53 protein-coding genes (2 of these 53 only partly in view) are annotated in these 56,077 nt (G+C 64.6%); 31 read left to right on the forward strand and 22 right to left on the reverse strand.

The window, feature by feature from the left end:
* Positions 1–348: the start of a LysR family transcriptional regulator gene (locus NFH97_RS13220; protein WP_108448215.1), read on the reverse strand. The gene continues 600 nt to the left of window position 1, outside the view; 348 of the gene's 948 nt are visible here — the first part of the coding sequence; the start codon lies at positions 346–348; the stop codon falls past the left edge of the window.
* Between the two features lie 247 nt (positions 349–595).
* Between NFH97_RS13220 and NFH97_RS13225 the strand changes: the two genes are divergently transcribed.
* Positions 596–2,095: a CoA-acylating methylmalonate-semialdehyde dehydrogenase gene (locus NFH97_RS13225; RefSeq protein ID WP_349624930.1), complete on the forward strand. Its 1,500-nt coding sequence runs from the start codon at positions 596–598 to the stop codon at positions 2,093–2,095.
* A gap of 226 nt (positions 2,096–2,321) precedes the next feature.
* Entirely contained in the window at positions 2,322–2,921 is a 600-nt protein-coding gene (locus NFH97_RS13230) for a peroxidase-related enzyme (protein WP_502878692.1), read from the forward strand.
* A gap of 2 nt (positions 2,922–2,923) precedes the next feature.
* Here NFH97_RS13230 and NFH97_RS13235 read toward each other — a convergent pair whose 3' ends face one another.
* The 4 genes from NFH97_RS13235 to NFH97_RS13250 form a co-directional block, all read right to left on the reverse strand.
* Entirely contained in the window at positions 2,924–3,595 is a 672-nt protein-coding gene (locus NFH97_RS13235; RefSeq protein ID WP_306168907.1) for a hypothetical protein, read from the reverse strand.
* Between the two features lie 179 nt (positions 3,596–3,774).
* A complete protein-coding gene (locus NFH97_RS13240; protein ID WP_181248598.1) occupies positions 3,775–4,926 on the reverse strand; it encodes a diguanylate cyclase in 1,152 nt (383 codons plus the stop codon).
* Positions 4,927–5,166: 240 nt separating this feature from the next.
* Positions 5,167–5,832, reverse strand: coding sequence for a hypothetical protein (locus NFH97_RS13245; protein ID WP_045992818.1), 666 nt, complete (start codon positions 5,830–5,832; stop codon positions 5,167–5,169).
* A gap of 114 nt (positions 5,833–5,946) precedes the next feature.
* Complete coding sequence (locus NFH97_RS13250; protein WP_071211119.1) at positions 5,947–6,231, reverse strand: XRE family transcriptional regulator; 285 nt, start codon at positions 6,229–6,231, stop codon at positions 5,947–5,949.
* A 323-nt stretch (positions 6,232–6,554) separates the two neighbouring features.
* Here NFH97_RS13250 and NFH97_RS13255 point away from each other — a divergent pair, with 323 nt between their 5' ends.
* From NFH97_RS13255 to NFH97_RS13280, 6 genes are all read left to right on the forward strand, one after another.
* Positions 6,555–7,976: an APC family permease gene (locus NFH97_RS13255; protein WP_349624931.1), complete on the forward strand. Its 1,422-nt coding sequence runs from the start codon at positions 6,555–6,557 to the stop codon at positions 7,974–7,976.
* 165 nt (positions 7,977–8,141) lie between these two features.
* A complete protein-coding gene (gene glaH, locus NFH97_RS13260; protein ID WP_108448221.1) occupies positions 8,142–9,137 on the forward strand; it encodes a glutarate dioxygenase GlaH in 996 nt (331 codons plus the stop codon).
* 142 nt (positions 9,138–9,279) lie between these two features.
* Positions 9,280–10,482, forward strand: coding sequence for an L-2-hydroxyglutarate dehydrogenase (gene lhgD / locus NFH97_RS13265; protein ID WP_108132390.1), 1,203 nt, complete (start codon positions 9,280–9,282; stop codon positions 10,480–10,482).
* A gap of 245 nt (positions 10,483–10,727) precedes the next feature.
* Entirely contained in the window at positions 10,728–11,690 is a 963-nt protein-coding gene (locus tag NFH97_RS13270; protein WP_045992814.1) for a TAXI family TRAP transporter solute-binding subunit, read from the forward strand.
* Complete coding sequence (locus NFH97_RS13275) at positions 11,690–12,289, forward strand: DUF1850 domain-containing protein (RefSeq protein ID WP_349624932.1); 600 nt, start codon at positions 11,690–11,692, stop codon at positions 12,287–12,289. Before NFH97_RS13270 ends, NFH97_RS13275 begins: the two co-directional genes overlap by 1 nt.
* A 139-nt stretch (positions 12,290–12,428) precedes the next feature.
* Entirely contained in the window at positions 12,429–14,432 is a 2,004-nt protein-coding gene (locus NFH97_RS13280) for a TRAP transporter permease (RefSeq protein ID WP_349624933.1), read from the forward strand.
* A 92-nt stretch (positions 14,433–14,524) separates the two neighbouring features.
* Here the strand turns inward: NFH97_RS13280 and NFH97_RS13285 are convergent, their stop codons facing one another.
* A complete protein-coding gene (locus NFH97_RS13285; protein ID WP_052704348.1) occupies positions 14,525–15,223 on the reverse strand; it encodes a YbaY family lipoprotein in 699 nt (232 codons plus the stop codon).
* 249 nt (positions 15,224–15,472) lie between these two features.
* On the opposite strand from NFH97_RS13285, the gene purE reads away from it, so the two are divergent.
* The 3 genes from purE to NFH97_RS13300 all read left to right on the forward strand — a co-directional run bounded on the left by purE (position 15,473) and on the right by NFH97_RS13300 (position 18,272).
* The gene (gene purE / locus NFH97_RS13290) at positions 15,473–15,994 is read left to right on the forward strand and encodes a 5-(carboxyamino)imidazole ribonucleotide mutase (protein ID WP_045992811.1); all 522 of its coding nucleotides are present in this window, start codon (positions 15,473–15,475) and stop codon (positions 15,992–15,994) included.
* A 37-nt stretch (positions 15,995–16,031) separates the two neighbouring features.
* Positions 16,032–17,147 (forward strand): 5-(carboxyamino)imidazole ribonucleotide synthase, encoded by a 1,116-nt coding sequence (locus NFH97_RS13295; protein ID WP_349624934.1) that lies wholly within the window; start codon positions 16,032–16,034, stop codon positions 17,145–17,147.
* A 135-nt stretch (positions 17,148–17,282) separates the two neighbouring features.
* Positions 17,283–18,272 (forward strand): BMP family protein, encoded by a 990-nt coding sequence (locus NFH97_RS13300; RefSeq protein WP_349624935.1) that lies wholly within the window; start codon positions 17,283–17,285, stop codon positions 18,270–18,272.
* A 110-nt stretch (positions 18,273–18,382) separates the two neighbouring features.
* On the opposite strand, the gene NFH97_RS13305 is transcribed toward NFH97_RS13300, so the two are convergent.
* On the reverse strand, positions 18,383–19,393 hold the full coding sequence (locus NFH97_RS13305; RefSeq protein ID WP_108132395.1) for a YeiH family protein: 1,011 nt from the start codon (positions 19,391–19,393) through the stop codon (positions 18,383–18,385).
* 201 nt (positions 19,394–19,594) lie between these two features.
* On the opposite strand from NFH97_RS13305, the gene NFH97_RS13310 reads away from it, so the two are divergent.
* Positions 19,595–20,539, forward strand: coding sequence for a LysR substrate-binding domain-containing protein (locus tag NFH97_RS13310; protein WP_349624936.1), 945 nt, complete (start codon positions 19,595–19,597; stop codon positions 20,537–20,539).
* Positions 20,540–20,775: 236 nt separating this feature from the next.
* On the opposite strand, the gene NFH97_RS13315 is transcribed toward NFH97_RS13310, so the two are convergent.
* Positions 20,776–21,576, reverse strand: coding sequence for a TraX family protein (locus NFH97_RS13315; protein ID WP_124803332.1), 801 nt, complete (start codon positions 21,574–21,576; stop codon positions 20,776–20,778).
* Positions 21,577–21,759: 183 nt separating this feature from the next.
* Here NFH97_RS13315 and NFH97_RS13320 point away from each other — a divergent pair, with 183 nt between their 5' ends.
* From NFH97_RS13320 to NFH97_RS13365, 10 genes are all read left to right on the forward strand, one after another.
* Positions 21,760–22,719: a LysR family transcriptional regulator gene (locus tag NFH97_RS13320; RefSeq protein ID WP_045992806.1), complete on the forward strand. Its 960-nt coding sequence runs from the start codon at positions 21,760–21,762 to the stop codon at positions 22,717–22,719.
* A 183-nt stretch (positions 22,720–22,902) separates the two neighbouring features.
* On the forward strand, positions 22,903–23,460 hold the full coding sequence (locus NFH97_RS13325; RefSeq protein ID WP_349624937.1) for a TRAP transporter small permease subunit: 558 nt from the start codon (positions 22,903–22,905) through the stop codon (positions 23,458–23,460).
* Between the two features lie 90 nt (positions 23,461–23,550).
* Positions 23,551–24,873, forward strand: a complete 1,323-nt coding sequence (locus NFH97_RS13330; protein ID WP_045992804.1) for a TRAP transporter large permease — start codon at positions 23,551–23,553, stop codon at positions 24,871–24,873.
* A gap of 136 nt (positions 24,874–25,009) precedes the next feature.
* Entirely contained in the window at positions 25,010–26,068 is a 1,059-nt protein-coding gene (locus NFH97_RS13335) for a twin-arginine translocation signal domain-containing protein (protein WP_045992803.1), read from the forward strand.
* A 99-nt stretch (positions 26,069–26,167) separates the two neighbouring features.
* Positions 26,168–27,547: a glutamine synthetase family protein gene (locus tag NFH97_RS13340; protein ID WP_108448232.1), complete on the forward strand. Its 1,380-nt coding sequence runs from the start codon at positions 26,168–26,170 to the stop codon at positions 27,545–27,547.
* A 103-nt stretch (positions 27,548–27,650) separates the two neighbouring features.
* Entirely contained in the window at positions 27,651–29,036 is a 1,386-nt protein-coding gene (locus NFH97_RS13345) for an aldehyde dehydrogenase family protein (RefSeq protein WP_349624938.1), read from the forward strand.
* Between the two features lie 7 nt (positions 29,037–29,043).
* Positions 29,044–30,222, forward strand: a complete 1,179-nt coding sequence (locus tag NFH97_RS13350) for an iron-containing alcohol dehydrogenase (RefSeq protein WP_185696393.1) — start codon at positions 29,044–29,046, stop codon at positions 30,220–30,222.
* Between the two features lie 122 nt (positions 30,223–30,344).
* Complete coding sequence (locus NFH97_RS13355) at positions 30,345–31,079, forward strand: glutamine amidotransferase-related protein (protein ID WP_108132551.1); 735 nt, start codon at positions 30,345–30,347, stop codon at positions 31,077–31,079.
* 128 nt (positions 31,080–31,207) lie between these two features.
* Positions 31,208–31,492 (forward strand): BrnT family toxin, encoded by a 285-nt coding sequence (locus NFH97_RS13360; RefSeq protein ID WP_348814766.1) that lies wholly within the window; start codon positions 31,208–31,210, stop codon positions 31,490–31,492.
* On the forward strand, positions 31,461–31,730 hold the full coding sequence (locus NFH97_RS13365; RefSeq protein WP_108132401.1) for a BrnA antitoxin family protein: 270 nt from the start codon (positions 31,461–31,463) through the stop codon (positions 31,728–31,730). The genes NFH97_RS13360 and NFH97_RS13365 overlap by 32 nt, the downstream gene beginning before the upstream one ends.
* Before the next feature lie 94 nt (positions 31,731–31,824).
* On the opposite strand, the gene NFH97_RS13370 is transcribed toward NFH97_RS13365, so the two are convergent.
* On the reverse strand, positions 31,825–34,161 hold the full coding sequence (locus tag NFH97_RS13370; RefSeq protein ID WP_349624939.1) for a heavy metal translocating P-type ATPase: 2,337 nt from the start codon (positions 34,159–34,161) through the stop codon (positions 31,825–31,827).
* A 125-nt stretch (positions 34,162–34,286) separates the two neighbouring features.
* On the opposite strand from NFH97_RS13370, the gene cadR reads away from it, so the two are divergent.
* Positions 34,287–34,736: a Cd(II)/Pb(II)-responsive transcriptional regulator gene (gene cadR / locus NFH97_RS13375; RefSeq protein ID WP_222515997.1), complete on the forward strand. Its 450-nt coding sequence runs from the start codon at positions 34,287–34,289 to the stop codon at positions 34,734–34,736.
* Positions 34,737–34,880: 144 nt separating this feature from the next.
* Here cadR and msrA read toward each other — a convergent pair whose 3' ends face one another.
* The 11 genes from msrA to NFH97_RS13430 all read right to left on the reverse strand — a co-directional run bounded on the left by msrA (position 34,881) and on the right by NFH97_RS13430 (position 44,964).
* Positions 34,881–35,390, reverse strand: a complete 510-nt coding sequence (gene msrA, locus NFH97_RS13380; RefSeq protein ID WP_045992797.1) for a peptide-methionine (S)-S-oxide reductase MsrA — start codon at positions 35,388–35,390, stop codon at positions 34,881–34,883.
* A gap of 2 nt (positions 35,391–35,392) precedes the next feature.
* The gene (gene msrB, locus NFH97_RS13385; RefSeq protein ID WP_045992796.1) at positions 35,393–35,839 is read right to left on the reverse strand and encodes a peptide-methionine (R)-S-oxide reductase MsrB; all 447 of its coding nucleotides are present in this window, start codon (positions 35,837–35,839) and stop codon (positions 35,393–35,395) included.
* Between the two features lie 115 nt (positions 35,840–35,954).
* A complete protein-coding gene (gene iadA, locus NFH97_RS13390; protein WP_108132403.1) occupies positions 35,955–37,112 on the reverse strand; it encodes a beta-aspartyl-peptidase in 1,158 nt (385 codons plus the stop codon).
* Between the two features lie 61 nt (positions 37,113–37,173).
* Positions 37,174–37,956 carry a transporter substrate-binding domain-containing protein gene (locus NFH97_RS13395; RefSeq protein ID WP_349624940.1) on the reverse strand — a complete coding sequence of 261 codons (783 nt, stop codon included), beginning with the start codon at positions 37,954–37,956 and terminating at the stop codon, positions 37,174–37,176.
* 427 nt (positions 37,957–38,383) lie between these two features.
* Positions 38,384–39,151: a transporter substrate-binding domain-containing protein gene (locus NFH97_RS13400; RefSeq protein ID WP_371931862.1), complete on the reverse strand. Its 768-nt coding sequence runs from the start codon at positions 39,149–39,151 to the stop codon at positions 38,384–38,386.
* 194 nt (positions 39,152–39,345) lie between these two features.
* Positions 39,346–40,077 (reverse strand): ABC transporter permease, encoded by a 732-nt coding sequence (locus tag NFH97_RS13405; RefSeq protein ID WP_108132404.1) that lies wholly within the window; start codon positions 40,075–40,077, stop codon positions 39,346–39,348.
* Positions 40,077–40,781 (reverse strand): ABC transporter permease, encoded by a 705-nt coding sequence (locus NFH97_RS13410; protein ID WP_349624941.1) that lies wholly within the window; start codon positions 40,779–40,781, stop codon positions 40,077–40,079. The genes NFH97_RS13405 and NFH97_RS13410 overlap by 1 nt, the downstream gene beginning before the upstream one ends.
* Positions 40,782–40,799: 18 nt before the next feature.
* Positions 40,800–41,570 carry an ABC transporter ATP-binding protein gene (locus NFH97_RS13415; RefSeq protein ID WP_045992792.1) on the reverse strand — a complete coding sequence of 257 codons (771 nt, stop codon included), beginning with the start codon at positions 41,568–41,570 and terminating at the stop codon, positions 40,800–40,802.
* Positions 41,571–41,791: 221 nt separating this feature from the next.
* Positions 41,792–42,799 (reverse strand): succinylglutamate desuccinylase, encoded by a 1,008-nt coding sequence (locus tag NFH97_RS13420; protein WP_349624942.1) that lies wholly within the window; start codon positions 42,797–42,799, stop codon positions 41,792–41,794.
* Positions 42,800–43,216: 417 nt separating this feature from the next.
* A complete protein-coding gene (locus NFH97_RS13425) occupies positions 43,217–44,239 on the reverse strand; it encodes an SMP-30/gluconolactonase/LRE family protein (protein WP_349624943.1) in 1,023 nt (340 codons plus the stop codon).
* 128 nt (positions 44,240–44,367) lie between these two features.
* On the reverse strand, positions 44,368–44,964 hold the full coding sequence (locus tag NFH97_RS13430; protein WP_349624944.1) for a lipocalin family protein: 597 nt from the start codon (positions 44,962–44,964) through the stop codon (positions 44,368–44,370).
* Positions 44,965–45,119: 155 nt separating this feature from the next.
* On the opposite strand from NFH97_RS13430, the gene NFH97_RS13435 reads away from it, so the two are divergent.
* The 4 genes from NFH97_RS13435 (at position 45,120) to NFH97_RS13450 (ending at position 49,645) form a co-directional block, all read left to right on the forward strand.
* Entirely contained in the window at positions 45,120–46,187 is a 1,068-nt protein-coding gene (locus NFH97_RS13435; protein ID WP_222515992.1) for a class I SAM-dependent methyltransferase, read from the forward strand.
* 530 nt (positions 46,188–46,717) lie between these two features.
* Positions 46,718–47,767, forward strand: coding sequence for a TRAP transporter substrate-binding protein DctP (gene dctP, locus NFH97_RS13440; protein ID WP_349624945.1), 1,050 nt, complete (start codon positions 46,718–46,720; stop codon positions 47,765–47,767).
* A gap of 55 nt (positions 47,768–47,822) precedes the next feature.
* Entirely contained in the window at positions 47,823–48,332 is a 510-nt protein-coding gene (locus NFH97_RS13445; protein WP_349624946.1) for a TRAP transporter small permease subunit, read from the forward strand.
* The gene (locus NFH97_RS13450) at positions 48,332–49,645 is read left to right on the forward strand and encodes a TRAP transporter large permease (RefSeq protein ID WP_349624947.1); all 1,314 of its coding nucleotides are present in this window, start codon (positions 48,332–48,334) and stop codon (positions 49,643–49,645) included. Before NFH97_RS13445 ends, NFH97_RS13450 begins: the two co-directional genes overlap by 1 nt.
* Before the next feature lie 39 nt (positions 49,646–49,684).
* Here NFH97_RS13450 and NFH97_RS13455 read toward each other — a convergent pair whose 3' ends face one another.
* Positions 49,685–50,761, reverse strand: coding sequence for a tartrate dehydrogenase (locus NFH97_RS13455; protein ID WP_045991709.1), 1,077 nt, complete (start codon positions 50,759–50,761; stop codon positions 49,685–49,687).
* 173 nt (positions 50,762–50,934) lie between these two features.
* Here NFH97_RS13455 and NFH97_RS13460 point away from each other — a divergent pair, with 173 nt between their 5' ends.
* Positions 50,935–51,840, forward strand: coding sequence for a LysR family transcriptional regulator (locus NFH97_RS13460; RefSeq protein WP_108132410.1), 906 nt, complete (start codon positions 50,935–50,937; stop codon positions 51,838–51,840).
* A gap of 16 nt (positions 51,841–51,856) precedes the next feature.
* Here NFH97_RS13460 and NFH97_RS13465 read toward each other — a convergent pair whose 3' ends face one another.
* The gene (locus tag NFH97_RS13465; protein ID WP_349624948.1) at positions 51,857–53,035 is read right to left on the reverse strand and encodes a TauD/TfdA family dioxygenase; all 1,179 of its coding nucleotides are present in this window, start codon (positions 53,033–53,035) and stop codon (positions 51,857–51,859) included.
* A gap of 164 nt (positions 53,036–53,199) precedes the next feature.
* Here NFH97_RS13465 and NFH97_RS13470 point away from each other — a divergent pair, with 164 nt between their 5' ends.
* The 3 genes from NFH97_RS13470 to NFH97_RS13480 form a co-directional block, all read left to right on the forward strand.
* Positions 53,200–54,078 carry a LysR substrate-binding domain-containing protein gene (locus NFH97_RS13470; protein ID WP_045991711.1) on the forward strand — a complete coding sequence of 293 codons (879 nt, stop codon included), beginning with the start codon at positions 53,200–53,202 and terminating at the stop codon, positions 54,076–54,078.
* A 236-nt stretch (positions 54,079–54,314) separates the two neighbouring features.
* A complete protein-coding gene (locus NFH97_RS13475) occupies positions 54,315–55,652 on the forward strand; it encodes a glycosyltransferase (RefSeq protein WP_045991740.1) in 1,338 nt (445 codons plus the stop codon).
* A 167-nt stretch (positions 55,653–55,819) separates the two neighbouring features.
* On the forward strand, positions 55,820–56,077 hold the 5' end (the start) of the coding sequence (locus tag NFH97_RS13480) for a sensor domain-containing diguanylate cyclase (protein WP_083970241.1). It continues 819 nt past the right edge of the window; only the first 258 of its 1,077 coding nucleotides appear in the window; its start codon is at positions 55,820–55,822; its stop codon lies off the right edge, out of view.

A 56,077-nucleotide genomic window follows, 5' to 3' on the forward strand; every position in this document is an offset into this window, starting at 1 on the left:
CCGGCAGAAGGCGCTGAGCAGCGGGGCCACCACCCAGGTCCCGAAGCCTTCGGTCACGCCAAGTCGGATCTGGCCCTCCAGGCGCAGGTTCTGATCGGTCAGACTGTCGGCGGCCTCGTCGGCGTGTCGGGCCATCTGTTCCGCGTGGCTCTTCAGACGTTCGCCGGCGGGAGTCAGGCGGTAGCCATGGGTGCTGCGTTCGAACAACTGGGTGTTGAGTCGCTGTTCGAAGCGGCGGGTTCGCCGCGACAGGGTCGAGTGGTCAACGCCCAGCCGTCGGGCGGCGTCGGACAGGCGGGCATGCCTGGCCACCTCGAGAAAGACCTGAAGGTCCTGCCAATCGAGCAAAATCACCTCCGCTGAGCGACGACGTCGTGGACTTCGATGTGTTTGTGGTTGTGCATCAGTGCACAAGCAATGTGCCTGGCTGGCCGTTGTTTGGCCATCCTACCTGTGTCTAGACTGGTCAGCATGGATAGCCGTGCCGTGGTGCACACCGCCACAGCGATCAAGGCGGCTGCTGGCATGGCAGTACGCCCAGTCCATCTCTTACGACGCCACGCTCATGCACAACGACAACAGCCGGAGCACGCCCATGTCAGTCCGCGAAATTCCCATGATCATCGATGGCCAGGCCGTCCCCTCGCAGTCCAGCGAATGGCGCGATGTGATCAATCCGGCGACCCAGCAAGTGGTCGCGCGGGTGCCGTTCTGTACCCTGGAGGAGGTCGACCGGGCCGTTGCCAGCGCCCATCAGGCCTTTGCCACCTGGCGCAAGGTGCCGCTGGCCAAGCGCATGCGCATCATGCTCAAGCTGCAGGCGCTGATTCGCGAGCATACCCCGGAGCTTGCCGCCCTGATCACCGAGGAGCACGGCAAGACCCTGCCCGACGCTGAAGGTGAAGTCGGTCGTGGTCTCGAGGTGGTCGAACACGCCTGCTCGATCACCTCGCTGCAACTGGGGGAGCTGGCCGAGAACGCCGCCAACGAGGTGGACGTCTACACCCTCAACCAGCCGCTGGGGGTAGGTGCCGGCATCACCGCCTTCAACTTCCCCATCATGTTGCCCTGCTTCATGTTCCCGCTGGCCATTGCCACCGGCAACACCTTCGTGCTGAAGCCCTCCGAACAGGACCCGAGCTCCACCCTGCGCCTGGTGGAACTGGCGCTCGAGGCCGGTGTCCCCGCCGGTGTCCTCAACGTGGTGCATGGCGGCCCTGATGTCGCCAATCACCTGTGCGAGCACCCGGATATCAAGGCCATGTCGTTTATCGGGTCCACCCATGTCGGCACCCAGCTTTATCGCCGTGCCAGCGAGTCCGGCAAGCGCGCTCAAGCCATGATGGGCGCCAAGAACCACTGTGTGGTGATGCCTGACGCCAACCGCTCTCAGGCCATCAACAACCTGCTGGGGTCGGCCTTCGGCGCCGCCGGCCAGCGCTGCATGGCCAACTCGGTGGTGGTGCTGGTCGGCCAGGCCCGGGAGTGGCTCGAGGATATCGTCGAGGGGGCTCGCAACATGAAGGTGGGGCCGGGCACCGACCGCGAGGCGGATCTCGGGCCTCTGGTGTCACCGGCGGCCAAGGATCGTGTCGAAGGCTTGATCGCCAAGGGCGAACAGGAAGGCGCCCGGCTGCTGGTCGACGGACGTGGCTGCCAGGTCGAGGGCTACCCCGACGGCAACTTCGTCGGCCCGACCCTGTTCGCCGGCGTGACGGCGGACATGAGCATCTATCGTGAAGAGGTGTTCGGTCCGGTGCTGTGCGTGGTCGAGGTGGACACGCTGGACGAGGCCATTGCCTTCGTCAACGCCAACCCCAACGGCAATGGTACTTCCATCTTCACCAATTCCGGCTGGGTGGCGCGTCGCTTCGAGAGCGATATCGATGTCGGTCAGGTGGGCATCAATGTGCCGATCCCGGTGCCGGTGGCCTACTTCAGCTTTACCGGCTCGCGCGCCTCCAAGCTGGGCGACCTTGGCCCCAATGGCAAGCAGGCCATCAGCTTCTGGACCCAGACCAAGACGGTGACCGCGCGTTGGTTCGAGCCGGAGAACGTCTCCAGCGGCATCAACAGCACGATTTCGCTGAGCTGATCCAGGGCTGAGCAAAAGTGGCAGCGGGGCGCAACGTCCTGTCTGCCTGGAGTTCTCGGGCCTGACCCGGCTGCAGGCTGCGATGCCCCCATCAAGGGGGCATCGTCGTTTTCGGCAGCGGCGACCCGGCATTCGATCAAAGTACCAGAGCGCAATATTGACCTTTACGTTAACGTCAATGAGTTGCCTGCCCCTTCTTCCATGCCCACGTCAGCCCGGAGCCCCCATGAGCCCCTCGATCAGCCCATCTCTCAGCCGCTTTCCCGTCCCCGAATCTCTCGACGATCTGCCCGATGATATCCGAGACAGCATCCTGGCGGTTCAGGAGAAGGCGGGCTTCGTGCCCAATGTCTTCTTGATGCTGGCCCACAGACCGCCGGAGTTTCGCGCCTTCTTCGCCTATCATGATGCGCTGATGGAGCGTGAGTCCGATAGCCTGATCAAGGCCGAGAAGGAGATGATCGTGGTCGCCACCAGCGCCCGCAACCACTGCCTCTACTGCGTGGTGGCCCATGGTGCGCTGGTCAGGATCTACAGCAAGGATCCTCTGCTCGCCGATCAGGTGGCGGTCAACCATCGCAGTGCAGGCTTGAGCGAGCGACATCGCGTCATGCTGGACTTCGCGCTGCACTGCGCAATCGATCTGGGCGAGCTGACCGATGAGTGGGAGCAACGTCTGCAGGCGGTGGGGTTCAGCCGCGACGATATCTGGGATATCGGTGCGATCTGCGCCTTCTTTGGGCTGTCCAACCGTCTGGTGACCTTGACCGGGACGCCACCCAACCCGGAATTCTATTTGATGGGCAGGGTGCCCAGAGACGCCTGAACTCAGCCCATCAGCTTCGACAGTGGTTGCTCTGCCAGATCGGCAAGCCAGTGGGTGAGGGCGGAGCGCTGGGCCGCATGTAGGACCAGGCCCACGGTGTCATCGCTGTCGGCGGGGGAGTCATCGTGGGGCAGGCTGACGGCGAAGTCGCCTTCTTCCAGGTGGAACTCGTGAATCTCGCGCAGGCCTACCGGGGTCTCGCAGCGAATCGAGCGGTAGCTGTCGTCTTCGCCATAGATGAGGCGATGGCAGACCTTGTAGCGTGTGTAGAGCGAGAGTCCGCCGGGGAAGGCCGGCCACTTCGCCGGGTGAAGGCGAATATCGCTATCCAGCCCCATGGCATTGGCCTCGGCGCTGGACAACGCCTCTTCCAGGGCCGGGGCGAGCAGTGGGCGTGACTGGGTGTGTGGTGCGGCGTTGATGAGGTCATGGGGGCGGTGGATGTCGGCGTCCCGGAAGTTCAGGGTGTGCTGTTCGCAGTCGCCGTTTTCCCAGCCATCGAGCAGTCGTAACGTCAGTCGGCCCTGGCGCATCGGCGCGAAGACCAGCAGATTGAGGGCCAGCAGTAGATGCAGGCGTCGCTCGCTGGTCTGGTTGTCGAAGGCGGTATAGGGCGAACTGAATAGCCGATGCAGGCGACCGGGCGCGTGTTCCTTGGCTTCATGGTAGGACATGGGGCATTTTCCTCGAGACCGTACGACAACCAGCACATGCCACCATCAGGACCTGGTCGAAGCAGGAGCGTCTGCCGAGCTTCCCGCATGCCCTGATCGAGGCTTTTTATTTTAGATCCAACTTTATTAGCAGAAATTTAAATTTTTATCGAGACAATGCCGAGCCAGGCGAGTGGAAGTCAGTGATCGTCACTCTGGGCGGCCGTTGAGCTGGTTGTCTTCTCTGCTGCCTGGGCGGGGGCTGGCAACGTCCTGGCTGAGGTCTTCGAGGCGGCCTCTGCGGCACTGCGCTTTCTGGCTTCCTTGTTGCGATACATCATGGCGTCGGCGGCGCGCAGCAGTTCTTCCTCGCGCAGGTAGTCTCGATCCCCGGTCTCGGCGACGCCCAGGCTGATCGAGAAGTTCGGGTACTTGCTCTGGAAGGCCAGTTCAATCTTGCTGCCGATGGTCTTGGCGCTCTTGGCATCACAGTCTGGCAGGATACAGCAGAATTCATCCCCCCCGAGGCGGCAGCAGATGTCGCTGCTGCGGACCGTTTCACGCATGATCTGGCCGAAGGTGACGAGGATTTCATCACCCTTGTGGTGGCCGTGGGTATCGTTGATCTGCTTGAAGTCATCGATATCGCAGTAGATCAGGCTGACCAGCGAGTGACGTCGCTCGGCCATGCGGATCTCCCTGTTCAGGGCCTCGCTCATGCCTCGCTTGTTGAACAGCCCGGTAAGGGCGTCCTTTTCTGCGTAGGCGGCCAGCTCCTTGGTCTTCTCTTCCAGGTTGCGAGCGTAGAGCTCCATCCGGCGCTTGGCGCTGTGGACCTCGTTGAGCAGGGTATCGATATAGGTATCGAAGACCAGGGTGATATCGAAGTACATCAATTTGTCGAGGTTGTTCTTCGCCGACTTGGTCGCCTGCACGTCCTCGAGGTTCTCGTCGATGACGCGAAACAGGATTTCCTTGAGCGTGCGCATGGCGGCCAGAAACAGCTTGGGTTCGACGCCGATACGCTTGTGCACCAGACCGATGCGCAGCCGACTGTTGACGTATTCCGCGTCGTAGTAGCCGGTGAAGATGTCGAGGACGTACTGGCGCTGGGCCGAGCGCAGTCGCTGCAGGGTCTCGGAGTCGCCGATCAGCAGGCTGATCTCGTCGATCTCGGTCTGCCGCTCGTAGAACTCTTCGACGATGATCTCGATATGCTCGTTGATGAGGGGTTTGAGCGCTGCCAGATCGGCCAGGTCGGCTTCGTCGAGGCTCAGGAATTCCTTGCGACGCTGGATCTCGACCTCGCTGATGTGCATCTGTTCCAGCAGGGACTTGTCGATTGGCCTCATGGCAACTCTCACTGGATGGGTGCGACCACTGCGGAACGACATCGAGCCGTGCGGCCGCACCATGTCTTGAAGGCTACCTTCAAGATATATCGTGGATTGGAGACTCCTGCATCGCATTTTCGCGGTTTTACACGCAATTGACACACACCTATTCCACGCGGTGCGCGATCAAGTACACCATCCTAGGTATGCTGTGGATCTAGTGCTGGAGAGGGGGAAAGTTGGCGCCTGGCCCTAAGTCTATTGAATGACCGAACGCAACAGCTCACCAACGTTGCCACTCTGGGACGGCAATGCCAGCAGGGCAGGATCGGGCGACGTCGCCGTCAGGCTGGCCACCTGAAACTTGTCGCCAAAACGCAGAAGTCCGAGCCCCTGTTGCTCGAGCCTTGCCGCCACCGGGTCCGGTTGCCCCGACAGAATGCTCTGATAGCGGTCGACGACCCGTAAAAGCTCGATGACCTCCGGTCGCTGGCTGAGTACCAGTTCATCCTCTCGGCGATCGCCCTCCTGGGTAATCCAGTCAAGACGATAGACCTCGCCCTCGATGCCGGCGACGCTTTCCCGCGTGCCGACAGGCTCCAGCGACAGCACCTGCTGGGCCTGGTAACTGCCGAGGTCGGACAGGTCCTGGCCACCGAGTTGCCCGGCGATGGATTGAACATCGCGGATGCCCAGCACCACCGTCTGACCACCGAAGTTGGTGACAACGTGGCCCTTGCCGTCTCTCAACAGCAGATAGCCCTTGGCCGCGTGGCGGGGAAAGTCCAGGCGCAGTTGATCACCGATCCAGCGTGCGGTGACGGCGCTCTCGGGGTCGCCACTGCCATCGACCAGGGTGGCCTGGCCATCGGCCAGGGCGCTTGCAGACACACATAGCAGACAAGCCGCTAGCAGACGGCGCATCGATGATTCCTCATGGCATGAAGATCAAGGGGAAGGGTGGGGCAATGGCTCGCGCCAACAAGACGCGGCGCCCTGGCAGCATTGCCTTCCGGGGCGCCGTCCAGCACGGGCCAATCAGGAGAGTGACAGATGGCCATCGTCGATGATGCGGCGAATGGCCTGCAGCTCGTCGCAGGTGAAGTGTTCCAGTCGTCCCGACAGCAGATCACTGATCTTCTGCATGGGGAGACCCGCGCGGCGTGCGATCTCGCGGCTTCCGAGATCAGATACGGCGATAAGCCGCGTAACAATGCGCATCAGTCGTGTGCGCTGTTCCAGGTCCCTGACATCGAGGTCAGGGCATCGTCGAGGAGGCGGTTCGGAAGCGTCTGCTCGAGACAAGGAATCTGCGGTGCTCATGGTACTCCAATGGGCGTTTTCGACCCCTACAGCATGCAACCTTTTTTGCCCTCTTGCCAGTCCAATTTGGTGTCCGTTCTGGGCGTGGCGCAGCGACGAAAACTCCTCATTCCGCAGACGCCGCGGGAGACTGCGGCTGACGGCGATGGCGCCATCTGCAGGCCCTACAAACTTAGACCAAAGAGGTATAAACGAAGGCTGCGGACGGCAAACATCCTCATGATAAGTTGCACGCGCGATTGATAAATTCAACGGTGCGTCCTGTCCCCGGTCAACAATCACTGTTCTGCGGGAACGCACCACTGCGGCGAGAGGTTTATCTTATGGACAATAACAGCAATGGCGGAGCCCAGCTGAGCCGAGTGCTGGCCCGCAAGGACGTCCTGGCGCTGGCCTTCGGTGCCATGGTCGGCTGGGGCTGGATCGTATTGACGGGGGGCTTCATCACCTCGGCAGGAAGCCTTGGCGCCATACTGGCATTCGTGCTGGGCGGCATGGTGATCGTGCTGGTGGGGCTGACCTACTCTGAGCTCGCTTCGGCGATGCCCCAGGTCGGTGGTGAGCACGTCTACAGCTACCGTGCCCTGGGCCATTTTGCCTCCTTCCTGTGTACCTGGGCGATCGTGCTGGGTTATCTCAGCGTGGTGGCCTTCGAGGCGGTAGCGCTGCCCACCGTGGTCGAGCATCTGTTCCCCGGCTACGCCGTCGGTCACCTGTGGACCCTGGCGGGCTGGGACGTCAAGGCCACCTGGGTTGCCGTCGGTGTGGCCGGCTCGGTGGTCATGATGGCCATCAACTATGTTGGCGTGCGCACCGCGGCGCTGGTCCAGAAGGTGGTGACGCTGCTGATTCTGGCCGTCGGTGTGATGTTCATCACCGGCGCCCTGTTCGAGGGTAGCAGCGCTTCGCTGACGCCGTTGTTCAACACCGAAGAGGGTGTGCTGGGCGGGATCACCATGGTGCTGATCATGGTTCCTTTCCTGTTTGTCGGCTTCGACGTCATCCCGCAGGCGGCGGAAGAGATCGACCTGCCGTTTCGCGAGATCGGTCGGGTTTTGATGCTGTCGGTGGTCCTGGCGGTGTTCTGGTACGCCTTCATCGTGCTGGGAACGGCCTTGATGCTGCCCAAGGCGGAGCTCGAGAACAGCTCCCTGGCGGTACCTGACGCCATGGGGGCGGTGTTCAATACCCCCTGGGCGGCCAACCTGATGGTACTGGCGGGTATCGCCGGCATCCTGACCAGCTGGAACGCCTTCTACGTCGGTGGCTCTCGCGCCATCTATGCACTGGCCCACTGCGGCATGCTGCCGGCCTTTCTGGCCAAGCTGCATCCTCGTCACAGGACGCCGGTCAACGCCATCCTGGTGATGGGAGCCTTGTCGAGCCTGGCGCCTCTACTGGGACGCCAGGCCATGGTGTGGCTGGTGGTGGCCGGTGGTCTCGGCATCGTCATCGCCTACCTGTTCGTATCCATTTCGTTTCTGGTGCTTCGGCGCAAGGAGCCGGAACTCGAAAGGCCGTTCAAGGTCAGCCATCCTCGCCTGGTCGGTTGGCTGGCGGTGGTGCTGTCGCTGGGACTGATCGGGCTCTACCTGCCCGGCAGCCCCTCGGCGCTGTCACCCATCGAGTGGGGGCTGTTCGCCGGCTGGATGGGTGCCGGGCTTTGCCTGTACCTATGGTCCCGCCGCCGCTATGGCACGGCCTACAGCCAGCGACAGATGCGTCGTGAGCTGGAAGGCACCTGACGCCTTGACCGCAACGCCGGTCGGCGGCTTTGCCGGCCGGCGGACGCTTCAAGAACTCTGGACCTTGTCCCGAAAATCAGTACCCGGCGGCAGCCGGGTTTTTGTTGACCAAAGTTAATAATGTAGATATTTTCACAAAACGTCAAAACAATACGGAGCCCTGCCATGTCCATCCTTGCCTCTGCCCAGCTTCAGGATCGTGATGATCAGACCACCGCCCCTGGCGCACGCGATCCACGCGGGTTCACCCTGGTCCCGTCGACCTCTTCCGAGCGTCTGCAGGAGCTGCGTGTCGAGCGGTCGGTCGTCGCTGCCTTTCTCGACGCCTGTGCCGAATGGCCGATTCAGGCGCTGGAGTACAAGTCGATGCTGCGTTTTCGTGTCGCGGGAATACTCGATGAGCTGTGCGAGGGGACGCTCAAGCCGCGGCTGGCCAATATCCTGCTGGACCGTCGCCAGGGAGCGCTGCAGGTCGTGCCGGAAGGGCTGGACCGGGTCGAGCAGGCCGAGGACATGGTCAAGTTTGCCACCGCCGTTGCCCACCTGATCGGACGATCCAACTTCGATGCCATGAGTGGTCAGTACTATGCCCGCTTCGTGGTCGAGAATGTCGACACCTCCGACAGCTATCTGCGGGCGCCGCATCGGGTGATGGAGCTTCACAACGACGGCACCTTCGTCGAGCAGGTCACCGACTACGTGCTGATGATGAAGATTGACGAGCAGCACATGGAAGGCGGCAACTCGCGGCTGCTGCATCTGGACGACTGGCACGAGCTGGAGCGGTTCTGCCGTCACCCGCTGGCGTTCAGTGAGATGCGCTGGTCGGCTCCGCCCAGCAAGAATGTGGTGCGCGACGTCTTTCACCCGGTATTCGACGTCGACCGTGATGGCCGCCCGGTGATGGCCTACATCGATCAGTTTGTCCAGCCACGTGATCTGGAGGAGGGCAACTGGCTCTGCGAGCTGTCCGACTCGCTGGAGTCGAGCGACGGCGTCATCTCCCTGCCCAACCCGGTCGGCAGCTTCCTGCTGATCAACAACCACTTCTGGCTGCACGGTCGCGACAAGTTCAAGGCTCACCCGCAGCTCAGACGCGAGCTGATGCGCCAGCGCGGTGTCTTCACCTGTGGCAGCACCCTGCGAGCGCGCCAGGGCTGAGGTGTCCTCCGGGGAAGAGGGGTGCAGCGGGGCACGGCCCGACGCGGTACTCTAGGGTGATGGGCCCCGCGATACCCGGCTGCCCACGATGTATCCGGCCCCGTCCCGGCGGTGGGGCAAGACCAAGGACAACGAGACCCCCATGTACGACTTCATCATCATCGGCGGTGGCATTCTGGGCATGTCCACCGCCATGCAGCTCAAGGACGCCTATCCTGAAAAGCGCATGCTGTTGCTGGAAAAGGAGGACGGTCCGGCTCGCCATCAGACCGGTCACAACAGTGGCGTGATACACGCCGGGGTCTACTACACACCGGGCAGCCTCAAGGCGCGCTTCTGTCTGGAAGGCAACCGTGCCACCAAGGCGTTCTGCGAGACCCACGGCATCGCCTACGACAGCTGCGGCAAGCTGCTGGTCGCCACCAACGAGGTGGAGTTGGGGCGGATGAAGGCCCTGTGGGAACGCACCGAAGCCAATGGGCTCGAGCGTGAATGGCTCGACGCCGGTGCCCTTGCAGAGCGTGAGCCCAACATCACCGGCGTCGGCGGCATCTTCGTGCCGTCCAGCGGTATTGTCGACTATGCCGAGGTCACTCGCGCCATGGCCGCCGAGTTCGAGCGACGCGGTGGCGAGATCCGCTACTCACGGGAGGTCACCGGGCTCGACGAACGTCGCCAGGAAGTGGTGGTGACCACCACCACCGAGACCTTCAGCAGTCGCTACCTGGTAAGTTGCTCGGGGCTGATGGCCGACCGGGTGGTGCGCATGCTGGGGCAGACCCCGAGCTTCACCATCTGTCCCTTCCGCGGGGAGTACTTTCAGTTGCCCGAGCACCGCAACGCCATCGTCAATCATCTGATCTACCCGATTCCGGACCCCAGCATGCCGTTTCTCGGCGTCCACCTTACCCGCATGATCGATGGCAGCGTGACGGTGGGGCCCAACGCCGTGCTGGCACTGGCCCGCGAGGGCTATCGCAAGCGTGATGTCTCGGCAGCGGATCTGGTCGGCATGGTCAGCCATCCGGGTATTCTCAAAGTGCTGTGGCGTCATCTGGGCCCTGGCATGCGTGAGATGAAGAACTCGCTGTCACGGCGTGGCTATCTGGAAGAGGTGCGCAAGTACTGCCCGAGTCTCACCCTCGATGACCTGAAGCCCTACCCGGCCGGGGTGCGTGCCCAGGCGGTGACACGAGACGGCAAGCTGGTCGACGACTTCCTGTTCGTCAACACGCCGCGCACCATCAACGTAGGCAATGCGCCATCGCCGGCGGCGACCTCAGCGTTGCCGATCGGTGCCCATATCGTCGCCAAGGTACGCGAGCAGGTCGACAGTCAACGCTGAGGCGTGAAAAGCCGGCGCGACGCCAGCTCCCTGAGAAGCGCGCCCTTCGGGGGTTCGACGGGCAGGATGGCGGGCCAGTGTCTCTAAGACCTTGTGAGAATTGCAGACAAAGATAAAAAACGTCGAAATGTCTGCAGTGGCAAGCGAGGCCGGCTCTTGCTAGCTTGCCTAGGCGATTGCTGTATCGACACTTCAATTCCGCACAATAAATTCTAAGCGGTTCCCACGAGGAACGGAGGAAGACCATGCGAGCACTGACCCTTGCCCTGACGGCATCCCTGCTGGTTGCCAGCCACAGCGCCGTGGCCCAGAGCCAGCTGTCGATCGCCACCGGTGGAACCGGCGGCACCTACTACCCCTACGGTGGAGGCCTGGCCGAGCTGATCAAGAAGCACGTCGACGGCTACGACGCCGTGGCCGAAGTGACCGGCGCCTCGGTGGAGAACATGGGGCTGGTCTGGCGTGGTGACTCCGATCTGGCGCTGGCGCTGGCCGACACCGTCCACCAGGGCGCTACCGGTACCGGTGACTTCGAGGGGCGCAAGCTCGAGAACATTCGTGCCATCGCCTCTATCTATCCCAACGCGGTGCAGATCGTGACCATGGCCGACTCCGACATCGACTCGCTGGATGACCTGGAAGGCAAGGTCGTGTCCGTGGGTGCGCCGGGCAGCGGCACCGAGCTCAACGCCCGCGCCATCCTCGAAGCCAACGGCATCAGCTACGACGACTTCGACCCGCGCCGCTTGAACTTCAACGAGACCGCCGACGCCCTGCGTGATGGCGATATCGATGCCGGTTTCTGGAGCGTGGGGCCGCCCACCAGCTCGATTCTGAATCTGGCCACCACCAGCGATGTTCGGCTGATCGGCCTCAGCGACGAGGAAGTCGCCAAGGCGCGCGAGGACGAACCGGTGTTTGCCCCGTATGAGCTCAAGGCCGGTCTCTACGAAGGCATGGAAGAAGCGGTGCAGACCCTTGGCGTACCCAACGTGCTGATCGCCAGCAGCGAGATGGACGAGGAACTGGCCTACCAGATCACCAAGACCCTGTTCGAGCAGACCGACGAGCTGATCGCCATCCATCCGGCGGCCAATGACACCACCGTCGAGTTCTCGGTGAACTCCACACCCATCGCCTTCCACCCGGGCGCACTGCGCTACTACGAGGAAGTCGGTGCCGAGGTGCAGGACAAGCAGCGTCCCTGATGGCGGGGCGTCGATTCATGGCAGGGCGGGCCTCCGGGCTCGCCCTGCCTGCGCTTGGGCTGGTCACGCTGATGACCGTGGCGTGCGCTGGCCAGGCAAGTGATGCCGACTGCGATGCTCTCTTTACCTTGAGCGTGCGCGACGCCGAGGGCGCCGCGCTGGTGGAACTGCCGATGCCCGATGGCGCTGGCTGGTGCCTGGCCTGGAACCACTCGGTAGAAGGCTTCGAGGTGCTCGACTGCTATCGCAACCTCGGCGGTGCCATGGTGCTTGAACGTAGCCACCTGCCGGACTTTGCCGCGGGCCTCGACCACGTGCCCGGGCGCGGACGCCAGGTCAGCGACGGTCAGGGCGGCTACTGGATCGAGGACATCGACGAGCCCGTCCCCGGCAATCGCTATCGGCTGCGGGTCGGCGCCAAGCGTGTCGATCATCGCCTGGTCAGCCGTGGTGAGCCGACCCTGGAGACGTTGATCAAGGCGCGGGCCGACTGTCCGGACGGGGACTCCCTGGCCGTGCCGGCGGCCTCCACGCCCATCAGCCTGAGCGATCTGGCGGCGGGGCGTTTGGTCAGCGTTGGACTCGAGCGGCGCGACTAGCCTGTCGTTGGCCCAGGCTATCGAATGACGCCACCAACCGCGTGGGCACTTCGGTCCCTCGAGGGCCGGCGACCTGCGACTGCATTCCGAATTATGCCGACCGGCCAAGCGCCGGCAAGGCCTGACGAGAATCACGACAATGAGCGAAACGGCAGCTTCACCGGTGGTGCCTGGCAGCCAGGCCAACCACCCCAAGACCATCCTATGGCTGATCACCCTGGTGGCGGTCGGCCTGTCGCTGTTCCAGCTCTACTCGGCGGGGATTCAGCCGCTGGGGCTGTTCTATCAGCGCAGCATCCACCTTGCGCTGGTGATGATGCTGGCGTTCCTGATGTTTCCGGTGTTCGGTCCCAAGCGTGACAGGGGCGTGCTGGGTGGGGCGATCGACCTTGTGTTCTTCATCGGAGCGATGATCACCGGCGGCTACATGGCGCTGTTTCTGGACGAGATCATCAATCGCGCCGGTTTCTGGAGCCAGACCGACATCACCGTCGGCATCATCGCCACCATCACGGTGCTGGAGGCCAGCCGTCGCGCGGTGGGGCTGGGCATGACCATCATCGGCCTGATCGCCATCCTCTACGCCTTTGCCGGGCCCCGTGGCGAGCTACCCTGGCTCGGCCAGTTCCTGCCCGGCATCCTCGAGCATCGCGGCTACAATCTCGATCGCCTGGTGGGCCAGCTTTACCTGGGGCAGGAAGGCATCTTCGGCCTGCCCATGGGGGTGGCCGCGACCTATATCTTCATCTTTGTGTTGTTCGGTGCCTTTCTCGAGATCACCGGGGCGGGCAAGTTCTTTATCGATCTGGCCTACGCCGCCACCGGACGCCAGCGTGGCGGGCCCGCCAAGGCCGCGGTCATCGCTTCTGCCGGCATGGGCTCGATCTCCGGCAGCGCCATCGCCAACGTGGTCACCACCGGCGCCTTTACCATCCCGCTGATGAAGCGCCTGGGCTACAAGCCCCACCAGGCCGGTGGCATCGAGGCGGCGGCGTCGACCGGTGGCCAGATCATGCCTCCGCTGATGGGGGCCGGTGCCTTTCTGATCGCCGAATACACCCGGCTGCCGTATCTCGAGGTGGTCAAGGTCAGCATCCTGCCGGCCTTCATGTACTTCGCCACCGTCTATCTGTTCGTGCATATCATCGCCCTCAAGGAGGGCATGCAGGGCATGGCCAAGGACGAGCTGCCGCAGATGAGCGACGTGCTCAAGCACGGCTGGCACTTCCTGCTGCCGCTGGCGGTGCTGGTGTGGCTGTTGATGATGAACATGTCGCCGATGCGAGTGGGCTACTACGCCATCGTCTGCATGCTGCTGGTGGCGGTGCTGCGTTTTGCGGTGTGGTTCTTGTTCGTGGCGCCAGGCGAGGGGCAGCCGGTGACCGCCGAGCGTCTGGGGCTGGCCTGTCGCAACGGTCTGCTCAAGCTGATTGAAGGCCTCGAACTCGGTGCGCGCAACGCCGTGGCGGTGACCATGGCCTGTGCGGTGGCAGGGATCATCGTCGGGGTAGTGGGGCTGACCGGTCTCGGCCTCAAGTTCTCGGCCATGATGCTGGCTTTCTCGGGCGGTAACCTGCTGCTGGCGCTGATCATGGTGCTGCTGGCGAGTCTCGTGCTGGGCATGGGGCTGCCGGTGACGGCCAGCTATATCGTGCTGATCGTGCTGGTGGGACCGGCGCTGGCCAATGAGTTCGGGGTGCCGTTGCTGATCGCCCACCTGGTGGTGTTCTGGTATTCCCAGGACTCCAACGTGACGCCGCCGATCGCGCTGGCCGGCTTCGCCGGGGCCGCCATCGCCGGGGCCAAGCCCATGGAGACCAGCTTCCAGTCGTGGAAGTTTGCCAAGGGCCTCTACCTGGTGCCGCTGTTCATGGTCTACAACCCCGAGATCATCGTCGGCGGGCCGGTCTGGCTGCTGATCTGGAAGGGCTTCACCGGACTTCTGGCGCTGGGCGCCTTCGCCGCCACCCTGGAAGGCTATCTGTTCACCCGCATGGCGATCTGGCAGCGCCTGCTGCTGCTGCCGGCGATCGTCGGGGTGTTCCTGCCGTCGCTGGTGTTCGACGTCGCCGGTGCCGCCGTCATGCTGGCGATCATCAGCCTCAACTTCTGGCAGGCTCGCCGCTCGCCGGCAACAGCTTAGCGGCGCCAGGGCAGCCGCCAGCAGCGACAACGCCGTGCCCTTGGGCACGGCGTTGTCGTATCGGGAGGAGCCGATCTGTCGAGGGCGCTCGCTTACTGCGGCTGGCTGGACGACGTCTCGGTATTGGCACCGGTGTCGGCATTTTCGCCGCTCGCCGCGGCGGCGCCCTGGCTGGGCTCCTGCATGCCGGCGGCCTGTTCGGCCACGGCGTCGGCCTCTTCCACGGCCTGCTTCTCGGCGGCGGTGGGTTCATCACCGCTGGACAGCAGCGCCTCCTGGGCCTTCTGCATGCTGTCGCTCTGGGCGTTGCCGTCGGCACCCACCGGGCGCAGCACCACCGACACCGGCGGCTGGTCGGCGTCGGCACCGACTTCCACCGGAGTGGCTTCGGTACTGGTCCATACCAGCTGACCTTCGTCGTTGCGGATCTCGCCACGCAGGCTGTGGGTGTGGCGCGGGTTCACCGCGTCGCTTGCGTAGCTCAGCGAGAAGTCGGTCGGTGCCTGGCGCTCAATGGTCACCGTGGTTTCGGCGATGGTCCTGGCCGGGGCGTCGGCGAGGGCAACGTCGTTGAGCAACACCGTGACCTCGGCGTTGTCGGGCAGGCTCTGGCCGGCCTCGGCGAAGCTCAGGGTACCGTCAAGCGTCATTTTCTGCGCCTGCTCGGTGGTGCTCTGCTGGCTGGCGTTCGAGCCCTCCTGCGCGGTGCTGGCGGTGCTCTGTCCCTCATCGCAACCGGCCAGCGCCAGGCCGGAGGTCAGGGCGGCAATAAGCAGCAGGGTCGGTTTCATGGCTCTCTCCTTGGGTGAGCGGGTCGTCCTGTCAGGCGGCGTGGAGTGTCGGCGATGGCCGCGACAGCAGCGTTACCCTAGCAGGCCAATGCGCAGTCAGGGTGAAAGGCGCTGTCGCTGGCTGGCGACGTCTCCGCATAGGGAGAGGTACTGCTCCCCCGGCTCTGCTAGACTATGCCGCTTCCCGATTGTTCCCTTGTCGTGGCGATTTCTTTGCCGCGGCGCCGTCGTTTCTTCGAGGAGTTGCCGATGTCATCCACTTCCCCAGCGCCCCGGGTCGGCGTGATCATGGGTTCCAAGTCCGACTGGCCGGTCATGGAACACGCCGTGACCATGCTCGAGCGCCTCGGCGTGAGCTACGAGACCCAGGTGGTCTCCGCCCACCGCACCCCGGATCTGCTGTTCGACTACGCCAAGGGCGCCGCCGAGCGTGGTATTCAGGTGATCATCGCCGGGGCCGGCGGTGCAGCGCACCTGCCCGGCATGGTCGCCTCCCAGACCGCGCTGCCGGTGCTCGGCGTGCCGGTGGAGTCCAAGGCGCTCAAGGGACTGGATTCACTGCTGTCGATCGCCCAGATGCCGGGCGGCGTCGCCGTCGGCACCCTGGCCATCGGCAAGGCCGGCGCTACCAATGCTGGCCTCCTGGCAGCCCAGATCGTGGGGCTCGGGGACAGCCAGGTTCGCGAGGCCGTCGAGGCCTTCCGCGCCGAGCAGACCCAGACCGTGCTCGACAATCCCGATCCTCGTCCGCCCGAGTCTCGCCAGGGCTGAACGGCGTCGTGTACCCGCAGGAAAACAGGAGCAAGTCATGAAGATTGGCGTTCTCGGGGCCGGACAGCTCGGCCGTATGCTGGCGCTGGCCGGCTATCCGCTGGCCAACCGGTTCCGCTTTCTCGATACCACCGGCCACCCCAGCGCCGGGATCGGCGAGGTGATGATCGACACCGACCAGAAGCACGTCCAGAGCTTCCTCGAAGACGTCGACCTGGTCACCTACGAGTTTGAGCACCTGCCGGTGACGCTGGTCCAGGCGATCGAAGCCGAGAAACCGGTCTACCCCGGCAGTGAGGCGATCCGGGTGTGTCAGAATCGTGCCGAGGAGAAGGCGCTGTTCGATCGACTGGGTATTCCGACGCCGGCCTATCGCCTGGTGGACAGCGCCGAGTCGCTGGAAGCCGCCGCTCGTGAGCTGGGCACGCCGGTGGTGGCCAAGTCGATCACCGAGGGCTATGACGGCAAGGGGCAGGCGGTGCTCAAGGACCCGGCGGAAGCGGCTGATGCCTGGAAGCGCATCAATCACCCGCGGTTGATCGTCGAGTCCTTTGTCGACTTCGTGCGCGAGGTGTCGATCATCGCCGTGCGCGGACGCGACGGAGAGGTGGTGTTCTATCCCATGGCGGAAAACGTCCATGTCGATGGCATCCTGCGTTACTCGCTGGCGCCGATGCCGGATCTCGACGACAGCGTCCAGCACACCGCCGATGAATACATCCGGGCGCTGCTGGACGAGCTGGACTATGTCGGTGTGCTGACCCTGGAGCTGTTCCAGTGCGCCGACGGCAGCCTGCTGGCCAACGAGATGGCACCGCGAGTGCACAACTCCGGCCACTGGACCATGGATGGCGCGGTGACCAGCCAGTTCGAGAATCATCTGCGTGCCATCCAGGGCCTGCCGCTCGGGGACACCAGTGCCCGGGCGCCGACCTGCATGGTCAACGTGATCGGACGCGAGCCCGAGCCGAGCCAGGTGCTGGCCATGCGCGACGCCCACCTGCATCGCTACGACAAGAGCGAGCGCGCCGGTCGCAAGCTTGGTCACATCAACCTGGTCGCCGACGATCACGCGAGCCTGCTCAAGCGGGTGCGCGAATGCGCCGCCCTGGTGCCGGACGCCCCCGAGGTGCGCTTTAGCTTCGAAGACTGAGCCAGGCGCTGTTTCGCTCCCTCCACGACGGGCCCCAACACGGGGCCCGTCGTCGTTTCGGGGTGGCGATGACGCCACCACGGCGCTAGAGTAGTTGGTGCGTTCTGTATACAAAAACAAGTAATGAGGTGTTCGATGATTCGCAAAGTTGGATACATGGTGGCGCTGTGTGGTCTCTCGCTTTCGCCTTCCCTGGCCGTGGCGGATGCCTTCGAGGTGGCCATGCTATTGCCGGGGCAGAAGGATGACGGCGGCTTCATGGAGGCGGGTTACCGTGGACTCGAGCGCATCGAGGCCGAACTTGGCGCCGAGATCAGCTACGAGGACGGGATAGCGCCGGAGCCCGACGCACTTGAGGCCGCCCTGCGGAGATTGGCGGATGCCGGGCCGGACCTGATCATCGCCCACGGCGGTCAGAATTCCGAGGCGGTGATGACGGTGGCCGCGGACTATCCCGAGGTGCTGTTCTCCGTCACCCAGGGGGATGTCACCGGCGACAATGTGTCGAGCTATGAAGTCCTTCAGGAGCAGTCCGCCTGGCTCGCCGGTGCAGCGGCGGGTCTGCTGACCCAAAGCGGCGTGGTGGGCCATATCTCGGGGATTCGCGTCACTCCGGGTCTCAAGGGCCGCGGGGGCTTCTACCACGGTCTGCAGCATACCCGGCCGGACGCCGACTTCCTCACCATCTTCGCCGGCGATCAGGACGATGTGTCACTGGCCCATGACGTGGCCAGCGCCCAGATCGAGGCCGGTGCCGATATCATCTTCACCATGTTGAATGCGGGTCGCCAAGGGGCCATCGAGGCGATGCAGGAGGCTGAAGGCGTTTGGCAGTTCGGCAATGTGCGCGAGTGGCATGAGGACTACCCGGAGGTGTTCGCCGGCTCCGCCATCGCCAACGTGTCCATGGCGGGTTTTGTTGCTGCCGAGGCGGTCAAGCAGGGCAGCTGGAGCTCGGGTGAGGTGGTGCGTATCGGCCTGGAGAACCCGGAGGCGGTGCGTCTGTCGCTGGCGCCCTGGGTCGAGGACGACATCGTCGCAGAACTCGATCGCCTCGCCGCCGAGATCGTCGAAGGAAGCATCGAGGTACAGACGTCCTACGACGCCGAGGAATTCTCTCTGTAGCAGGGGCAAGTCTCTCGCTGCTCAATGATGGATCAGCACCATGCAAGAAGGCGGCCGCAAGGCCGCCTTCTTCGCTGTGTGTCGGGTTCCTGCCCGGTCCATCGATCCGGTCAGCCCATCAGCAGGGCACTAGCCATCCCGCCACCGACCACCAGTAGCACAAACAGGATCAGGGCGAGCAGAAAGGGCTTCACGCCGAGCGCCTTGAGGCGAGACATCCGGGTGTTGATGCCAAGCGCGGCCATGGCCATGGTCAGGGCGATCTGGCCGGCCAGCACCAGACCCGAGTGCAGCGGCGCGGGCAGGGTGATGACGCTGTTGACGCCGACCATGGCGATAAAGCCGAGGGCAAACCAGGGGATCACCAGCTTGGCCTTGTGTGCGCCCTGAGCGCCGGCCTCGGCGCCTTCCTGGGTCGGCTGACGCAGCCACCATTGGCCGACCACCAGCAGGAAGGGCACCAGCAGCATCACCCGCACCAGCTTGACGATGACCGCGTTGGCCAGGGCATCCGGGCCGACGGCGTCGCCGGCGGCGACCACCTGGGCCACCTCATGCACGGTAGCGCCGATATAGACCCCGAACAGTCCCTCGTCCATGCCCAGCCACGGATACAGCAGCGGGTAGGTCAGCATGGCCAGGGAGCCGAACAGCACCACCGTGGCCACCGCCATGGACGCCGCTGCCGGCTTCGAGCGAATGGTCGACTCGGTGGCGAGCACCGCAGCGGCGCCGCAGATGGCGCTGCCGGCACTGGTCAGCAGGGTGGTCTCGCGATCCATGCCGAGCACCCGGGTGCCGATCTGGTAGCCGACCAGCAGTACCGCGGTGATGATCAGCGCGTCCAGCAGCAGCACCTTGGGCCCGAGTCCGACCACCTGAGCGAAGGTCAGCGACAGGCCGAACAGCACGATGCCGCCGCGCAGCAGCCAGCGGGTAGCGAAGGCGAGCCCCGGCTGGGCGCCCTCGACGGTGCGCTTGAGCGGCAGATTGCCGACCACGATGCCCAGCAGCAGGGCGAACACCAGCGGACTGACGCCTGCGTCGGCGATACCGGGCAGTCGGCTGATGGCCTGCCCGGCCAGCGTCAATAGTGCGCATAGCGCAAGTCCTTGCCACATGAGCGGATCTCCTCTTCGTGTCAGGGTATCGCCGCTACCGGCTCGTCTGGGTGGAGCCTGAGGCGTCGCTTCGATAGGGAGATTCTAGGCGTGGATATGCCAGATGATTATCGTGTAATAACGAAACCTGTTATAAGCTGAGCCGATATAGGAGCCGTTGTCGTTTCCCCGCCATCTTCCCTGCAACCGTCGAGCACCGTGATGAGTTTCTCGCCAGACAGTCCCACCCGCTCCCATATCACCCTGCGCCAGCTCGAGGTCTTCGTGGCGGTGGCCCGGCTGGGAACCGTCAGCGCCGCGGCCAGACAACTGAGCCTGTCCCAGTCGGCGACCAGCCAGGCGCTGGCGGACCTGGAGCGTCAACTTGGTGTCACCCTGTTCGAACGCCCGGGACGGCGGCTTGGCCTGAACGACATGGGCCATCGACTGCTGCCGCGCGCCGAACAGCTGCTGGATGATCTGGGTGAGCTGATCGCCGCCGCCGAGGAACCGGGAGACGAGCTCCACGGCAGCCTGGCGATCTCCGCCAGCGCCACCATCGGCACCTATCTGTTGCCGCCGCTGGCCGGGGAGTTCGGCGGACTGCATCCGGGGGTCGACCTGCGCCTGAGGCTTCGCAATACCGGCGAGGTGATCTCCGAGGTACAGCGCTTCGACGCCGACCTGGGGATGATCGAGGGGCGCTGTCACGAGCCGGGACTCGCCAGCGAAGTGTGGTGCGAAGATCATATGGTGATTGTCTGCGCGCCCGGACATCCGCTGGTGGCCAAGGGCCGGGTCGAGGACGCTGATCTGGTCGAGCAGTCGTGGATCCTGCGCGAGATCGGCTCCGGCAGCCGGGAGGTGCTCGAGGCGGCGGTGCTGCCCCGGGTGCCGAGGCTCAAGGTACGCATGGAGCTGGGGCAGCACGAGGCGATCAAGCAGGCCGTGGCGGCGGGCCTGGGACTGGGTTGCCTGTCGCACCTGAGCGTGCGGGGAGAGCTCGAACGAGGGGAGTTGCTGGCGCTGTCACATGACCTGCCGCTGACCCGCCACTTCTCGCTGGTGTGGCATCCGGACCGCTACCGCAGCCCGGCCTGGCAGGCCTTCAAGGTCTTCTTGATGGAACAGAGAAGCCGTTTCGCGCTGCCGGTGCAGGACGCCTAGAGGATCTGAGCGTTGCCGGTCCACAGCAGAATGGCGGCGATCACCGCGAAGTGGGCCTGGGGGTATCAAGAGCAGGCGAGCCACCTTGGCGGGTTCTTTGACCGTTGCCGGTGCCGTTACATTATCTGAGCGTTGCCGGTCCACAACAGAATGGCGGCGATCACCGCGAAGTGGGCCTGGGGGTATCAAGAGCAGGCGAGCCACCTTGGCGGGTTCTTTGACCGTTGCCGGTGCCGTTACATGACCTGAGCGTTGCCGGTCCACAACAGGATGGCGGCGATCACCGCGAAGTGGGCCGGATACCATGCGAGCCACATCCGCCGCGGCATGACGATGCCGGGCGCGCGGCATAGCCGGTGAGCACCAGCGGCCAGCAGCAGTACCGCCAGGACCGTGGCCACGGTCACCGACTTGGCCATGTCGGAGCTGTTCATCATGCCTGCCACCAGCAGCAGCGGCAGGCAGCCGACCACCGCCAGCAGGCGCGAGAGCAGGGCGTCGTCGGTACGATGGAGCTGGCCCATGCCGAGCATGAAAAACGGCACCAGCAACAGGCCATGGTGGCCGTATTCGACCCAGAAGCCGGCAAAGTACCAGCCGGTTGCCACGCCGAGGGTTTCCAGCGCCAGGCGTACATGGCCCAGCTCTCCGGCTTCCTGTCGCCGGGTCAGTTGCTCAAGCCAGTGGCCGGCCATCAGCCCGAGCGCCAGGGTAAAGCAGATGTTGAGCTGAAACAGCGCCTCGCGGGGCATCAGTTGGTAGGGTAACTGGGCCAGCAGACCGATGATCATCACCCGGCGTGCGTAGCGCAGCGGATCACGGGTATTGAATAGCCCGTGCCAGGCGACCATGCCGGCGAACAGCGGAAAGGCGATACGGCCCACGCTCGAGTCGACCCAGCCAAGGTGCCAGGCGTCGGTGGCCAGGTAGCGTGCCAGGTGGTCCAGGGTCATGGTGACAAGCGCGATCCACTGGCCCCAGCCGGTCCAGTGGGAGGACGGTCGTTCGTGGTAGCTGGCGCTGGCGACGTAGGTCATCGGACTTCCCTGTTGTTCGGCTTGCCAGGGTAGACTTGTGCCTGGCCGACAAGTTCCGCAGGAGTCAGAGTAGAGCTTCGACACCGACCAGGATCAGCACCGGGTCAAGGATCGCTGCGACAGCCCCTGCAAGAGCCGACAACAGCGCTGAGACAATAACAACATCACCACCGAGGAGACGCCATGAAGAATGGCTTCGGCTTCGACCTGCGCAGTATGGAAATCTTCGTCGAGACCCTGGAACGCGGTAGCCAGAGCGCCGCCGCCGAGGCGCTCGGCCTGACCCAGTCGTCGGTGTCGCATTGTCTGGCGACCCTTGAAGAGAGCCTGGGGCTGGCGCTGTTCGAGCGCCGCTCGCGGCCGCTGGAACCCACCAGCGCCGGACGCTTCTTTTATGACCGTGCCCGCCGTCTGCTGGGCGAGGCCCGGGATACCCGCCGCGAACTGATCACCGGTGCCTTCGGTCAATTGCATCAGATGCGCCTGGCGCTGGTGGATTCGCTGGCCACCGCCGTGGGCAAGCCGCTGATCGACGTCATCCGCCGCCACACCCGTGACTACACCTTGACCACCGGGCTTTCGCACATGCACGGGCACTCGCTGCTGACGCGGCACGTGGACGTGATCATCTCCGACGATCGGCTGGAAAACTACGACGGCCTGGAGCGTCACAGGGTGCTGGACGAGCCCTTTGTGCTGGTGTTGCCGGCGAGCTGGACGGGGCCTGCTGACAATCTGCGCTGGCTATCGCGTCAGCTCGACTTCGTGCGCTACGTGCCGCAGTCGCTGATCGGCCAGAGTATCGAGCGCCACCTGCGCCTGGCCGGAGTAGAGCTGCCGGCGCGGCTGCACCTGGACAATACCTGCGCCTTGCTCAAGGCGGTGAGCGACGGCGTCGGCTTTACCGTGACGACCCCGCTGTGCCTGTATCAGGCGGGGCTCGATCAGCTCAGGGTGCGCATCGAAGCGCTGCCGCTGGCGCCGCTCAAGCGCTCGTTGACGCTGGTCGCCAGGCGCGACGAACTCGGTGGCTTGCCTGGACAGCTGGCGCGGGACGCCCGCCGCCTGCTGGACGGCGACTTTCGTGCCACGCTCACCGAGGAGCTGCCCTGGGTCGAGGAGCAGATCGTCACTTCCGTCTGAGGGGCTTCCCGGCGATGGCCAGTTGCATGGCCGGTTTCGGTGCAGTGGCTGCTTTTCTCTGCACTTTGCTTGAGCAGTATCGAAAGCTTCGATAGTCATCACGTCGTTGAAGTCGATGCAACTGGCACGTCCGGCCAGGCTGGGCCAAGACTCAGGAGATTCCTCTTGTGTCCGGGAGCGCCCATGCCGGCAGCCATTCGTCTCTACGTCCGCTACGTGGACCGATTCAATCGGCGTATCGGTCGTATCGTCATGTACCTGATCTTCGTGATGATCGGGGTCCTGCTCTATGCCTCGCTCTCGCGCACCCTGTTTGATCGGCCGTTGATCTGGGGCGTCGAGGTCTCTCAGTTCCTGATGGTCGCCTACTTTCTGCTGGGCGGCGCCTACTCCATGCAGCTCGACGACCATGTGCGCATGGATCTCTTCTATACCCGACTGTCGCCACGGGCCAAGGCCATGAGCGACATCCTGACCATGCTGCTGTTGCTGGTGTTCCTCGCCACCCTGCTGGCCGGCGGCATCTCCAGCACCAGCTACGCGATCAAGTACGGCGAGACCAACTACAGCTCCTGGGCGCCGCCGCTGGCGCCGATCAAGATCATCATGACCCTGGGGGTGGCGCTGATGCTCGCCCAGTGCCTCTCGACCCTGTTCAAGGATATCGCCGTGCTGAGAGGACACCCGCTCGAGCAGACCGAGGGGGAGAAGGACGGGAAGGACGGGGAGGGCGATCGATGAGCCATGAAATGATCGCGCTTATGCTGCCCTTGTCGAGAGCGTCGATGATGTTGCTGTTTCTAAGCCAGAGCCAGGGACGGAGGGCGATCGATGAGCTATGAAATGATCGCGCTGACGATGTTCTCTTCGATGATGTTGCTGCTGTTGACCGGACAGCGGGTGTTCGGCGTCATCGGCTTCGTCGGCGCGGCGGCGGCGCTCTTGCTGTGGGGCGATGGCGGCATGGAGATGCCGTTCAGCGCTGCCATCCAGTTGATGAACTGGTATCCGCTGTTGACCCTGCCTTTGTTCATCTTCATGGGGTACATGCTCTCGGAGTCGGGCATCGCCTCCGAACTTTACGAGATGTTCCACGTATGGATGGGCGGGCTCAAGGGCGGGCTCGCCGTGGGTACCATCGGCCTGATGGTGGTGGTCTCGGCGATGAATGGACTGAGTGTGGCCGGCATGGCCATCGGTGCCACCATCGCCCTGCCGGAACTGCTGCGCCGGGGCTACGACAAGATCATGGTCACCGGGGTGATCCAGGCTGGAAGCTCGCTCGGCATCCTGGTGCCGCCCAGCGTGGTGCTGGTGCTCTACGGCATGATCGCGCGACAGCCGGTCAGCCAGCTATGGCTGGCCGGAGCCATCCCCGGGTTGATCCTGGCGGCGATGTTCGTCATCTACATCGTGGTGCGTTGTCGCCTGCAGCCGAGCCTGGGCCCGGCGCTGCCGCCGGAGGAGCGCAACCTGTCCACCGCCGACAAGCTGAAGCTTCTGCGCGCGGGCATCATGCCGCTGGCAATCTTCTTCTTCATGACCGGGCTGTTCGTGATGGGCGTCACCAGCCTGGTCGAGAGCGCCGCGGTGGGGGCGCTGTCGGCGACCCTGGCGGCGGCGTTCAAGCGCCGTCTGACGCTGGCGGTGATCGAGACCACGGTGCGCCGCTCGCTCGGCATCACCTGCATGTTCATGTGGATCATCCTGGCGGCGCTGTGCTTTGGCGCGGTGTTCGACGGTCTCGGCGCGGTGCGCGCCATCGAGTCGGTATTCCTCGACCAGTTCGGCCTCACCCCCTGGCAGATCCTGGTGATGATGCAGCTGTCTTACATTCTGCTGGGCATGTTCCTCGACGACACCGCCATGCTGGTGATCGTGGCGCCGCTGTACGTGCCGCTGGTGATCACCCTGGGCTTCGACCCGATCTGGTACGGAGTGCTCTACACCATCACCGTGCAGATCGCCTACATGACCCCACCGTTTGGCTACAACCTCTTTCTGATGCGCGCCATGGCCCCGCCGGAGATCAGTCTCGGCGACATCTACCGCAGCGTCTGGCCATTCGTCGCCATCATGCTGGCGGGGCTTGCGCTGATCACCGCGTTTCCCGAGCTGGCGCTATGGCTGCCGGGTCTGTTCAGGGACTACTGAGGCAGGACTGTCGCGGTCTTGGCCCGGCAGGCAGGGATGTGAAGCAAGAAGCTTTAAAGAAGGCAGGAGAAGACGACAACAGGCGTCCTTTACAGACGTCACGTCAGGCAACAACAACGAAAACGGGAGAGAACGGATGACCAATCGTCGCGACTTCCTCAAGAAGGCCGGTGTCGCCACCGCCGCCACCGTGGGGGCGGGCACCCTGGCCGCCCCCTACGTCCACGCCCAGTCGAAGACGCCGATCCGCTGGCGACTGCAGACCTACGCAGGACCAGCCCTGGCGGAGCACGTGATCAAGCCTTCCATCGAGGCCTTCAACAAGGCCGCCAACGGCGAGATGGAGATCGAGCTGTACTTCTCCGACCAGCTGGTGCCCACCGGCGAGCTGTTTCGGGCGATGCAGCGGGGCACCATCGACGCGGTGCAGAGCGATGACGACTCGATCAATGCTCCGGTCGATGTCTCGGTGTTCGGCGGCTACTTCCCGTTCGCCTCGCGCTATAGCCTGGACGTGCCGACCCTGTTCAACCACTACGGCCTCAAGGAAATCTGGGAGGAGGCCTACGGCGAGATCGAGGGAGTGACCTGGCTCGGCTCCGGCAGCTGGGACCCCTGCAACTTTGTCACCCGGGAGCCGATTCGCAGCATCAAGGACCTGGAGGGCAAACGGGTCTTCACCTTCCCCACCGCCGGGCGCTTCCTGACCCGCTTCGGGGTGGTGCCGGTGACCCTGCCGTGGGAGGACATCGAGGTCGCCATGCAGACCCGCGAACTCGACGGCATCGCCTGGGCCGGCATCACCGAGGCCTACACCGTGGGCTGGGCGGACGTCTCCAGCTACTACCTGACCAACAATATTTCCGGCGCCTGGGCCGGCTCCTACTTCGCCAACAGTGAACGCTGGAACGAGCTGCCGGATCACCTGAAGACGCTGTTCAGAATGTGCATGGACAGCTCTCACTACTATCGTCAGCACTGGTACTGGTGGGGCGAGGCCCACTACCGCACCCAGGGCGGCAAGCTGGAGCTGACCTCGATCCCGGAAAGCGAGTGGCAGACCATCGAGGACGAGGCGCTGAGCTTCTGGGACGAGATCGCAGGCCAGAGCGAGCGCAACGCCAAGGTGGTGCAGATCCTCAAGGACTATCGTCAGACCATGCAGCAGGCGGGACCTCCCTACCGTTACAGCTGACACTCACGGCAGATATCGGGCGTTGCGGGCCGGCCCGGCAATCAAGGTCGGCCCGTTGTTTCTTCGCCCTTGTTCCTTCGCCCATGAGGAGGGTGATCGATGTCAGGACTCAATCCCAGGGACGTGCGCACGGCGGATGACGCCCGCCGGGTGGTCGAGGCGCGCAACCTCTCCCACGTCAAGATCGGTTTCCTCGATCTGGACGGGGTGATGGTCGGCAAGTACATGCACCGCGACAAGTTCTTTGCCGCCCTCGACGGCGGCTTCGCCTTCTGCGACGTGGTGCTGGGCTGGGACAGCAAGGACGAGCTGTACGACAACACGCGCTACACCGGCTGGCACACCGGCTATCCCGACGCCCAGTTGCGCGTGCTGCCGGAGAGCTGTCGCGAGGTACCCTTTGAAGGCGACATGCTGCTGTTCATGGCCGAATTCACCGAGCGGGCCGAGGCGATCTGTCCGCGTGGCCTGCTGCGGCGAGTGCTGGGCCGGGCCGCCGAGATGGGCTTCTCGGTACACGGCTCGCTGGAGTATGAATTCTTCATGTTCCAGGAGACGCCGGAATCGGTGCGCGAGAAGGGCTTTCGCAACCTGCGCCCGCTGACCCCGGACATGATGGGCTACTCCATGCTCAGGAGTTCGGTGCATGCCGAGCTCTACCACGAGCTGCTGGAGCTGTCCCAGCGCATGGACTTCCCCATCGAGGGGCTGCACACCGAGACCGGGCCAGGCGTGCTCGAGGCCGCCATCGGCGTCGACGAGGCGCTGGCCGCCGGCGACAAGGCGGCGCTGTTCAAGACCTTCACCAAGGTGTGGGCCCAGCGACGCGGCCTGATGGCCACCTTCATGGCCAAGTGGTCGCCGGACTATCCCGGCCAGAGCGGCCATATCCACCTGTCGATGAAGCACCTCGAGAGCGGCGAGTCGGCCTTCTACGACGCCGACGCCGAGCACTCCATGAGCGCCATCCAGCGTCACTTCGTCGCCGGCCAGCAGCGGCTGATGCCGGAGTTTCTGGCCATGTTCGCCCCCACCATCAACAGCTACACCCGGCTGATTCCCGGCTTCTGGGCGCCGACGGACGCCACCTGGGGCGTCGAGAATCGCACCACCGCCCTGCGCGTGATCCCCGGCAGCGCCAAGTCCCAGCGGGTCGAATACCGGCTCGGCAGCGCCGACGCCAATCCCTACCTGGCGCTGGCCGCCGCCATCGGTGCTGGCCTTTATGGTATCGAGCAGGGGCTCGAGCCCGATACCGCGGTTACCGGCAACGCCTACGAACTCGATCACCCCGAGCACCAGGCGCTGCCGCGAACCCTGTGGGAGGCGGCCCAGCGGCTCAAGGCGTCGACGCCTGCGCGCGGGCTCTTTGGCGACGACTTCGTCGAGCACTTTGCCGCCACCCGGGAGTGGGAGGAGCGCGAATTCCGTCGGCATATCACCGACTGGGAGCTCGATCGCTACTTCGAGATCATCTGACGCGGATGCCCGGCATCATGACGATCGACGGACGATAGAACGTCATCGAGATCATCTGACGCGGATGCCCGGCATCCCGCCAACCGACAGACGAGAGAACTGCATGGCCATTCAACAGACGATATCGCCGGTGGACGGCTCGGTGTACGTGGAGCGCGAGCAGGCCGGCGCGGCCGAGATCGAAACGGCCCTGGTCCGCGCGGTCGAGGCCCAGCAGGACTGGCGCGAGCGTGACGTCGCCGAGCGCTGCCGCCTGTGCAGTGCGATGGTGGACGCCTTCGTCGCCCGGCGCGATCAGCACGCCGAGGAGCTGTGCTGGCAGATGGGCCGGCCCATTTCTCAGGGCGGCGGGGAAATCGGCGGCTTCGAGGAGCGTGCCCGGGCAATGATCGCCATGGCGCCTGAGGCGCTCTCGCCGCTGCGCCTGGCCGACAAGCCCGGCTTTACCCGCTATATCCGCCGCGAACCGCTGGGCGTCTCGCTGATCGTCGCGCCCTGGAACTTCCCCTACATGACCGCGGTGAACGCCGTGGTGCCGGCGATCCTCGCCGGCAATGCGGTGATCCTCAAGCACTCCGCCCAGACCCCGCTGTGTGCCGAGCGCATGGTCGAGGCCGCCCGAGAGGCGGGTATCCCCGAGGGGGTGTTCCAGTACCTGCACCTGAGCCACCAGGCCACCGAGACGCTGATGGGGGACCCTCGCATCGACCATGTGTCCTTCACCGGCTCGGTGGGCGGTGGTCGCACCGTCGAAGCCGCCACCGCCGGGCGCTTTATCGCCACGGCGCTGGAACTCGGCGGCAAGGACGCCGCCTATGTGCGCGCCGACGTCGACCTGGACAGCGCGGTGGAAGGGGTGATGGACGGCGCCTTCTTCAACTCGGGCCAGAGCTGCTGTGGCATCGAGCGGATCTACGTCGAGCGCGCCATCTTCGATGACTTTGTCGAACGGGCGGTGGCCTGGCTCAAGCAGCTCAGGCTCGGCAACCCCTGCGACCCGTCCACCAGCCTGGGACCGGTGGTCAAGCCCGCCGCCGCCGACTTCGTGCGGGGCCAGGTGGAGGCCGCGGTGGCCGCCGGCGCCCGCGCCTGGATCGACCCCGGCGACTATCCGCTGTCGCGCCCCGGCAGCGCCTATCTGGCGCCACAGCTGTTGACCGGGGTCGACCACAGCATGGCGGTGATGCGCGAGGAGAGCTTCGGCCCGGTGGTCGGGGTGATGGCGGTGGACGGCGACGACGAGGCCATCGCCTTGATGAATGACTCCGAGTTCGGCCTGACCGGGGCGATCTTCACCCGCGACCTGGTCGCCGGCGAAGCGCTGGCCGCGCGGCTTCAGGTGGGCACCGCCTTCGTCAATCGCTGCGACTATCTGGACCCGGAGCTGGCCTGGACCGGCGTCAAGCATTCGGGTCGCGGCTGCTCGCTGTCGCGGCTCGGCTTCGACAGCCTGACCCGGCCCAAGTCCTTCCATCTGAAACACGCCTGAGGCAACCATGAGCGATATCAGCCGCTACACCACCAGCTGGAACTACCCCTCGGCCATCCTCACCGGCGCCGGTCGGATTCGTGACCTGCCGGCCCAGTGCCGAGAGCTTGGCATGACAGCGCCGTTGTTGATCACCGATCCGGGGCTCGCGGCGCTGCCGATGGTGCGCGAAGTGCTCGATCACTGCGCCGGCGAAGGACTCAGGGCGGGGCTGTTTGCCGAGATCAAGGGCAATCCCACCGGTGCCAACGTCATCGCCGGCGTCGACGCCTTTCGCCAGGGTGAGCACGACGGCGTGATCGCCTTCGGCGGAGGCTCCGGACTCGACGCGGCCAAGGCGGTGGCGCTGATGGCCAATCAGCGCGACGGCCTGTCGCTGTGGTCGCTGGAGGACGTCGGCGACAACTGGAAGAACGCCGACGGCGACGCCATCGTGCCGCTGGTGGCGGTGCCGACCACCGCAGGTACCGGCTCGGAGGTGGGACGCGCCTCGGTGATCACCGACGAGGCCGAGCGGGTCAAGCGCATCATCTTCCACCCCGGCATGGTGCCGGCCCGGGTGATCCTGGACCCGACCCTGACCGTGGGCCTGCCCCCTGCGGTTACCGCCGCTACCGGTATGGATGCCCTGTCCCACTGTCTGGAGGCCTGGTGCGCGCCGGGCTATCACCCCATGGCCGAGGGCATCGCGGTGGAGGGCATGCGCCGGGTCCGCGACTATCTGCCCCGGGCCTACGCCCACGGCGACGACCTTGAGGCCCGGCTCAACATGCTGGTGGCATCGAGCATGGGCGCCACCGCCTTCCAGCGGGGGCTCGGCGCCATGCATGCCCTGGCCCATCCACTGGGGGCGCTGTACGACGCCCACCATGGCACCTTGAACGCCATCCTGATGCCCTATGTGCTCAAGGCCAACGAGCGCGCCATCGGTGAGCCCATGGTGCGCCTGTGTCGCTATCTCGATATTCGCCAGCCGGGCACCTCAAGTGCCATCGACTGGGTGCTCGAGCTGCGCGAGCGGCTCGCGATCCCCCACGACCTGGCGGCCATCGGCATCGATGACGCCGAGGCGGTGAAGATCGGCGAAATGGCGGTGGTCGACCCGTCCGCGGCAAGCAATCCCATCGCCTTTACGGCCGAGGATTATCAACGCATCTTCCTGGCGGCCCAGCAGGGCCGGCTATAGCGCTTGGTATAGCGTTGGTATAGCGCCCGGCCCCGCCCGATGACGTAGCCCTGGCGGCGCCCGGGTCGTCTCTGGCAAGGTGGCCGGCCAGCGTCAAGGGAGTACTGGTGATGGAGAACATCATGCGAATCGGTCTACTGCAGTGCGACGACGTGGCGCCGGAGCTGATCGACGCCCACGGCAACTATCCGGCCATGTTCGAGGCGCTGCTGGCGCCGGCGGCCTTTTCTCTGGGGGTCAGCCTCGAGTGGCAGGTCTACCGCTGCCTGGACGGCGAGATTCCCGATGACGTCGAGGCAGTGGACGCCTGGCTGACCACCGGCTCGAAGTTCGGGGTCAACGACGGCCACGCCTGGATCGCCCGGCTCGAGGACTTCGTGCGCGCGCTCTATCGCGCGGAGAAGCCTCTGGTGGGGGTGTGCTTCGGCCATCAGTTGATCGTCAAGGCGTTGGGCGGCGAGGTGATCAAGAGTCCCAAGGGCTGGGGCGTGGGGCTTTCCAACAATCGGGTCGGCGAGCGCGAGCCCTGGATGACCCCCTGGCAGCATGACCTCGATCTGCTGGTCAGCCATCAGGATCAGGTCGAGACGCTGCCCGAAGGCGCCTCGACCCTGGGCGGCAGCGGCTTCTGTCCCCACTACCTGATCCGCGTCGGCCGCTGCTTTCTTGGCGTCCAGGGCCACCCCGAGTTTCGCCCCGACTACTCCCGCGACCTGATGCACCTGCGCCAGGGCCTGGTCGGGGAAGAACGGGTACGCCAGGGCCAGGCCTCACTGGCCGGACGTATCGACGACGGCGTGATGGCCGAGTGGATACTGCGTTTCATGCGCGAGGCGATGGCGGTCAGGGAGGGGTGACGAGACGCAAGATGGAGGCCATTATTTGGTGGTGGCAGCCAAGGCACCTGGCAAGCATTAGTTTCGGCAACGAGTGCGTTGTGGGAGAACGAACCTTCTTGTCCTTTTTTTGTCCATACATTTAAAGCATGATCATCGACTTCGATCCGGGGAAGAGCGCTTGGAATGCCAGAGTGCGCGGCCTGCCCTTCAGCGAGGTGTTTCATTTCGATTGGGAAGGGGCGCTACTGACCGAGGACAAGCGCAACGATTACCCGGAGCGTCGGTTTGTTGCCATCGGGATGATCGGTCAGCGGGCCCACGTGGTGTGCTTCACGCCGATTGAAGGTGGAATTCGCGTCATCAGCTTGAGAAAGGCCAACGCTCGGGAGGTGCGGCGCTATGACAAGGCGACTCACGGACAGGACAGGTGAGGTCCGGGAACTCACCGATGAGGATATCGAACGTATGCGCCCCATGGATGAGGTGTTGCCTGCAAACCTCAAACGGGCCATCGGACAGCGGGGGGCGCAACGAACGCCGACGAAGGTGAAGACGTCGATCCGTCTGTCTCGGGACGTCATTGACCACTTCAAGCAGGGCGGTGATGGCTGGCAGCGCCGCATCGACCAGGCCCTGAAACAGTATATTCGAGAACATGGTAGCGATTGAGGTCTGGCCGCCAAATAGCTGGCGGACGCGCCAGGCCAGGCCTCGCTGGCCGGACGCATCGACGACGCCGTGATGGCAAAGTGGAGACTGCGCTTCAATCAAACCGCTGTCTGAGTATCCTCAGTCCGTTGCCGACGACCAGCAGGCTCGAGCCCAGGTCGGCAAACACCGCCATCCACAGGGTGGCGTGGCCGGTCAGCGCCAGGGCCAGGAATACCGCCTTGATGCCGAGCGCCAGGGCGATGTTCTGCACCAGCAGGCGGCGGGTGCTGCGGGCCAGGTCGATCAGCCGTGGCAGGCTGGCCGGGTCGTCGTTCATCAGCGCGATATCGGCGGTCTCGATGGCCACGTCGCTGCCTGCCGCACCCATGGCGATGCCGATGTCGGCTCGGGCCAGCGCCGGGGCGTCGTTGATGCCGTCGCCGACCATGGCGCACACACCGCGCCGGGACAGCGCGTCCAGGCGCGCCAACTTGTCCTCCGGCAACAGCTCACCGTAGGCCTCGTCGATGCCGGCCTCACGAGCGATGGCATCGACCCTGGCCTGGGCGTCGCCGCTGAGCATGCTGACGCTCACTCTCTGGCGATGCAGACGTTCGATGGCTTGGCGGCTGGTGCTGCGCAGGGCGTCCCTGACCGCGAAGTAGGCCAGCAGCTGATCGTCGCGCCCCAGCCAGACGATGCCGGCGTCGTCGTTGTCGGCGTCACCGCTGGTCAGCTGGGCCTGGCTGACCCCCATCTCGCCGGCCAGGCGGGCGTTGCCGAGCCACACCGTCGCACCGCTATCGACCTCGCTTGCCACCAGACCACGACCGCCGCGCTCCTCGACACCTTCCAGTGACACCGTAGGCTGAGAGCCCAGCCCCTGCACCAGGGCGCGGGACACCGGATGGTTGGAGCGCTCCGCCAGGGCGAGGGCCAGGCGCTGTCCCTCGGCGTCGCCGCTGTCACCGAGCGTAGCTGAGCGCACCAGCCGTGGCTTGCCCTCGGTCAGGGTGCCGGTCTTGTCCAGCGCCAGGTGGGTGAGCCGGGTGGCCTGCTCGAGAAAGACCCCGCCCTTGATCAGGATACCCTGGCGTGCGGCGGCACCGAGGCCGCTGACCACCGTTACCGGGGTGGAGATCACCAGCGCGCAGGGGCAGGCGATGACCAGCAGCACCAGGGCGCGGTAGACCCCGTCGAGCCAGGGGCCGAGGCCGAGCAGTGGCCAGCCCAGCGCGACCAGCCCGGCCAGCACGAACACCACCGGGGTGTAGATGGCGGCGAAGCGATCGATGATGCGCTGCGTAGGCGCACGACGGGACTGGGCTTCTTCCACCGCGTGGATGATGCGCGCCAGGGTAGTGTCATTGGCCCGCCGGGTGACGCGGTAGTCGAAGTCGCCGGCCAGGTTGATGGAGCCGGCGTAGACGCTCTCGCCGAGGGAGCGATCACGCGGCAGGCTCTCGCCGGTGATCGGCGCCTCATCCAGGCTAGGGTCGCCGCGCACGATCTCGCCGTCCAGCGCCAGACGCTCGCCGGCGTGTACCCTGACCAGATCACCGATGGCGACGTCGTCAGCGTCGATCTCGCGCCACTCGCCGCTGCCAGACTCTCCTTTATCCAGCACCCGTGCCCTGGGTGGGGCCAGGTCGAGCAGTCCAGAGATGGCCTGGCGCGCGCGTGCAAGCGACCTGGCCTCGAGGTGCTCGGCCAGGGTGAACAGCACGATCACCATGGCCGCCTCGGCCCAGTGGCCGATCAGCATGGCGCCGGTTACCGCCACGCTCATCAGCGCATTGATGTTGAGGGTGCCGTGGCGCAGCGCCACAAGGCCCTTTTTCCAGGTGGGAATGCCGACCAGGGCGATGGCGACGATGGCCAGCAGCGGCGTAAGCAAGCCTGCGGTCAGCCCGAGCCAGCCGATGGCCTCGGCGCCCAGGGCCAGAATGCCGGCCAGCGCGAGGCGCCCCCAGGGCATCGTCGTGGTGCTGCGGGAATCATCGGTGGCGTCGGCGCCTTGGTCATCCTCGAAGCGAGGCGTCATGCCGGTGTCGCGGACACGGGCGGCCAAGGCTTCGCGATCGACACCGTGGTGATGGACCACCAGACGACGCTGCATCAGCTGGAAGCTCAGTGCCTCGACCCCGGGAAGATCGGCCAGCGCCTTTCTGAGCACGCCTTCTTCGGTGGGGCAGCACATCTCGTCGATGGTCAGCGCAAGACGACTGGCCGAAGGGGACGCTTCGCTGCTCTGTGGGGTGTCGGCAGTCTCGGCTGCCCCGCAGCAGGTACTGGTTCCCGCCGGCCTGGTTTCGCTTGTTGTTTCGTCTCTAGTTTCGGTCTTGGTTTCAGTGCGGGGCGTGGCACTGGAGGCGCAGCAGCCGGCCTTGCTCGTACTTTTCGCGCTGCGCTCTTCAGGGGAATCTGCCATCTTGGGGGAATCTACCATCCTGGGAACTCCACTCGGGTCTCTGAGTCAGAGTTGACACCCTGTAGTCACTATAGGGTCAAGGGCTGGCACGAGACAGTCGATGCCTGGCCAGAATGGACGGACGTTTGGCGGGAGGAAAATCCATGAAGATCGGCGAGCTGGCAAGACGCAGCGGGGTCAAGGTGGAGACGGTGCGCTACTACGAGCGCGAAGGACTGCTGCCCGAGCCTGCTCGCAGCGAGGGCAACTATCGACTCTATCGTGAGGCCCACGCCGAGCGCCTGGACTTTATCCGTCACTGCCGCGCCCTGGACATGACGCTGGACGAGATCCGCGCGCTGCTGGCGTGTCAGGACGATCCCGATCAGCCCTGCGAGGAGGCCGACGCCCTGATCGAGGCGCACCTGGGGCACGTCGAGCAGAGGATCGCTCAGCTCTCCAGGCTCAAGGTCGAACTGGAAGGCCTGCGTCGTCGCTGCGCAGGTCAGGGCAAGGTCGGCGAGTGCGGCATCCTCAATGAACTGTCCCAGCCGGTCGATCCCCCCGAGACGCTGGAGCATGCCCACGTCGGTGGCGTCCATCCGCGGCGTTGAGCCCGGCTGGCGCAAGCCCGCGTCTCCCCTTGCAGAGAGCCCGGACAGGACACCAGGAGCCGGACACGACAGCGCCGCCCCTCGGGGCGGCGCTGGTGGGTGCCGTGATGCGATGGCCTGGTTGGCGTTGTCAGACGACGCGCATCAGGCCTCTTCGGTGCGCCTGGGCAGTACCCAGTCCTTGCGCGGGAAGTGGCAGGTGTAGCCATGGGGAATGCGCTGCAGGTAGTCCTGGTGCTCGGGTTCGGCCTCCCAGAAATCCCCCACCGGCTCGACCTCGGTGACCACCTTGCCGGGCCACAGACCCGAGGCTTCCACGTCGGCGATGGTGTCGAGCGCTTCACGCTTCTGCTCCTCGTCCACGTAGTAGATGGCCGAGCGGTAGGACATGCCACGGTCGTTGCCCTGACGATTGGGCGTGGTCGGATCATGGATCTGGAAGAAGTACTCCAGCAGCTTGCGATAGCTGATCACGTCGGGATCGAACAGGATCTCGATACCCTCGGCGTGGGTTCCGTGGTTACGATAGGTGGCGTTTTGCACGTCGCCACCGGTGTAGCCGACCCGGGTGTACTCGACCCCTGGCAACTGGCGAATCAGATCCTGCATGCCCCAGAAGCATCCGCCTGCGAGAACTGCGCGTTGTTGTGCCATGTTCAGACCTCCTCGACTTGATTCAGATATTCGCCGTAGCCCTCGGCTTCCATGTCATCGCGATGGATGAACCTGAGCGACGCCGAGTTGATGCAGTAGCGCATGCCTCCCTTGTCCCTGGGGCCGTCGTTGAAGACGTGACCCAGGTGGCTGTCACCGTGGGACGAGCGCACCTCGGTGCGGATCATGCCATGGGACGAATCCACCAGCTCGTTGACGTAGGCCGGCTCGATCGGCTTGGTGAAGCTGGGCCAGCCACAGCCGGACTCGTACTTGTCCGACGAGGCGAACAGCGGCTCGCCAGAGACGATGTCCACGTAGATGCCGGGCTCCTGGTTGTGCAGGTGCTCCCCGGTGCCGGGACGCTCGGTGCCGCTTTCCTGGGTGACCCGATACTGCTCGCGGTTCAGTCGGGCGATGGCCTCGGGTGACTTTTCATAGGTTTTCATGGGCTCTCCTCGTGGGTGGGGGAGACGCAGGCTCGGCGCGATGGCTTGCCCTCAAGGTTACACGCCAGCTTGCGGGACCGTAATCAGTCGTGGTGATGGAGAGATCCTTACACGCCTAACGATTCGTGTCACGCCGATGCAGGCATTGGCCCAGCGCCCAGACCTGGTCGATGGCCCAGTCATCGTCGCCGAGCACCAGCAGGTCGGCGTCCTGACCGACCGCCAGACGTCCCTTGCGCTTGAGCCCGAGGGCGTCTGCGGCGTGGGTGCTGGCGAGGCCCACGGCGACCTCCAGGGCGATGCCGTGGTCGTTGACGCACTCGCCCAGTACCTCGAACAGGCTGTCCAGGCGGCCAGCCTCGAGGCCGACGAATCGCCCCTCGGCGTCAAAGCGGGGCAGGGAAGCGTTGGCGTCGGAGGACAGGCTGATGCGCGAAGGGTCGACGCGGGCCTTGAGCGCCCTGGCGGCGGCTTCTGACGCAGGCACCTCGCCGTCGGCCAGAAGCTCCTGCGTGGTGCTGGTGGTGAAGTCGATCCGCCCGCCGTCCCGGGCGAAGCGCAGGCCATCCTCGAACAGCGCCGCGGTGCGGTTGATGTGGGTCGGCATGAACTGGGCGATGGGCAAGGCCGTGGTGCGTGCTACCTCACGCAATATCTCCAGGCCACCTTCGGCGTCGCCGGTGTGGATGAAGACGATCCCGGACTTGCCGGCGAGCATTCCTGCGGTGCGGCTCTCGGAGGCCAGCCGAGCAAGCTCATGGGCGCTGGGCTGGGAGCCGCGATGGTCGCTGATGGCGACCTCACCGACGCCGATGAACTCGGGGATATGGACGATATCCTCGGCCACCGAGCCGGTCAGGGTCACCGGCGGCAGCTGGTAGGAGCCGGTGTAGGCGTAGCAGCTCAGGCCGCCGGCGGCGAGCTCGCGTACCTTGCCGAGCAGGTTGGCCGGCGTGCGGGTCAGAGCGTCGGTACCGAGCGCCCCCACCAGGGTGGTGACGCCGGAGGCGATGGCATCCTCGAGGCGGAGCTCGGGGGTGCGGGTGCCAAAGCCGCCTTCGCCACCACCGCCGGTCATGTGCACCAGCGGATCGACCAGGCCAGGGATGACCCGCCGGCCCTCGAGGTCGTGTACCTCGAGGCCGGGAAAGTGTTCATCGACGCTGGCCTCGGGCTCCAGCACCGCCGCGATGCGGCGGTCGGTGATCAGCAGGTGCTTCAGGCCCATCGCGGCAGGGGCGTAGAGGCGGGCATTCTTCAGAAGGGTCAGCATGGCGGCTCCCGAGACAGGGCCGGCCCTGGGGCAGGCCGGCCTGAACGATAAAGGGCAACGTTCACAGTTTGACGTCGTAGCTGAAGTACTCGTTCATGATCTCGTCGTAGGTGCCGTCTGACTTGAGCTCGGCCAGGGCCTCGTTGAAACGCTCGGCGAGTTCACGGTCGCGCTTGCGGAAGGCCACGCCGACGCCCTGGCCGAAGTAGGTCTCGGGCTCCTTGATGAAGTCGCTGATGCGCACGAAGTCGCTCTGTTCGGTATCGATGTCGATCATCGCCTCGGCGATCGGATAGTCCATGAAGGTCAGGTCCAGGCGGCCGGCACGCAGGTCGGCGACCACGTCGTCGGCACTGGCGTAGCGGCGCACTTCGAGCACATCGCCGTACAGGTCGGTGACGTAGCGATCCTGCAGGGTGGCGCGCTGCACGCCGACGCTCAGGCCTTCGAGGCTGGCCTTGTCGGCGATGTCGATGTCGCGGCCGCGCGGCGTGATCCAGGCGCTCGGGGTGGTGTAGTAGGGCTCGGAAAACAGCACCTGGCGGCTGCGTTCCTCGGTGATCGCCATGGACGACATGATGGCGTCGAACTTGCGCGCCATCAGCGCCGGGATCATGCCGTCCCAGGGCTGCTCGACCCAGGTGCACTGGATCTCGAGGCGCTCGCAGACGGCGTTGCCCAGGTCGATCTCGAAGCCGGTCAGGGTACCGTCGGCGGTCTTGTACTCGAAGGGTTCGTAGGGCACATCGACGGCCAGGCGCAGCGGCTCATCGGCGAGTGCTGGGCCGGCGCCGATCATCAGCGCGGACAGGGCAGAGGCCAGCAGCAGAGGGAAACGATTCATGGGGACTTCCTTGGACAAGAGTGAATAACCACAGAGTAGGACCCCTGCAACGATGCATCAGCAGGGGGCTGCCGACAGGCAGGGGAATGTCGCCAGGGGAGGGCGAACAAGCAGAACTTTCAAGGCGTTGGAGTATACGCCGGGGACGCTATTCGTCGAACCATTCACTCAGGGCAAAGCCATCCAGCCAGGGCGGCCGGGGAAGGGACTCTGCGAAGATGGGGAGCCAGGTCAGGGGCACGAAGATGTCCTGTCGCTTCAAGGTGCTATCGAGTGTTCCAGCGAGTGCTACAGCAAGATTGCCAGCAAGTGTTCCAGCGAGTGCCGGTGGTGACACCGGACCCAAGAGGGTCCGGCGCGGTGCCTGCTCGAGGCGTTGGCTCGGGCAGGACTTGTTGCTTCAGCAAGATGCTTATTCAGCAAAGAATTATTCAGCAAAATACTTGGCATGAATCTCTTCGTAGGTGCCGTTGTCCTTCAGGGTGGCGAGCGCCTCGTTGAAGGCCTTGGCCAGGTCCTCGTCACGCTGACGGAAGGCGATGCCGAAGCCGTCACCGAAGTACTCCTTGGGCTCGGTGATCTGCTCACCGACCACCTTGTAGTCGCCTGCCTCGCTGTCCAGCAGGGTCGACTTGCCGACCGGATAGTCGAGGAAGCCGATGTCGACGCGACCGGAGTCCATGTCCAGCACCAGGTCGTCGGCGGTGGCGTAGCGGCTGACATCGGCCACGTCGCCGTACAGGTCGGTGACGTAGTTGTCCTGCAGGGTGCCACGCTGCACGCCGATGGTCAGACCCTCGAGGGACTCGACGTCCGGGTTGCCCATCTCCAGGTCGGTCGGGGCGAACCAGGCGGACGGCGGGGTGAAGTAGGGGTCGGAGAACAGCACCTGCTCACGACGCTCGTCGTTGATGGTCATGGAGGACATGATGGCGTCGTACTTGCGCGCCATCAGGCCGGGGATGATGCCGTCCCAGCCCTGAACCACCCACTCGCACTGGATGCCGACTTCAGCACAAAGAGCGTTACCCAGATCGATGTCGAAGCCGGTCAGCTCGCCGTCGGGGGTGCGGTATTCCATCGGCTCGTAGGGCACATCGACGCCGATGCGGATGTCACGAACCTCGGCCTGGGCGGTAGAAGCGAGAACCGCGGTGCCGATCAGGCCAGCGGTAAAGAGCTTGCGCAGTGTCATATAGGTAAACCCTTGTTATTGATAAGCGGGTGTTGATGCGATGGGAGGGCGTCTTGTGGACGCATACCATCACCTTAGCGAATCGGGGCCCTCTCAGGAAGGGCGGGGCGGCAGAAATGAAACGCCAGTTCCCAACGCTTGTTTGACGATAGCGCGACGGCGCCGGAGGCGGTGGCCTCCGGCGTCACGGCGGCTTAACCGGAGGCCGGCTTCAAGTGGGCCAGCAGGCGCTTTTCCAGATAGCGGAACAGGTACAGGATGGCGAAGGTCAGGCACAGGTAGATCGCCGCCACGAACAGGAAGGCGTCGAAGGGCGCGTAGTAGCGGGCATAGACGAAGCGAGCCGCACCGGTCAGGTCCATGATGGTCACTACGCTGGCGATGGCGCTGGCGTGGAGCATGAAGATCACCTCGTTGCCGTAGGCCGGCAGTGCCCGGCGGAAGGCGCTGGGCAGCACGATGCGGCGCATCATCAGCGAGTAGCGCATGCCGTAGGCCCTGGCCGCCTCGATCTCGCCCCGCGGGGTGGCCTTGATCGCACCATGGAAGATCTCGGTGGTGTAGGCCGCGGTGTTCAACGAGAACGCCACCAGCGCCGGGAAGAACGGCTTCTCCAGCAGTACCCATAGCCAGGTGTCCTGGATGCCCTCGACGAACACCACGCCGTAGTAGATCAGGTAGAGCTGCACCAGCAGCGGTGTGCCGCGGAACACATAGGTGTAGAAGAAGATCGGCATCTTGATCCAGCGGCGCTTGGAACCTCGGCCAATGGCCAGTGGCACCGCGGCGATCAGGCCGACGATCAATGACAGGAACACCAGCTGGACCGTGGTGGTCAGCCCCTCACCGTAGTACGACAGGGTGTCGAGGGTGAAGATAGTGTTGTCGGCCAGCAGTGCTTCGATTGAGGCAAGCAGTGAATCCATCAGTCATGCCCTCCGAAGCCGACGTCGTAGCGCTTCTGCAGTCTGGCGAAGAACCACTCCGAGACGCTGGCGATCAGCAGATAGATGACCGCCACGATGATCATGAACAGGAAGGGCTCGCGGGTGGCCTTGGAGGCCTCCGCGGCGACCCGCACCATGTCGGACAGGCCGATCACCGAGACCAGGGCGGTGGTCTTCAACAGCACCATCCAGTTGTTGGACAGGCCCGGCAGGGCATGGCGCATCATCTGCGGGAAGCGAATACGGCGGAACACCAGGGCGTGGCTCATGCCATAGGCGCGGCCAGCCTCGATCTGGCCGCTGTCCACCGCCAGAAAGGCGCCACGGAAGGTCTCGCCCATATAGGCACCGAAGATCAGGCCGATGGTCAGGACGCCGGCGACGAACTCGTTGACGTTGATGAAGATGTCGATACCGAAGCGGGCGTACAGCCAGTCGGTGACCATGTTGATGCCGATCTGGCCGCCGAAGAACAGCAGCATCATCAGCACCAGGTCCGGTACGCCGCGGATGATGGTGGTATAGAGGGTGCCCAGGCGGTGGGCCACCCAGTTGCGCGACATCTTGGCGCTGGCGGTGACAAGGCCAAGCCCGACGGCCAGGATCAGTGACAGCACCGCCAGTTCGATGGTGACCAGCGCCCCCTCGAGAAGGCGTGGCCCGTAACCGTGAAGGTCAATCATGGGTCTCTCCTGGCCGCCTCAGCGCTTGGGTGCAAGGAATTGCTTGAGTCGCTCGGAGCTGGGGTTGCCCAGCACCTGGTCGGGCGGACCCGCTTCCTCGACCTGACCCTGGTGCAGGTAGATCACCTGACTGGAGACGTCGCGGGCGAAGGCCATTTCGTGGGTTACCACGATCATGGTGCGGCCTTCCTCGGCCAGGTCACGCATGACCTTGAGCACGTCGCCGACAAGCTCCGGGTCCAGCGCCGAGGTCGGCTCGTCGAACAGCATGACCTCCGGGTCCATGGCGAGTGCCCGGGCGATGGCGCCACGCTGCTGCTGGCCACCGGAAAGCTGGGCCGGATAATAGTCGGCGCGTTCGGCCAGGCCGACCCGCTTTAGCAGGGCGCGGGCGTGTTCGATGGCCTCCTTCTTCGACTTCTTGAGCACGTGGACAGGCGCTTCGATGACGTTCTCCAGAAGCGTCATGTGGGCCCAGAGGTTGAAGCTCTGGAACACCATCGACAGCTTGGCGCGCATCTGTACCACCTGGTTCCAGTCGGCAGGCTCGCGGCCGTGCTTGGTTTCCTTGAAGCGGATCTGTTCGCCGTGGACAAACAGCTCGCCCTCGTTGGGCTGTTCAAGCAGGTTCATGCAGCGCAGGAAGGTGCTCTTGCCGGAGCCGGAGGCGCCGATCAGGGTGATGACGTCCCCCTTGCGGGCCTCGAGAGACAGCCCCTTGAGCACTTCGGTGTTGCCAAAGCGCTTCTTGATATTGCGCACTTCCAGCGGAATTGGTGTATCAGCCATGAATCGGGCTCCAGATAGAATCGGCCGTGCCGGGTGGGCCGGCCGGATGGCGCGGGCTGGCGCGAAAAAAACGGGGGATTCTAACAGGCTTGGAACGGCGCAGCAGACGAAGCTGATCCGAGGGGGTATAGACCTTCGTCGAGTATAGGGGCGGGAGTTGTCATGCGTCTATCTCCAGGTTGTTGTTATATATGTTTATTGTGATTTCAGGTACTGTTGGATCATTCTGACGTCAGCGTTACGGGGCGCACCAGCAGCGCCGCTCGAGCGCCGAGTTCTACCCTGGCGTTGGGGAACACCACCTTGAGCGGCTCGTCACCGATACGGGTATCGCCGGCCTGGGCGTCACGCGCCACCACGGTACCGGGGGCGAACTCGGTGAAGTTGGGAATGTCATCGGCAAAGCACAGCGCGAAGTCCTCGCTTTCACGGAACACTTCGACAGCCACCGCAAAGCCATCCAGCTGCTGAATCTCGCCCGACTCGGGCAATTGTCCGGCGATCAGCGACTGAATCAGCCGGCCCATGGGTTCAAGTGGCTCGAGATCATTGTGGCCGAACGGCAACGCCTTGCCGAGTTCCAGGGTAAACGCCTGGGCGCCGTGGTAGTGCTTGCTGTAGTGGGAGAAGGTCCAGCTATGCTGATGCTGCTTGAGCGCCGCCTGGATGCCCGCGCCGGCCATCCAGTGCCACTGCTCGCTATCGGTACGAGTCTCGGCGAAAGGGTCCACCACGAAGCGTGGGTAGTGGCTGTCGCGGATCGCGGTGTGCAGGTCGTAGTGCAGCCTTGGCAGCTGGCTGTGGTCGGCGAAGAAGGCATCCACCGCGGCCATCAGCTCACGCGCGCGGTCGGCCTCGTCACCTGGCTGGTCGAGTTCCCGCCGGAACAGTCGATTGAGGTTGGTCTCGACGAAGCGGGTGTTGCGACGAATCGCCTCGAGGTTGCCGAGGATCACCAGCACCGGAGCACCGACAGAGGCAAGCCCTGCCTCCAGGCGCGCCAGGCAATCACCCAGCAGCTCGATCGGCGCGGTCTCGTTGCCGTGGATGCCGACGGACAGCACGCAGGCGCGTGCATCTGCGCCGACGGTGTCCGGGATCAGGCGCAGCAGGCCCGGCCCCTCGATCCGATAGCGGCCGCCTTTTAGCGAGCCTTCCCGGCCCTTGATCGGCCGGTCGGGGGACGACGCATCGGCCTCAAGACTTGCCGTCAGCCACTCAGCCAGCATGGCGACCTCCCGCCAGAGGCGAGGAACAAAGGGAACCTGAGTCGGGTGTCAGAACAAACGTCATCGGGAGTCTTCTTGTTGCCAAGGCATTTATCGAATTCTTGTCGCCGCACCATTGCGAGCCCCCAGGAGGACCCCGTTGCCTCTCATCGGCCCAGAGCTGGCCCACTACCTACCCTCCGTGCCGACTCGCCAGCCGAGCGGGGGCGAACGGAAACAGGGCAGGGCGTGGCCTGTCAGCGGCCGATGGCCGGGCTTTCGATCATCGCTGGAGGCGCGGATGCCGCTTCACCTTCTTAGGCAGCGAGGGACCTCGCAAGAGCGAGCGTCGATCTGGTGAAAACCGGGGGTGCGATAATGAAAGGCCCGGCAGCATTCGCCGCCGGGTTGGAGATGAGCGGCCACAGCGGCAGGCGCCTAGAGACCGCGAGCGCCGGTATAGAGGGTATACAGTGATTGACTGGCGGCCATCAGCAGACGGTTGTGCTTCTCTCCGACGAAGCAGACGTTGGCGCAGACTTCCGGCAGCAGGACGCGACCGATCAGGGTGCCATCCGGAGCAAACACGCTGACCCCATCCTTGCCCTCGCCCCCTGAGGTGCCGACCCAGAGGTTGCCGTCCTCATCACAGCACATGCCGTCGTAGCCCTCGCTGGTGCTTTCCACCAGCCTCTCGGCACCAGCCAGCGTCCTGTTTTCGGCGCTGAAGGTGAATCGCGTGATGGTAGCGGGCTGATCGGGATGGTGCGAAGGGGCGGTATCGGTGACATACAGCGAGCTGCCGTCCGGCCCCAGGGCGATACCATTGGGCTTGTAGAGCTCGGTGGTCAGACGGGTCGGCTCCTGCATGCCGTCCTCCCAGTAGTAGATGGCGGTCTCGAGTTCGAGCGAGCGCTGCTTACCCTCGTAGTCGGAGTGCGCGCCGTAGCCGGGGTCGGTGAAGATGATGGCGCCGCCGGGCAGGGTGACCAGATCGTTGGGGGCATTGAGTGGCTTGCCGTCGAAGGTGCTGGTCAGCACATGGCGACTGCCGTCCCACTCGTAGCGAACCACCTGGGCCGGCGAGTGTTCGCAGGCGATCAGGCGACCACGATCGTCGAAAGCGTTGCCGTTGGAATGGCCGATATGATCACGCAGCACGCTGACCTGGCCGCTGGCTTCGTCCCAGCGCATCTGCCGGGCCCTGGGGATGTCGCTGAACACGGCGTAGCGACCCACGGCGTTCCAGGCAGGCCCCTCGAGCCAGAGTCCGCCCGTCCATTCCCGTTCCAGCGGGGCGTTGAACAGCATGTACTGCTTGAAGCGATCATCCACCACCTGCCAGGCGTCGATCGGATAGCGCTCGGGCGTGCCGCCGGCGTGGGCAAATAGCGACGGCGCCGCAGCGGTGGCGCCAACGGCCGCCGTGGCGGCAAGAAACTCTCGTCTTCCCAGTGACATTGCTTGACCTCCATGCAGTGAAAGGGCGACCGAGGTGGTCGCCCTTTCAGCGTATGAGGTGTTCACTGGTCTGTATGTTATACATTCTGACGAGGTCAGGCGGCCCTGCGGCAGCGCCTGACTATTGCTCAGCCCTGGCGATAGGGCTCGCACTCCTCGCCCTGTTCGACCTCTATCAGCTCCTCGACCGGGTAGTCCAGATCCTGTGCGCGCTGGACCAGCGAGCGGTAGGTCGCATCGTCAAGCTGGGGACTTCTGGCGAGGATCCACAGATAGTCGCGGTCCGGTCCGGTGACCAGCGACCATTGTCCGGCGTCATCCAGCGCCAGAATGTTGTAGCTTGCATAGAAGGGGCCGAAGAAGCTCACCTTCAGGCGGCCGACGTTGTCTTCCTCCAGCAGGTAGGCCTTGCCTTCGGCCACGTCGGGCTCGCCCCTGGACAGGTCGACGCCACGGTTGATCACCTGGACGCCACCGTCATCCCGGGTGGCGTAGTCGGCGGTGACGCAGTCGAGCCCTTCCTCGAAGCTGTGATCGAAGCGCGCGATCTCGTACCAGCGACCCAGATAGTCCTCCAGGGCGAAGTCATCGATGGGCTGGGTGCCAGAGGGCAGGCCTGTGCAGGCCGACAGCACCAGCGGGGCGCCAACGGCTGCGAGCAGGGTGGAGAGGCGCGTCGGCTTTCGAGCCGGGGCCGACGAAGGCCGGCGTCCTTGCGTATCCATGAGGGCTCCTGAAGGGTGGCAGGCGGGTGGAAGACGAGTCACCGCTGAATGTGTTGCATAATTTTCGTACAAGAAGTGTATGTCTTTTTTGCTGCTGTTGTCCAAGAGGCTTCCCGCTTGAGGTCGAGCAGCCATAAACGTGCAAGGAGCGCCGCATGACGCTAAAGGGGACACCCGGAGAGGCCGCGCAGGGAACGGCAGGTAGCCAGCTGGGCCAGCACTATGATGCCAAAGGAAGCCTGCTGGCACGGCTCGAGCGTGCCTTCGTCGAGGCGGGATGCGACCCCGACCATCTGAGTCACGACGAGATGGCCGGTATCGATCAACTGCATCTGGGGGGCAGGGCGGCCAGCCGGCGATTGATGGCCCTGGCGGGGGGAGATGCCGGCCAGTCCCCGAACAAGGGGGACGGTCCTCGCTTGGACGCGGTCGCGGGTGCGGGCACGGGTTCCAGCGGTGCAGCGCGCCTTCTCGATCTGGGGTGCGGTACCGGCGGCGCCAGTCGTCTGCTGGCCCGCGAGCTTGGCTACGAAGTGGTGGGGGTGGATATCACGCCGGGTTTCATCGAGGTCGCGACCTGGCTGAGTCGGGCCTGTGGACTGGAGGACAGTACCCGTTTCGTGTGCGCCGATGCTGCCGAGTTGCCGCTGGGGGATGCCAGTGTCGAGGCGGTGTGGTGCCAGCATGCCCTGCTCAATATGCCGGACATCGCCGCTGTGCTGAGCGAGTGTCGCAGGGTGCTCGCCCCGGGCGGCAGGTTGCTGCTCCACGAGGTGGTTCGAGGCGACAATCCTGCGCCGTTATCGCTGCCGGTGCCCTGGGCGAGAACGCCCGAGCATAGCCGACTGTTGTCCCTGAAGGATCTCGAGCAACACCTCCAGGCCGCCGGGTTTCAGCGCCAGGCGCTGGAGGATGTCAGCGCCGAGGCGCTGGCCTGGCGCAGCCATCACCGGCGTCGCGAGCAGGGCGGGACCGACCGCCGAGCCCATGGGGGCAGCAACACGGACCAGGCGCAGCCGCCCAGGCAGGAGGGGGGCGAGTCGTCACCTCAGGCGTCAGGACCTGCTGCCCGTCCTCCCATTCGTCCCCGCTTGCCCGGGCCTGCGCTGATCTTTGGTGAGGTCTTCGTGGAGATGGGCCGTAACCTGCTCGATAACCTCAGCGACGACCGGGTGAGGGTGGTCCAGGGGGTGTGGCAACACCACCCATTGCCGCGAACCTGACAGTTTGACCCCCTGAATTCAAGCACCTGGATTCATAGAATAAGCGCCGCTGTATGTCGTTCAGCGGACGGCCTCCTCCAGGAGGCTCCCTCTCCCATGGTTGCCTCCTCAGGGGGCACGGGCTTGCCAAGCCTGCTGATGCTCTGTGCTCTGTGCTCTGTGCTCTGTGCTCTCTGGTCGTCTCTCTGCATTCTTCTCTCGGCATCCTTCTCTGTTTCCTGCCTTCCCTCCGTGCTTTTTTCGCGGGCTCTCTCGGCCGACGCGCGACGCCTTGGTACAGGGTGGCCTGGTGCGGTTGTGTCACGTCGAGCTGGCATGCGCCACCTGACCGGGTTCTGGGCTGACCGTTGTCGTGATGGATCACAGGGGCGGGCTTTCACGGCGCTCTTGCATTTGGGTATCCTGTAAATATATTTTATACAATCTACGTTTTGGCGGTGTTGCCTGAGTCTGGGCGTATCGGCCTGTCGAAGCGTTGGGGAATGTGGAATCTGGCGATGGGCGCTGGATACACCGATGGAGTCAATACAATGAACAACAAGGCCTTGAGTGCAGCAGCGATCGGAAGTCTGGTGATGGGGCTGGTGGCGCCTGCCCTGGCGGCTGACGTCGAGTGGAAGGTGCCGACCTCGGTACCGGCGGGCTCCCCTTTTTACGAGAACTTTCTGGAGCGGTTTGCCGATAACGCCGACACCCTCAGCCAGGGACGGGTGGAGATCAAACCCTTCGGCGCAGGGGTGATCGTACCTGCGTTGCAGGTATACGAGGCCGTGCTGGAAGGCACCGTGGAGGCGGGGCACTCCACGCCCAGCTACCTGGTAAACCAGAAGCCCATCAACGCCATCTTTGCCGGCTTCCCCGGTGGCATGGGGCCGGAGACCTATATCAACTGGATCTACGAGGGGGGCGGTCAAGAGGCCTTGCAGGAGCTGCGTGCCAGCGAGGGGTTGCATTCCTTGATCGTCGGTATCGGCTCCACCGAAGTCTTCGCTCACGCCAACGTCAGGATCGATAGTGCCGACGATCTCGAAGGTTTGAAGTATCGTACGTCGGGCCCCTGGGCGGAGGTGATGCGTGAATACTACGGCGCAGTGCCGACCGTGGTGCCGCCGGGGGACACCTACACCCTGCTTCAGCGCAAGGGTGTCGACGCGGTGGAGTGGGCAACCCCATCGAGCAACCAGCCAGAAGGGTTCCATGAAGCCGCCAAGTACATCGTGGTTCCCGGCGTGCATCAGCCCACCTTCCTTTGGGAGGTTGTCGTGACCGAGGACACCTGGGCGGCCGTCCCAGACGACCTCAAGCCGCTGATCGAAGCCGCCGCCAAGCTCACGACCTATGAAGGCCTGAGCCAGTTCTATCACCAGGACATGCTGGCCATGGAGGCTTACCGTTCGGGCCGCAATGAAGTGGTGAGCCTGGACCCCGAGTTTGTCGAGGATCTGGCCCAGAGCGGTCGGGCCTGGATGGAGGCCACGGTTGAAGCGTCAGACGATCCTGCAATGCAGGCGCTGCTGGAAGACTACCGCACCTACCAGCAGCGCTGGAGCGAGCAGAACGACTACCTGATCCGCGACTGACCCCTCAACCGATCCTGGAGGAACGTCACCTCGGCCTGCGGGGTGACGCCTATTCATGAATACACTGATGAACCTCATCGACAGGGCGTCGACGCTGCTGGCGTGGGGCAGTCGCCTGGCGCTTGTCGCCCTGACCGGCGCCATGCTCTACGAAGTCATTGCACGCTATGTCTTCAATGCCTCGACCATCTGGGCCTTCGATCTGTCCTACATGGCCACGGGAACTGCCTTTGTTCTCGGCATCGCCTGGACCGCCAAGGTGGATGGCCACGTCAGGGTCGATGCCTTTAGTCGCCTGCTTCCGCCGCGTCTGGTCCAGCGCCTGCACGGTGCCGTCTATCTACTGCTGATGGTGCCGGTGGTGGCGCTGATGGCGCATCACGGATGGCTGCGCACCCTGCGGGCCTGGCACACCAATGAGGTGGAAATGGTCAGCGTATGGGCACCCAGGATGTGGCCGCTCTACGCCCTTATCGCCATCGGGCTTTCCCTCTTCGCCTGCCAGCTTGCGGTGGACGGAGTGCGGCAGCTTTGTACAGCACGTACCACCGAGGAGAGTCGCTGATGGATGCCCTCGTTGCCGGTCTGATGTTTCCCGGCTTATTTCTGCTTATCTTCCTGGGCATCCCCATCGCCTATTCGTTGACGTTGGTCTCGGTTGCCGCTGGCTGGTACGCCTTCGGACCGATGATCTTTCAGCAGCTGTACGGTAGCGTCTACAGCGCCGCCACCCACTATGTGCTGTCTTCCATCCCGCTGTTTGTGCTGATGGGAGGAATCCTCGAGAAGTCGGGAATCGCGCGTCAACTGTTCGATGCCATCCAGCTCTGGATCGGCCGACTGCCTGGGGGGCTGGCGCTGACGACGATCGCCATGGCGGCCATCTTTGCCGCCGCCTCTGGAGTGGTCGGTGCTGTCGAGATCATGATCGGTCTGATGGCGATACCCGCGATGCGCGCCTATGGCTATCGCAATAGCCTGATGAGCGGGACCATCTGCGCCGGGGGCTCTCTGGGCACGATCATTCCGCCGACCGTGATCGTGGTGGTGTATGCGGCCCTTGCCCAGCTTTCCATCGGCGAACTCTTTGCCGCCATCATTCTGCCAGGCGGATTGATGGTCTCGCTGTTTGCTCTCTACATTCTGGTGCGCTGCGCCCTGCGCCCCCAGGACGGCCCTCCGGCCGTGGAGGCGACACCCTTGCCGCTGGGCCAGAAGCTCGCGATCACCGCTAAGGCCCTGGTACCCCCGCTGTTGTTGATGTTTGCGGTGCTGGGCTCGCTGCTGATGGGCATTGCCTCACCGACAGAGGCGGCGGCGGTCGGCGTGGGCGGCGCCTTGCTGCTGGCTGTGATGAATGGCGGTATCAGCGTCCAGGCGCTAGGGGAGTCGCTGTCCCTGACGGTGCGCATCACCGCCATGATTCTGCTGATCGTGGCGGGGGGCACCATGTTTACCGGGATCTTTGTGGTCAACGGCGGCGGCGAGATGGTGGCCGAGATCGCTGAGCAGCTCGGCGGCCCCACCGGTGTCATACTGTTCTTCCTCGGCGTGACCTTCCTGCTCGGCTTCGTGCTCGACTGGACCTCCATCGTGCTGATCTGCGTTCCGATCTTCACGCCGGTGGTCAAGCAACTGGGCATCGATCCGGTCTGGTTCGCCACCCTGGTGCTGGTGACCATCCAGACCAGCTATCTCACCCCACCGATGGCATCGTCGATCTTCTATCTGAAGTCCATCGCCCCGGATGACATCACCTACGGTCAGATGTGCCGAGGGGTGCTGCCCTTCATCGCGATCCAGCTGGTGACACTACTGGCGGTGGCGCTGGTGCCGAGTCTGGCGACATGGTTGCCAGAGCAGATCGTGGGGTTCTGAAGACCGGCCCGGCTCGAGGATGCCGGGCCGGCAGGGTGATCAGCCCTGGGCGATACGCTCGCTGATCGCGGCGCCCAGACGCTCGGTGGTGCCGTTGCCGCCCAGGTCCGGGGTCAGCACTTCGCTGTCGCCGTCTTCCAGCACCGCCTCGATGGCGGCCAGGATGGCGTCACCGGCGTCCTTGTGACCCAGGTGTTCGAGCATCATGGCGCCGGACCAGATCTGGCCGATGGGGTTGGCGATGCCCTTGCCGGCGATATCCGGGGCGCTGCCGTGAACCGGCTCGAACAGGCTCGGGAAGGTGCCTTCGGGATTGATGTTGGCCGAGGGCGCCACGCCGATGGTGCCGGTACAGGCGGGCCCCAGGTCGGAAAGAATATCGCCGAACAGGTTGGAGGCCACCACCACGTCGAACCAGTCCGGATGCATGACGAAGTTGGCGGTCAGGATATCGATGTGGAACTTGTCCACCTCGACGTCGCCGTACTGCTTGGCCATCTCGGCCACACGGCTGTCCCACCAGGGCATGGTGATGGCGATGCCGTTGGACTTGGTGGCCGAGGTCAGCTTCTTGCGCGGGCGGCTCTGGGCCAGGTCGAAGGCGTACTTGAGCACCCGGTCGACGCCGTGGCGGGTCATCACCGTTTCCTGGATCACCACCTCCCGGTCGGTGCCCTCGAACATGGTGCCACCGACGCTCGAGTATTCGCCTTCGGTGTTCTCGCGGACCACGTAGAAGTCGATGTCGCCGGGCTCGCGACCGGCCAGCGGGCTCTTGATACCCGGCAGCAGGCGGCAGGGGCGCAGGTTGACGTACTGGTCAAACTCGCGGCGGAACTTGAGCAGCGAGCCCCACAGCGAGATGTGATCCGGTACCTTTTCGGGCCAGCCGATGGCGCCGTAGAAGATCGCATCGAAGTCGATCAGCGTCTCGCGCCAGTCGTCCGGCAGCATCTTGCCGTGCTCGAGGTAGTAGTCGCAGCAGGCGAAGTCGAAGGTCTGGGTATCCAGGTCGATAGCGAAGCGCTTGGCGGCAGCCTCGAGGGCGCGCACGCCCTCGGGCATGACTTCGGTGCCGATACCGTCACCGGCGATGATGGCGATGCGATGGGCCATGAAAGCTCCTTGATCCTGTCTGCTGGCGTGTAGAGGGTGCCTCGCGCAGCGGCCACGATTGTGCTTGGTGTGAAGGGTGGCGGCGGCAAGGTGTAAGGTCAGTCTAGCTCTTTACAGCGAGGCGATAATGGGGCTCGATGGCAATTCATTGTTGACCTCAAGTGGAGAAAAGGGTGGCATCGCTCGATGATCTGGCGTTCTTTCGTCAACTGGCCCAGGCCGGCAACCTGACCGCCACCGCACGCGAGTTGGGACTGTCGCTGTCGGCGGTCAGCAAGCGCCTGAAGCAGCTGGAGGCGCGGCTCGGGGTGGAACTCGCCACGCGTACCACCCGGCGGCTTACCCTGACCGCCGAAGGTGAGCGTTACCTGGCAAGGGGAGTCGCGCTACTGGATGAGTTGGCCGAACTGGAAGAGAGCCTGGGCGAGGATCGCGAGGCGCTGGCGGGACCGCTGCGGCTCAACGCGACGTTTGGTTTCGGTCGCCGCCATGTGGCGCCCTTGCTGTCCGAGTTCTGTGCCTTGCATCCGGGCATCGAGGCGTCACTGGAACTCTCCAACTTTCCCGCGCCATTGGTGGAGGGCGTGGATCTGGGCATCCGTATTGGCGAGCCCCCCGACTCGCGCCTGGTGGCCCGCCGTCTGGTGGCCAGCCGACGTGTTGCCTGCGCCTCTCCCGACTATATCGAGCGCTGTGGTCGGGCCGAGACTCCCCAGGCGCTGCAGCGCCACGCCTGTCTGGTACTGCGGGAGAATGACAGCGATTTTGCGCTGTGGCGATTCGTCGACGCCGACGGTGTCGAGACGTCGGTCAAGGTCGGCGGGCGTCTTACCAGCAATGACGGTGAGGTCATCAAGCGACTGGCGCTCGATGGTCACGGGGTGATGCTGCGCTCCTGGTGGGACGTTCATGATGAACTGAAGGAGGGGCGCCTTGTCAGCCTGCTGCCGGGCTGGCAGGGGGTGCGTGCCGATTTCTTCGCGGTCTACGCCCAGCGCCGGCACGTCCCCGCGCGCTTGCGTGCGCTGGTCGACTTCCTCGCTCGGCGCCTGGCGGCCAGGATCCCGTCACTCGATTGAACGACTGCCGGCCCCGTCAGCCCTTGCGTGCCAGCACTCGCAGCCGGGATTCCAGCATGTCGCGGTCCAGGTAGGTGCCCTGGAGGTGACGCTCCCCGGTGGTGGGATCGAAGGCCTCACGTCCATGTAGTACCCGGCGGTTGTCGAAGGCCACCATCTGCCCGGGACGCAGGTCGAGGGCAATCTGATGCTGTGGTGCATGCAGCAGGGTCCAGAAGTGGTGGTAGGCCTCGTACCAGGAGGTGATCAGGTCGGCAGGCAGGTGCAGGGTGTCACGAATCCAGTTGTTGAAGCGAATTTCGCGGATGCGACCATCCGTGCCGACGTCGATGACCGGCTCGCGGACGCCGATATCGTGTTCCTCGTCCTGGAAGCGAAAGTCGATGGCGGTCTCGGCCAGAAGCTGGAAGTGATCGGGGTTGGCCGCGCGCAGCGCCTCGGCGACCTGGATGCCGTCGGCGAAGATCGAGCCGCCGCCTTCGGCATCGTTCTTCAGGCAATACAGCAACTGCATGTCCGGCGGTTGGCGCCAGTTGGGCAGGTCCGTGTGCAGCGCCAGGGCAATCGAGGTGTAGGCCGCGTTGTTGGGGTTGGGCTTCGAAATGACGTCGAAGCGAGCCCCGAAGTTGGTGGCCTTGAGCGGGCCAATGCGCCGTGCCAGGCGACTGACCTCCTCGAGTTCCAGCGGCCCCTCGTCGAGCAGCACCAGGCCGTCGCGCAGCAACGCCGTGATCCAGGCTTTTTCGCCGTTGCCACCGGCTACCAGATCGGCATGCCGCACATGCTGGGGGGAAAACGGTGTCTGCCAGGCGACAGGCCGCGGCAGGCTGTCGATGGCGGCCTCGCCGGGGCGACGCTGGTGCAGCCAGCCGGCGGCGAAGCGGCTGTGGTGTCCGTCCTGCCAGTCAAGGTGGAGCTGACCGTGCTCGATGCGGGCCTCGTCGAGCCCTGGAACGGCGGCCATCGGTGTGACCAGGCGTTCCCGGGTCAGCGGGTGGCGGCACTGATCACAGGCGCAGTGATCGCGCAGCCACAACAGAGGAAATTGTCCTCGGTCGCCGTTGTTCCAGACCAGCGAGAGACGCAAGCCTTCAGCGACCACGTCGGTCAGCGTCAGGTGCTGGGGCCAGGGGGCCAGTTCGTGCATATCGATGTGGCCGGCGTCGGAGGTCGAGGTCAACGAGGTGGTGCTCATGGATGGCTCCCAGGTGACGAGTGTTGACGAAATAGGTGACGAGTGTTGACGCCGATGGTGGAGGCTCGAGGCGATGGCGACAAACGACTAATATGACGCCTTAGGCCAAGCTGGGCTTATGACTGTCTTTTTCATTGACGCTAAACCATAGGGCCAGAAACCACATGCACCGACTTCCTCCTCTGCATTGGCTGCAGGCCTTCGAGGCCTCGGCAAGAACCCTGAGCTTTACCGCGGCGGGCCAGGAACTGTCGGTAACCCAGGCCGCCATCAGTCAACGTATTCGGCTGCTGGAGGACCGCCTGGGGCAGCCACTGTTCGTGCGCCACCCGCGCAGCCTGACGCTGACGCCGGCGGGCCAGGCCTGGTTGCCGAGCGTCCAGGAAGCCTTTGCGCGGCTCGATGAGGGCACCCTGGAGGTGTTCGGCGTGACCCCGGATCGTTCGGTGACGCTGCGCACTACGCCGGCGCTTCAGAGCCAATGGCTGGCGCCTCGTCTGGCACGATTTCACCTTACCCACCCCGAGGTGACCGTGCGTGTGGTCAGCGCGGTCTGGAGTTCGGATTTCGGTGCCGAAGGGGCCGATATCGAACTGCGCTACGGCCAGGGAGAGTGGCGCGGCATGGAGTCGATCTCTCTGGGGGCGTCGTCGTTGTTGCCGGTCTGTACGCCGCCGCTGGCAGGGCAGCTCGTCTCGCTGGATGCCCTGGCCGGGCAGACCTTGCTCCATGCGGCGGGCTTCGCGGCCGGCTGGCCGGCCTGGCTGGAGCACGCCGGGCGCAAGGATCTGTCGAGCCACTGTCACAGTCTGATCTGCGACAACCTGTCCATGGTGATGGCCCTGGCCCGGCAAGGGGCGGGGGTGGCGCTGGTGCACCGCTGCCTGCTGGAAGATCCCCAGGGGCTGGTTGCTCCGTTCGACATCGAGGTGCCCACCCGCGAAGGATTCTGGTTGTGTCGCCCGCGCAGTGCGCAGGGCAGTATCGAAAGCGAACGGCTATGGCGCTGGCTGGCGGGCGAAGTGGCGCCTGGGCCATCGTGACAAGTTTGTCGGCAAGAGGTCAGGCCTCGGCACTTTGCTCCAGGAGGGCTGGGGCTGAGCCGCTCGAGTCGGTATGATCGTGCCCGCCGATCGAGCGCTATCGCTGGCGGGCGCTGGCGCTCGTAAGAGCATAGAATTGAGAATGAGGGTGCCGTCCGGCTCCCGCCTGCACCGCACCCTGGGATTGTCGCCGCCGGGGTGCGGTCCATCATCTGTTTCGGGAGACTGCTGCCGCCGTGAATGTGTTGATGTTCACCAACACCTATGCGCCGATCGTCGGTGGTGTCAGCGAGTCCGTGCAGCGCCTGAAGCACCAGTTGCAGCGGGCGGGGCATCGTGTACTGGTGGTGGCGCCTCGGCTGGAGGGACAGCCGGAACACGAGCCGGACGTGGTGCGTGTCGTCGCGGTGCAGCATTTCAACGGCAGCGACTTCTCGCTGCCGGTGCCAATCCCCGGACAACTGTTCGACGCCATCGAGGCTTTCGAGCCGGACATCGTGCATTCACACCATCCCTTCCTGCTGGGCGACACCGCAGCGCGCGCGGCGGAAACCTACGGCCTGCCACTGGTGTTCACCCACCACACGCTGTACGAGCACTACACCCACTACGTGCCGGGGGATTCCTCGCGGATGCAGCGCTTTGCGGTGGCACTGGCGACCCAGTACACCTGGCTGTGCGATGAGGTGATTGCTCCCAGCGAGAGCGTCAAGCAACTGCTGGTCCAGCGCGCCGGCAACCCGGACATGACAGTGGTGCCCAGCGGGGTGGACACTTCACTCTTTGCGACGGGCAAGCGTGATCGCTGGCGGGACCACTTCGCGATCCCCGCTGATGCCCGGGTGATCGGCCATCTTGGTCGGCTGGCCAAAGAGAAGAATCTGGCATTTCTGGCGGGCGCGGTGTGCCAGGCGCTGGTCGAGGATGCCGAGGCCTGGTGGCTGGTGGTAGGAGACGGTGATGCCCGAGAAGCGGTGGAAGCCGCCGCCGATCGTCATGGGGTGAGCGAGCGTGTCTGTTTTACCGGCTGCCTGCACGGGCAGGCGCTGATCGACGCCTACCACGCCATGGACGTCTTTGCCTTTGCATCACACAGCGAGACCCAGGGCATGGTGGTGGCCGAAGCAATGGCAGCGGGGCTGCCGGTGGTGGCCCTCGATGCCCCTGGCGTTCGCGAAGTCGTGCGAAATGGCGAGAATGGACGGCTGCTGGCGCATGAGGATGAGCAGGCCTTCGCCCTGGCCCTGGCCGAATGTACCGACGCACGATACTGGCCGGCCCTGCACGAGACCGCCCTGAGCACGGCCCAGGCCTACGACGAGGCTCGCTGCGCCGAGCGCTGCCTGCGGGTCTACCGCCTGGCGATCGCCCGCGGCGGCCCCTTCACCCACGCCGATGACGGCGGCTGGGAGCGTGTACGCAGCCGACTGGGCGCGGAGTGGCAGATGCTACGCTACCGAGGGAGGGTGCTACGCCACCTGGTCCAGGAGGAGTGGCGTGAAGAGTGGCGTGAGGAGCGGCCATCCTGGTGGCCCGGCCAACATGAAGACGAACCCGAACTGCCGTCGAGGTGACGCCGCTTGCTGATTCAAGACACCTAGGTTTAAACGCACAAAATTTTCCGAATAGTGCGTTCATTCATTTTATGCTCATGTGACTCGGCTTCACCAGGAGAGCACGATAGAATCTCCAAAGGCTTCGTTTCTTCGGTTGGATAGAGCGAACAGCGCTCGGTGAGGGTATGACGTTGGAACAGACACGGCAGGACAGCAAGCGATCATCGTCGGCGCAGCGTGATGACGACGCCGTGTCCCTGCGCGCGGATCTGACCATCGAGTTACCGATACGCTTCGTGCATGAGCTGTCCGCGGCCGAATCGCTCCAGGACGTGCTGGATACGGTGGCACGCTGGTCAAGTACGGTGTTTGGCGCCAACCGCGCTTCCATCACTCTGGCGCAGTCCGAGACCGAGCTGACCCTGATCGCCATGGAAGGTAAC

This window comes from Halomonas sp. SCS19 (assembly GCF_040147015.1).
Classification (GTDB): domain Bacteria; phylum Pseudomonadota; class Gammaproteobacteria; order Pseudomonadales; family Halomonadaceae; genus Halomonas; species Halomonas litopenaei.

Bases quoted from the DNA above. Each gene is read 5' to 3' on its own strand.
- glaH (WP_108448221.1), top strand. From the start codon at position 8,142: ATGTCCATCCTTGCCTCTGCCCAGCTTCAGGATCGTGATGATCAGACC.
- NFH97_RS13235 (WP_306168907.1), bottom strand. From the start codon at position 3,595: ATGTCCTACCATGAAGCCAAGGAACACGCGCCCGGTCGCCTGCATCGG.
- NFH97_RS13325 (WP_349624937.1), top strand. From the start codon at position 22,903: ATGCCGGCAGCCATTCGTCTCTACGTCCGCTACGTGGACCGATTCAAT.
- NFH97_RS13355 (WP_108132551.1), top strand. From the start codon at position 30,345: ATGCGAATCGGTCTACTGCAGTGCGACGACGTGGCGCCGGAGCTGATC.
- NFH97_RS13350 (WP_185696393.1), top strand. From the start codon at position 29,044: ATGAGCGATATCAGCCGCTACACCACCAGCTGGAACTACCCCTCGGCC.
- NFH97_RS13255 (WP_349624931.1), top strand. From the start codon at position 6,555: ATGGACAATAACAGCAATGGCGGAGCCCAGCTGAGCCGAGTGCTGGCC.
- NFH97_RS13330 (WP_045992804.1), top strand. From the start codon at position 23,551: ATGAGCTATGAAATGATCGCGCTGACGATGTTCTCTTCGATGATGTTG.
- NFH97_RS13320 (WP_045992806.1), top strand. From the start codon at position 21,760: ATGAAGAATGGCTTCGGCTTCGACCTGCGCAGTATGGAAATCTTCGTC.
- dctP (WP_349624945.1), top strand. From the start codon at position 46,718: ATGAACAACAAGGCCTTGAGTGCAGCAGCGATCGGAAGTCTGGTGATG.
- NFH97_RS13365 (WP_108132401.1), top strand. From the start codon at position 31,461: ATGACAAGGCGACTCACGGACAGGACAGGTGAGGTCCGGGAACTCACC.
- NFH97_RS13400 (WP_371931862.1), bottom strand. From the start codon at position 39,151: ATGACACTGCGCAAGCTCTTTACCGCTGGCCTGATCGGCACCGCGGTT.
- NFH97_RS13395 (WP_349624940.1), bottom strand. From the start codon at position 37,956: ATGAATCGTTTCCCTCTGCTGCTGGCCTCTGCCCTGTCCGCGCTGATG.
- NFH97_RS13230 (WP_502878692.1), top strand. From the start codon at position 2,322: ATGAGCCCCTCGATCAGCCCATCTCTCAGCCGCTTTCCCGTCCCCGAA.
- NFH97_RS13285 (WP_052704348.1), bottom strand. From the start codon at position 15,223: ATGAAACCGACCCTGCTGCTTATTGCCGCCCTGACCTCCGGCCTGGCG.
- NFH97_RS13295 (WP_349624934.1), top strand. From the start codon at position 16,032: ATGAAGATTGGCGTTCTCGGGGCCGGACAGCTCGGCCGTATGCTGGCG.
- NFH97_RS13275 (WP_349624932.1), top strand. From the start codon at position 11,690: ATGGCGGGGCGTCGATTCATGGCAGGGCGGGCCTCCGGGCTCGCCCTG.
- NFH97_RS13455 (WP_045991709.1), bottom strand. From the start codon at position 50,761: ATGGCCCATCGCATCGCCATCATCGCCGGTGACGGTATCGGCACCGAA.
- NFH97_RS13280 (WP_349624933.1), top strand. From the start codon at position 12,429: ATGAGCGAAACGGCAGCTTCACCGGTGGTGCCTGGCAGCCAGGCCAAC.
- NFH97_RS13415 (WP_045992792.1), bottom strand. From the start codon at position 41,570: ATGGCTGATACACCAATTCCGCTGGAAGTGCGCAATATCAAGAAGCGC.
- NFH97_RS13410 (WP_349624941.1), bottom strand. From the start codon at position 40,781: ATGATTGACCTTCACGGTTACGGGCCACGCCTTCTCGAGGGGGCGCTG.
- NFH97_RS13435 (WP_222515992.1), top strand. From the start codon at position 45,120: ATGACGCTAAAGGGGACACCCGGAGAGGCCGCGCAGGGAACGGCAGGT.
- NFH97_RS13470 (WP_045991711.1), top strand. From the start codon at position 53,200: ATGCACCGACTTCCTCCTCTGCATTGGCTGCAGGCCTTCGAGGCCTCG.
- NFH97_RS13450 (WP_349624947.1), top strand. From the start codon at position 48,332: ATGGATGCCCTCGTTGCCGGTCTGATGTTTCCCGGCTTATTTCTGCTT.
- NFH97_RS13465 (WP_349624948.1), bottom strand. From the start codon at position 53,035: ATGAGCACCACCTCGTTGACCTCGACCTCCGACGCCGGCCACATCGAT.
- lhgD (WP_108132390.1), top strand. From the start codon at position 9,280: ATGTACGACTTCATCATCATCGGCGGTGGCATTCTGGGCATGTCCACC.
- NFH97_RS13430 (WP_349624944.1), bottom strand. From the start codon at position 44,964: ATGGATACGCAAGGACGCCGGCCTTCGTCGGCCCCGGCTCGAAAGCCG.
- NFH97_RS13425 (WP_349624943.1), bottom strand. From the start codon at position 44,239: ATGTCACTGGGAAGACGAGAGTTTCTTGCCGCCACGGCGGCCGTTGGC.
- NFH97_RS13270 (WP_045992814.1), top strand. From the start codon at position 10,728: ATGCGAGCACTGACCCTTGCCCTGACGGCATCCCTGCTGGTTGCCAGC.
- NFH97_RS13225 (WP_349624930.1), top strand. From the start codon at position 596: ATGTCAGTCCGCGAAATTCCCATGATCATCGATGGCCAGGCCGTCCCC.
- iadA (WP_108132403.1), bottom strand. From the start codon at position 37,112: ATGCTGACCCTTCTGAAGAATGCCCGCCTCTACGCCCCTGCCGCGATG.
- NFH97_RS13420 (WP_349624942.1), bottom strand. From the start codon at position 42,799: ATGCTGGCTGAGTGGCTGACGGCAAGTCTTGAGGCCGATGCGTCGTCC.
- NFH97_RS13340 (WP_108448232.1), top strand. From the start codon at position 26,168: ATGTCAGGACTCAATCCCAGGGACGTGCGCACGGCGGATGACGCCCGC.
- NFH97_RS13310 (WP_349624936.1), top strand. From the start codon at position 19,595: ATGAGTTTCTCGCCAGACAGTCCCACCCGCTCCCATATCACCCTGCGC.
- NFH97_RS13335 (WP_045992803.1), top strand. From the start codon at position 25,010: ATGACCAATCGTCGCGACTTCCTCAAGAAGGCCGGTGTCGCCACCGCC.
- msrA (WP_045992797.1), bottom strand. From the start codon at position 35,390: ATGGCACAACAACGCGCAGTTCTCGCAGGCGGATGCTTCTGGGGCATG.
- NFH97_RS13315 (WP_124803332.1), bottom strand. From the start codon at position 21,576: ATGACCTACGTCGCCAGCGCCAGCTACCACGAACGACCGTCCTCCCAC.
- NFH97_RS13345 (WP_349624938.1), top strand. From the start codon at position 27,651: ATGGCCATTCAACAGACGATATCGCCGGTGGACGGCTCGGTGTACGTG.
- NFH97_RS13405 (WP_108132404.1), bottom strand. From the start codon at position 40,077: ATGGATTCACTGCTTGCCTCAATCGAAGCACTGCTGGCCGACAACACT.
- NFH97_RS13300 (WP_349624935.1), top strand. From the start codon at position 17,283: ATGATTCGCAAAGTTGGATACATGGTGGCGCTGTGTGGTCTCTCGCTT.
- purE (WP_045992811.1), top strand. From the start codon at position 15,473: ATGTCATCCACTTCCCCAGCGCCCCGGGTCGGCGTGATCATGGGTTCC.
- NFH97_RS13360 (WP_348814766.1), top strand. From the start codon at position 31,208: ATGATCATCGACTTCGATCCGGGGAAGAGCGCTTGGAATGCCAGAGTG.
- msrB (WP_045992796.1), bottom strand. From the start codon at position 35,839: ATGAAAACCTATGAAAAGTCACCCGAGGCCATCGCCCGACTGAACCGC.
- NFH97_RS13445 (WP_349624946.1), top strand. From the start codon at position 47,823: ATGAATACACTGATGAACCTCATCGACAGGGCGTCGACGCTGCTGGCG.
- NFH97_RS13240 (WP_181248598.1), bottom strand. From the start codon at position 4,926: ATGAGGCCAATCGACAAGTCCCTGCTGGAACAGATGCACATCAGCGAG.
- NFH97_RS13250 (WP_071211119.1), bottom strand. From the start codon at position 6,231: ATGAGCACCGCAGATTCCTTGTCTCGAGCAGACGCTTCCGAACCGCCT.
- NFH97_RS13370 (WP_349624939.1), bottom strand. From the start codon at position 34,161: ATGGTAGATTCCCCCAAGATGGCAGATTCCCCTGAAGAGCGCAGCGCG.
- cadR (WP_222515997.1), top strand. From the start codon at position 34,287: ATGAAGATCGGCGAGCTGGCAAGACGCAGCGGGGTCAAGGTGGAGACG.
- NFH97_RS13245 (WP_045992818.1), bottom strand. From the start codon at position 5,832: ATGCGCCGTCTGCTAGCGGCTTGTCTGCTATGTGTGTCTGCAAGCGCC.
- NFH97_RS13305 (WP_108132395.1), bottom strand. From the start codon at position 19,393: ATGTGGCAAGGACTTGCGCTATGCGCACTATTGACGCTGGCCGGGCAG.